Consider the following 54,028-nt stretch of genomic DNA (forward strand, 5'->3'; position numbering starts at 1 on the left):
TCCAGAAGATGACTCTTCTAACGGTGCTCTCATGACTCCGCACAAACAATCCAAAGGGCCTCGGCGCCACGCTTACGATTGAACACCGTAGTTCTCCGGTGGAGAACGAAGTTTGCAATGTAAGTAGGCCGCCTCAGTTGGCGTCCTCTCCTGCTTCTGGAGGATTATAGTCATCGTGGAAGGGCAGCATGAAATCGCTGCCTCACTGCGGAAAGTTAAGCAGCACACATCGCCGTGGCGGCATTTGGCAATCGCATTGCTGATGGCGATGTTGCGCCATTCTTCTCGGCGCAATGTTCCTTTTCTATGAACATTCTGAAGACTTGAAATTCAACTTTTCAAAGCAGCAAACAGCGCCGGTCAAGAAGGCTTGACTAGGTTTTCTCCAGCCAACTATCAGCGTCCTAAAGTCCTAATTCCCCTCTGCGGGTGTCAAAAGTGGACCGACGCAGCCGTTAACTTTTGATTAAACCGCGCTATTGCGACTTATCGTTCATACTTGCGAGCAGCCCGGCTCCGCGCCGGGCTTTTCGTTAAGATTCCCCTCTGCGGGTGAGCGAAAGAAAGGCCCCAGCCGTTGTTCGGACGGCTGGAGCCTGTTGGGGCATCCGGTGTTGGGAGCGAATGCGAGTCCAAGAATGCGGAAGTTTCCCTGCAGGTTCCATCACCCGTAAATTTCCCAGGGGCGTCCTAACCACCTCTGCGGAGCCCAAATAAAAGGCCCCAGCTCCGGGCAACGAGGGGAGAGCTAGGGCCTGCTTGTTGGTGCGTTGGGGGAAACGCATCGGTGAAACCTCGCAATCGGACCAAGGTTCCTCGCATTAAAAGGGCCACTGCTTTGCACAGCGGCCCCTCCCCGGGTTTCAAATTATTCGAATGAAATCTTTTGTTTCCTGCCCGGCTTGCCGAGTTTTCCCGGTTGCCGAGGTTCCGACTAGAACATATGTGAATCGGCGTTCTCCTACTTTGGTTGGATGCGGATTCCGATCGATTTGGCCCAGGATTCCGAGATGATCTCGCCCACCACTTCCGATTTGAAGTCGCCCACCCGTTCCGAGATGATGTCCCCCACCATTCCGGGATGATGTCGCCCCGGTGACGAGACCTCTTCTGGCTCCCATAGGGTCAGCCTTTCGGCTTTGCGAAGGGGGACCCGCTTGCGATGCGCCGTGTGCGCGATGTGATCAGGATGAAGGCGGCTGGGCTGCCGAGCCGCGAGATTGCTCGGCGGATGGGCGCGGCGCCCTCGACAGTGCGGCTGACCATCCGGCGGTTCAAGGCCGCAGGCCCAAGCTGGCCGTTGCCCGACGAACTCACGGACGCGGTCCTGGAGGCCCGCCTGTTCGCCAAGATCGGCAACGGTAACCGGCAGGGTCATCGCCGCATCGCAAGCCCGACTGGGCGGCGGTGCACCGCGAGCTCAAGCGCAAGCACGTGACGCTGTCGATCCTTTGGGAGGAGTACATCGGCGCCGAGCCCGGCGGAATACCGGTACTCGCGCTTCTGCGAGCTTTACCGCGCCTGGGAGGGACGCCTGTCGGTGACGATGCGCCAGGCGCACGCGGTCGGCGACAAGCTGTTCGTCGACTACGCGGGCGACGGCGTGCCGGTGGTGGTCGACCGCCTCACCGGCGAGCGGAGGACGGCGCAGATCTTCGTCGCCGTGCTCGGCGCCTCGAGCTTCACCTACGCACAGGCAACGTGGACGCAGGGGCTCGGCGACTGGATCAGGGCCCATGTTGGCGCCTTCGCGGCGATCGGCGGCGTCCCGGCGCTCTTGGTGCCTGACAACACCAAAGTCGCAGTCATCAAGGCGAGCCTCTACGACCCGCAGATCAATCGCACCTATGCGGAGATGGCCGCGCATTACGGCACGGCCGTCTTGCCGGCGCGACCTCGCAAGCCGCGCGAAAAGGCCAAGGTCGAGCAGGCCGTCCTCATCATCGAGCCCTGGCTGCTCGGCCGCCTGCGCCACCGCGTCTTCTACAGCCTCGCCGAGGTCAACGCAGCGATCGGCGAGTTGCTCGCCAGGCTCAACGAGGAGCGGCCGATCCGGCGGCTCGGCGTGACGCGCCGCCGGCTGCTCGAGGAGATCGACCGGCCGGCGCTCAAGCCGTTGCCGGCGAGCCCCTACGTGCTCGCCCAGTGGCGGATCCGCCGCGTCAGCCTCGACTACCACGTCGAGGTGGAGAAGCATTATTACAGCGTTCCGCATCGCTTCGCGCGTGCCGAGGTCGAGGTGCGGTTCACCGCCCGCACCGTCGAGATCTTCCACAAGGGCGAGCGGATTGCCGCGCATCAGCGCATAAGTGGCAATCACAAGCACACCACCGTGCCGGAGCACATGGCCTCCAGCCATCGGCGCTACGCCGGCTGGACTATCGGGCGTATCCGTCAGGACGCCGCCGCGATCGGCCGGCAACCAACGCGTTGTGCGACCTCATTCTCGACGAGCGCTCTCACCCGAACAAGGCTTCCGCGCCTGCCTCGGCATCCTCAGGCTGGCCGCCTCCTATGGGCGCGAACGGTTGGACGCGGCGGCTGCGCGGGCGATCGACATCGGCGCGCGCACTTATGGCTCGGTCAAGTCGACCCTCGCCAACAATCTCGATCGGCGTCCCGCTTACCAGCGCTCCGCGGACGATGGGCCGATCCTGCATGCCAACATCCGCGGACCGCGCTACTGCAATTAGGAGACCGTCCCTTGCTCACCCATCCGACCCTCGACCGCCTCAACCCCCTCGGCCTCCACGGCATGGCCAAGGCCTTCGCCGACATCGAAGCCGCCGGTGAGGCTGGCAGCCTCGGTCACGCCGAATGGCTTGCTCCGCTGCTCGAACGTGAAGCCTCGCTGCGGCACGACAAACGGCTCGCCACTCGCCTGCGCTACGCCAAGCTGCGCCAGCAGGCATGCGTCGAGGACATCGACTACCGCACCCCGCGCGGCACCGCCCGCTGTTCGCCAAGCTTGTCGAGGGCCGTTGGATCGACGACCACGTCAATCTCCTGATCTGCGGCCCGGCAGGCGTCGGCAAGAGATGGCTCGCCTCAGCGCTGGGGCCACAAGGGACAGCACCATAAATCAGGCGTTGGCCTGTTTTATCCTCTCTGGCCTAAGTTTAAGTTCGCAGTGGCCTGATTTGTTCTGCCTGACCCATTTGGACATGTGTTCACTGGATGAACACCGTAGTTCTCCCACCGAGAACAGGTTATGACAAATCGCCCCCGGTTTGTTCTTATCATTGGAGGCCATCTGAGGCGGGAAATCGAGCATTGCCCGCGTAAAAAAATTCGCTCGAGGCGAGCTTTAGAACCTCTCCACACGTAACATATGTTAATCTCCCGCCGGATGGAGAAGAATCGACCGCGGACGGGAACGGACTGGACGCCAGAGGAGCTTGAACGTCTTGCGACTCTGGCGAAAAAACGCGCGAGTGCTTCTCAGGCCGCCAAGCTGCTGGGGCGGCGCGTCGGCTCGGTCCGGCGCCAGGCTCGGCAACTCAAGCTTCTTTTCTACAAGAAGCAAGGCGAGCCCAACTAGTGGCCTCTTTTGAACCTGTGCGATCCGGGCGCACTCGCTGACGGGCCCGGCATGTGCTCATCCGCCTAGGCGGGCACAAACGAAACGGCCCCGAGCGTGATCCGGGGCTGGCCGGAGCGCTGGGGCCGCTTCGCCGCAGCCGAATCAAGGGCGCGCTGTGTCACAGCATTCCTCGCTTTCAGGTGGAGCGCATTTACACATGATAGCCAGCGAAAGGCGTTTCTAACTCCCGGGAATGACCATCCTCGTCGGGACAGCAGCGATTATTGGGCTTTCGGCCGCTGCAATCCCGCCCAAGCAGCAACGTTCTTCAACCAGTCGAGGCCGGGCGCTTCGCATCCCCGAGGATCAGCAGCGCCAGAGGTGCCAGGGGGCCGACCGCAGCCGCGATCCAAAACCACGCCCTGGAGGACCTGCTGCGCTCGTGCGCCATCACGCCTGCGAGCGGGATCGATCCAATCGAGATGACGACGAAAAGCCAGAAGCCCATGGCCATCTCCGATATGACGCGGCACGATAGCACGCCAAACGACCAACGGCCCTCCCCTCCGCAAAATGTGACGTGGCGTCGGCCTTCCAAGACGATGCGCATCAACGACGGGAGCGCCGCGCTGCCGTCATGTTTGCGCAATGCTTCGGCACAGAACTTTTCCGCGGCCACCGGCTTTCCCTTGGGATAGCCCGCCGCAACGGGGGGATCGGATCATGACGGAAAACACGCACCAGGATGCCGGCAGGCGCAAACCGCTGCGCGAGGGGGCGCTCGAGGAGTTGGCGAAGTTCGAGCGCAAGGAAAATGAGTTCCGCAGGAAGGATCGCGCCGAACGCGCCGCCGATCTCCGTCTGCCGCTGGACGAGATCCAAGTGCACTGACAAGATGCTAGCCGAAACAGGCTGTTGCCCCCTGTGCATGGGGTTGTTTTGACGCGCTTTGACGGCGCCTGCCCCCCGGCTGCCGCTACATCAGCGCCAGCAGCACGATGCCGATCACCAGCACCACGAAACCAGCCGCCGTTGCGGCGGCGAATGACCGCTCTACCTTGTCCATGATGCCACCCCGCTCTCGGCGCGCCACGTATCCCCCATGGCTTCGCCGTGCGCGCAAAGTGTCGCTAACGGATGTGTCTGAAATTCTGCAGCTGGATGTCTGAATTGGGACGCAAGCACAGCTCTCGAGGGGCCCACAAGCCACGCACAAGCTTGCCTGTCAGGCTCCCGTAAGCTGAACGCGCTACCGTTGTCCGGCTATGGTGTTGCAGCCCAGCACCTCAGCCTCCAATAGCCTTCTGTCCCGCCCGGCTCTCCCCGGGCGGGCTTTTTTCTCTCCAGGGCGCGCGAACCTCGCTCCCCGAGCTGTGAGCTCCGTGGTTCTCCGGCCAAGAACAGAGTTCCTGACCTATTTTGCCGGTCGGCAGTTCCTGGGCGTTCCATCAGCCAAAAAGCGTACCGCAGTTCCATCTTTCGGAATCGGATTTCGCTTGTTTCGAACCGCGCGCGATTGCCGAATTCCGAAGAACTATCCTCGACTTAACCCCACTTTTTGCTTGTCGAGGGAATATTTCCACGCACAACATGTTACTCGGCATGGCAAGTGAATCGTGGAGGTGACCATGAACCACAGGGGCGTTGAGTTCACGGTTGCAAAGACGACGATCCCGGGCATCTGGCAATGGCAGTTCCGGATCGGCGACCAGACCAAGATAGGCAAAACCGAAACGAAGATCGACCTTTTGGCGGTCCGTCGCGTACAGCTGCGAATCGATCGGGAGCTGAGGGCCATCGGTCGCAAGACCGCCTGAAGCGTCAGGGCCGGACCGGGGCTAGTCGGCGCTCGGCAGCCGCCGCATGGTGAATTCGATGTCGCCGCCGGGCAGTTCGCGCCAGGTCTCGACTTCGCTCATATAGCCGGCCTTGGGATAGCGCGCGAAGAAGGCCTGGGCTCTTGCCCGGGCCGCCGCGCGCGGCAGGGTGAAGCTCTCGCGCAAATAACCGTCAGCGGGCGTATCGGCCGCCCCGGCCGCTTGCTTGCGCCGACGCGCCATCCGCTCGGCGAGGTCTCGGGGGCGATCCGCCATTGTCCTCACTCCTCGACGCAACATACTGCGAGGAGATGTAGGATCAGGTCCGGGCGACGGGGAGTCCCATCGGAGGCATCGGCCGCCTTCCGGGACCACCGTCAGTTCGCGGCTGTGCCAGCCTTGGGCTTCCTGGGCGCGCTGCTGGCGGCCGCCTTCGGCGCGGGCTGCTTCGGCGGGTCGGCGCGCATGCCTCCCCAAGGATCGTTGGAGGTTTTGGCGTCCGGAATCTTTTTAAGCGTTTCCTTATAGGCCTTGTCACGTGCGGCATCGGCGGCCTTCTCGTCGTCGGTCTTGGACGGGCCGTCGGCCAGCAGGTTGATATGGGGCGCCTCCTGCGCGAAGGCCGGTCCGGCCAGCACCGCCAGCACCGCCGCCATACGGAAAAGCTTCATCACTCACTCCTCGATCATCGATAAAATGGGGCGGATCCCGCCCCTGTCCTTCTCCACGGCTCCGAGCGCCGCTTCAATCGGCTAGAGCCGATCCGATCTGCATGATTTCGGCCCATGGAGCCAGTCATCCCAGATCGGCCCGCACTTGGTGCAGCCGTTCAACGCCAGGCCGAGCACGGCCAGACAAACTACCAGGACACATCGACGCAACATCGTCCACCCGCTCCCAAGCGTGGCATCATATCGGGCCAAGTCAGGCATTTTCAAGCCGCCGCCCCGGTGACTTTGCCGCGCCCACGCAGGCAGAATGAACGAAACATCCGGCAACACAGGAGGGAAAGAGAGCAATGCCATCGCAGCCAGACACCGAGTTCGGCATCGCTGAGGCCAGACGCGTCCTCGGCGAGGTCTTTGCGCCCTGGATCCAGGATCTCAACCTCTCCATCGAGCGTATCGACTACACCCCGCCTCCGGAGACTCAGGACTGGCAGCCGGGCGCGCTGCTCCGAATGCCGTTCTCGGAACGGCTGTGCCGCAACGGCGGCGTAGTCTGTGGTCAGGCGTTGATGGCCCTGGCCGACACCGCGATGGTGATCGCGAACCTCGCCGCTAACGGCGGCTATCGCCCGATGACGACGGTGGACCAGACCACGCATTTCATGCGCGCGGTCTCCTCGTGCGACGTGCTGGCGGATGCACGCGTGGTACGGCTCGGGCGAACGATGAGCTTTGGCCGCGTCACGCTGCTCTCCGCCGCCGACAACAAGCAGGTGGCGATGGTCTCGAGTGCGTTCGCAATGCTGCCGGGTTGATCGGCGTCCGAAACGAACAGAGCCGCCTGAGCGCAAAGCGCTCCGCGGCTCTCCACGACTTCGAAGCACGACCGTCGAAGCAACACCGGGGCACCATCACGCTCACGCCGTCATCGATACTCTTCAAGAACTATTTGCCGAGGATTTCGTCGGCGGCGGTGACGATACTGACCGTCGGATTCTTCCCGCAGTAGGCGCCGAACTTCTTGGCGTTCTCGACGAATACTTCGGTGTCGATGATCGCGTTGTCCTCGTCGCCCTTGTACCAGCCGTCCATCCAGGTCAGCACGACCCCTATATTGTCTTCGCCGCTGTCGAGCAACTGCTTGCACGTCATGGTGGAAAGGCCCCACTTGAGGGCGTTGGCAGGCATCCACGACAGCGAGAACGCTGCGGCGAGTAGAACGAAAGCGTGATCTTCATCGCAATCTCCATCGGCGCGTAACGCCATAAAGAAGGACTTGTGGGCAAACTCAGCGGAGGTGACTCGCCGCCTCAACGTCGTAAACGAAGTCTGAAGCGCCGTGTAAGTAGCGCCAGTATTGAGTTAAGTTCAACGTAATTTCTATGCACTAATTTTCGATCGTCATTATGGATTGACGTCGATGATCGAGAAACGTGCAACGCAACGACACCGGGTCTTCAAGGGCGGCACGATCTCCTTTGAAAATAGGGGGATTGCGTGCACGGTGCGAAACATATCGGAAGGCGGCGCGGCGATCGATATCGATGCTCCCCTCACACTACCGCTATCATTTACCTTGTCGATCGCGTGCGACAGTTTCGTGCGGAATTGCCGCGCCGTGTGGCGCAGCGAGCGGCGCATTGGCCTCGCTTTCGTGCAATGACGCACGCAAAGTGAACGACTGTTCGCATCGCATCCACAACGCCGTTATCATTGCGTGATACGACGCGAGCGTAGCGCGACGATCATCAGCGGGACCGCCCGCCACGTTGCCGGAGATCGTCGATGTCGCAGGGACGAAAGGCGCGAACCGCGCGGCTCACCAACCGGCTCTCCATGACGAGGCAGGGATCGCACGACCGGCAGCCGGACGATCAAGTGCTTCAGCCGATCCGCCGTCACCTGCTTCGCTTTATTTCGGCTTCTTCGCGGGCGCCCTCGGACGCGCACCACCCCAAGGGTCGTACTTTTCCTTGGGCTCAGGAATGCGCTCGAGTGCGGCCTTGTAAGCTTTCTCATCGACCTTGGGCTTGTTGTCCGCCTTTTGGCCCCCCTCGTTGGGCTGCCGCCGGCCGCCCATCTGCGCCTTCGCTGAACCGACCGTCAGCGCCAGTGCCAGCGCCGCAGCCGCTATGGCCAAAATCCTCATGAACGCAATCCCCTTCACCTGGGGTACAAACTAACCTGCAATCCCGGAATAGCAATGAAGCGGATTCCACCGCTTCAGCAAATGTTGATCGGACAGGGCTTCGTCCCGCCGAATTCGCCCCTATCTGTTGGCCCGCAGGGGACCTTCACGAATGTTGCGAATTGTTGCTCGTGTGGCGATGCTCGCTGGCACGCTCACGCTCGGCGGATGCGGCTTCGCCGATAGCCGCGCACCTGTGCCCGACTTCATGCGCGTCAAGGAAGCCGAGCAGCCTCCGCCAGAACCTCCGCCCGACGTCAAGCGCGTGGTCCGCGAGCAGATCGACGTGGTCTTCCTCAACACCTCTTATCCGCGCGAGGTGCAAGTCGCCTTGCCTCACCACGAGGTCCGCGGACCGGGCTGGACCGCCTGCGTCCGCGCCCAACTCACCTCCGCCACCGGTTCGGCACTGGGCATCCAGACCTACATCGTGACGATATCAGGCGGAAAGGTCGTCGACCGGAGGCGCGCCGAAGCCGATGATATCTGCGGCTCAGAAGCCTACGAGCCGATCTAGGGGCGTACCGCATCATGCGGCAATCAGGTTCCGGGAAAAACCTGTAATTCTCCCGGAACGATCGTGGCCTCCCATTCTTGTTACCGCCGAGGGCAGTTTCCGAGGAGGACAGGATGAGGACGTTCACGATTGCAGTGCTGGCCGGTGTGGCGGCTCTCGCTGCGACGAGCGGCGCGAAGGCCGCCGATCTTTACACGACCAGCGAATACACCAGCCCCGATCTCATTCAGGAGGTCCGGCTCGTCTGTGATGACGCCGGCAATTGCTATCGCGCCCACGGCGGCGCACGCGTGATCGTGCGCGATTCCTATGCGAGGATGCCGCGCGAACGCTATTACGAGCGCCGTACCTATCGCGATTGGGACGATGGCCCGCGCGCCGGCGTCGGCATTCGCGCGCCGGGCGTGAGCGTGGGCGTCGGCGTCGGCGACGACCGCTGGTAAATCTCGCATCATGACGAACGGGCCGGACGAGAACACTCGTCCGGTCCCCTTTGCGTGGCTCGTCGGAAGATCAGACGGCAACCGCCTGCTGCTGGAACTGCTCATATGCCGCAATCGCATCCGCGGCATACATCAGCGACGGACCGCCGCCCATATAGACGGCCATGCCCAGCGCTTCCTCGACCTCTTCGCGCGTCGCAGCGAGCTTGACGAGCGCTTCGGTGTGAAATCCGATACAGCCGTCGCAATGCGCGGCGACGCCGAGCGCGAGCGCAATCAGCTCTTTGGTTTTCTTGTCGAGCGCGCCATCACGCGTGGCCGCCTGGGCGAGCACGGCAAATCCCTTCATCGTGTCGGGAATATCGTTGCGCAGCTTCCTCAAGTTTGCAGAAATATTCCTGGTGATGTCGACGTAGTTCTTGTCCATCGCACCCTCGTTAGCTGGATTTGATTGTGGTCGAAGTCGCCTCGGGCGGTGCGCGCAAGGCGATATAGATCGCGGGAATCACCAGCACGGTCAGCAGCGTCGACGAGGCAAGCCCGAACAGAAGCGAAATTGCCAAGCCCTGAAAAATTGGATCGAGCAGGATGGTCGCGGCGCCGATCATGGCCGCAAGCGCGGTGAGCAGGATCGGCTTGAAGCGAACCGCGCCAGCCTCCAACACCACCTCGCGAAGCGACTTACCGTCTCCAGCGCTGTGCCGGATGAAGTCCACCAGCAGGATCGAGTTACGTACGATGATTCCGGCGAGCGCAATGAAACCGATCATCGAGGTCGCGGTGAACGGCGCGCTCAACAGCCAGTGCCCGATCAGAATGCCGATCAGCGTGAGCGGGATCGGCGTCAGGATGACGAGCGGCAGGCGGAAGCTCCGGAATTGGGCGACCACCAGGACGTAGATGCCGAGGATTGCGGCACCGAAAGCTGCGCCCATGTCACGGAAGGTCACCCAAGTAATTTCCCATTCGCCGTCCCACAGCAGCGTGGGACGCGACTCGTCCGACGGTTGGCCGTGCAGGTTGATCGCAGGCTTCGGCAGCTTGCCCCAGTCATGGGCATCGACCCGATCGGCGACAGCGAGCATGCCGTAGAGCGGCGCCTCGAAACGCCCGGCGAGCTCGGCCATCACCATGTCGGCAAAGCGGCCGTCACGGCGGAAGATCGTCGGTGAGCCCTCCTCCATCGTCGCCTTCACGACCTGTCCGAGTTCGACCACCGTCTTGCTGCCGGGCAACGTATTGGCCGGCACGGGCGTAGAGGCCAGCGCCTCGTCCCAGACCAGATCGCGCTTTCCGAGATGCACCGCGATCTCGATCGGATTGCGATCCTCGCCGCGATGCGAATAGCCGATCGAGGTGCCGCCGAACAATGCCTGGATCGTATCGTAGACATCGCGCTGCTCGACGCCGAAGAATTCAAGCCGCTCCTGGTCGATCGAGAGCCGCAGCCGGGGCCGCTTCTCGCCGATGGAATCATCGATGTCGACAATGAAGGGCACCTCCGCGAAGATCTTCTTCAGTTCCGCAGTGACGGCGCGGCGGGTGGCCGCATCGGGACCGTAGACCTCGGCAAGCAGGGTCGAGAGCACCGGGGGCCCGGGCGGCACTTCGACCACCTTGATGCTGGTGCCCTTGGGTGGATCGAGCGCCTTCATCTTCTCGCGTAGCTCGAGGGCGATCTCATGGCTGGCCCGCTTGCGCTCGCCGCGGGGAGCCAGATTGACCTGCACCTCACCGAGTTCGGGGCGCTCGCGCAAATAATAGTGCCGCACCAGGCCGTTGAAATTGAAGGGCGCCGGTGTGCCGGCGTAGGATTGCAGCGAGGTGACCTCCGGCACTTGTCGCGCAAGCTCGGCCGCGCCGAACAGCACGCGCTCGGTCGCTTCCAGGCTCGCCCCTTCCGGCAGATCGACGATCACCGCGATCTCGGACTTGTTGTCGAACGGCAAAAGCTTCACCGTCACCGATTTGGTCGCAAACAGCGTCATCGACAGCAGCGTCGCAACACCGACGCCGAGCAGGAATATCCAGGCCGAACGCTTGCTCCGCACGATCGGCGTGGCGAAGCGCCGGTAGATTCGGCCGAGCCGTCCCTCATCGTGCGCCGCATGGGCCGCGGCGTTATCGCCTCTCGGCGCGAGCTTGAGCATCAGCCACGGAGCTACCACCATCGCGACGAAGAACGAGAACAGCATGGCTGCCGACGCATTGGCTGGAATCGGTGCCATATAGGGGCCCATCAGGCCCGACACGAACAGCATCGGCAACAGCGCGGCGACCACCGTCAAGGTCGCGACGATGGTGGGGTTGCCGACTTCCGCCACGGCCTCGATGGTCGCCTGCACGCGCGGCCGCCCGTCGCGCATGCCCCAGTGCCGCGCGATGTTCTCGACCACGACGATGGCGTCGTCGACGAGAATGCCGATCGAAAAGATCAGCGCGAATAAACTGACCCGGTTGATGGTGTAGCCCATCAGGTTGGCGGCGAACATCGTCAGCAGGATCGTCGTGGGGATCACGACGAAAGTCACGAGTGCCTCGCGCCAGCCGATGGCGATCGCAATCAGAACCACAATCGAGATCGTCGCGAGCCCGAGGTGAAACAACAGCTCGTTGGCCTTCTCGTTGGCCGTCTCGCCGTAGTCGCGCGTCACCGTCACCTGGACGTCGTCGGGGATGAGGCGAGACTTCAGGCCATCGAGGCGTTTGGCAATGTTTTCCGATACCACAACCGCATTGGCACCGGCGCGTTTGGCCAGGGCCAGGCTGACTGCGGGCGTGCGTGCCCACTGTCCCCCCGCGTCGTGCGAATCCGTCCAGACCCGATGCTCGATGGTGCTCGGCCCGACGACAACGGAGGCGACGTCCTTGACGTAGACCGGGCGGCCGTCCCGACTCGTGATGAGCAGCAATCCGATATCCGGGATACCCGATAGCGTCTGGCCGGCCGCGACGTTCCGTACAACGCCGGCGTCGCGCACCTGTCCCGCCAGGAATGACCGGTTGGCATCCTTCACCTTGGCCACGAGCTGCTGCAGCGTGACGCCGAACAGCGACAGCTTCTCAGGATCTGGCTCGACCCGGATCTGCTGCGGCGCGCCGCCCGAAACGTAAGTCAGGCCGATATCGTCCACCTTCATCAGCTCGGCGCGCAGTTTGTCGGCGAGCTCGTACAGATCCTTGTCGGTCCAGCGGCTGGCCGCTTCGGGCTTGGGCGAAAGCGTCAGCACCGTCACCGCGACATCATTGATGCCCCGGCCGACAATCAGTGGCTCGGGGATGCCGACGGGAATGCGATCGAGATTGGCGCGGATCTTCTCGTGCACCCGAAGGATCGCGTCCTCGAACTTGGTGCCGACGAGGAAGCGCGCTGTCACCATCACGCGGTCGTCCTCGGTCTGGCTGTAGACGTGCTCGACGCCGTCGATGCCCTTGACGATCGATTCCAGCGGCTTGCTCACCAGCTCCACGGCGTCCGGCCCGCGCAGGCCGTCGGCATTGACCCGGATGTCCACCATGGGAACGCTGATCTGCGGTTCCTCCTCGCGCGGGATCGCCACCACGGCGATGAGCCCGACGACCAGTGCCGCAAGCAGGAACAGCGGCGTCAGCGGAGATGCGATGGTCGACCTTGTCAACCGACCCGACAGCCCGAGATTCACGGCCGCACCAATTGGTCGCCGGCTGAAAGGCCGGACAGGATCTCGAGACCGTCGGGAAGCGTCGGCGTCGGCAACTCGCGGCCGCGCTGCACCGGCACATCGATTGTTCCGGTGTCCTTCTGAAGCCGAACGTAATCGATGCCGAACCGGCTCGTCACGTAACCGGACGGGATAATGAAGGCCGAGCGCGTTCCGCCGGAGATCCAGACCCGCAAGCGGTCACCGACGTAGTACTCACCGAGGCCTTCGACGGTCGCATCCGCAATGACGCGCCCCTCTTCGATCTGGGGATAGACGAGGTCGATAACGCCCGACTTGGCGGCTTCGCCGACGAACTCCGCGCCGTCGATGCGAATCTTGTCTCCCGCCTTGAGGAAGCGCGCATGCCGCTCCGGGACGCGAAGCCGCAGTTTGAAATTCTGCTGGGCGACAGTGACGATGGGATCGCCTGCGAGCACCACCGAGCCAACGGTGATGAGCCTCTTCAGCACGCGACCATCCGCCGGCGCCAGCACCTGCCCTTGATTGAGCTGTTCGTTAATGACAGCGCGTTCTGCCGTTTTGGCGCGCAAGCCGTTTTCGGCGACGTTGAGTGCCGTCCGCTGCTCGTCGAGCTTGATCCGCGGCAGGATACCGCGCTCGACCAGCCCTTCGGTCCGGGTGAAGTCGAGCTGCGCCTGGTTCGCCTGTGCCTGCAGCGCCTCGATCTGCGCGTCGAGCGATTTCATCTGCAGCACGAGTTTTTCGTCGCCGATGGTCGCGATCGCCTGGCCCGCGGCAACGCGGTCCCCTTCCCTCACCTTGAGCTGGGCCACCGTGCCGCCGATGCGCCCGCGCGCCGGCACCACGCTGATGCTTTCGACGGTGGCGAATACAGCTTTTTCGTCGGCGATCGATTGCCGCGTCACGACGAGTGTTTCGGCCGCCGCGGGTTTTCCAGACAAGCCGGCCGCCGCGAAGGCGGCAAGCAGGCCCAAACATCTCGCGATACATCGCATGGAACTTTTCCGTGTCATGATCAAAGCATCACCACGCCGCTGCGCGGCTCATTTCACCTGCATCGGAGTGGGGCGCGTTGATCCTTCTCAAGGCGCCCGTCCCCGAGCTCTCCTAGGTTTCACTTGGTCTTGGCAGACTTCGGCGCGCAAAACGCCTGGTAAAGCGTCTTCAGGACCTCGCGCGCCGGTTCGCTCGCGATCGAATAGAAGATCGTCTGCGCCTCGCGCCGGGCGGACACCAAGCCATCCTTGCGAAGGAGCGCAAGATGTTGCGAGACGGTGGAGTCGCGCAGATCGAGGAACTCGGCGAGTTCGCCGACGGATCGTTCGCCGTCGATCAACTGACAGATGATCAGCAGCCGGTGCCGGTTCGCGAGAGCCTTCAGCAGCTCGCTCGCCTGATCCGCCGCCCGCTCCATGACCTCAACGTTCATCTTCATACTTGCGTATATACGCAAATACGAATATATAGTCAAGCACTGCACGACAGCCGGAACTGAACCGGCGGAGCAGATTGGTCCAACGGAGGTACCCATGGCGGAAGTCGTTGTAATCGGAGCCGGCCTGAGCGGAACGCTGATGGCCTATGAATTGCTGCCCCAATTGAGAAAGGACGATCGTCTCAGCGTCATCTCGCAAGGCGCCGTCTATCATTTCGTGCCCTCGAACCCCTGGGTCGCGGTCGGCTGGCGCAAGCGCGAAGAGATCGAGATCGATCTCGCCGATGTCATGAAGCGCAAGGGCGTGCGGCTGCTGACACAGGGCGCAAAGCGTGTCCACCCGACCGAGAACCGTGTCGAACTCGGCGACGGCACGTCGATCGACTATGATTATTTGGTCGTCGCCACCGGCCCCGAGCTGGCGTTCGACGAAATTCCGGGTCTCGGGCCGCAGGGCCACACCCAGTCGATCTGCCACGTCGACCATGCCGCGCATGCCCGTGAAGCCTTCGAGAAGCTCGCGGCCAATCCCGGTCCGGTCGTAATCGGAGCCGTTCAAGGCGCCTCCTGCTTCGGCCCGGCCTACGAATTTCTCTTCATTCTGGAAACCGAGCTGCGCCGGCGGAAGCTGCGCGACCGGGTCCCCATGACGTTCGTCACCTCGGAGCCCTATATCGGCCATCTCGGGCTCGACGGCGTCGGTGACACCAAGGGCCTTCTGGAAAGCGAGATGCGCGAGAAGCACATCAAGTGGATCACCAACGCCCGCGTCGACAAGGTCGCCCCCGGCATGATGTCGGTGGAGGAGTTCGCCGACAACGGCACGTCTCACAAGGCCCACGAGCTGCCCTTCGCCTATTCGATGATGTTGCCCGCGTTTCGCGGCGTCGAGGCGGTACGGGGCATCGAGAAACTGACCAATCCGCGCGGCTTCGTCGTCGTCGACAAGCATCAGCAGAACCCCACCTTCCCCAACATCTTTGCGGTCGGTGTCTGCGTCGCGATCGCGCCGGTCGGCGCGACACCGGTGCCCGTCGGCGTCCCCAAGACCGGCTTCATGATCGAATCCATGGTGACGGCGACTGCGATCAACATCGGCGCCCTGCTCCGCGGCAAGGCGCCGACGGCACAACCGACCTGGAATGCGATCTGCCTCGCCGATTTCGGCGATTCCGGCGTCGCCTTCCTCGCGCAGCCGCAGATCCCGCCGCGCAACGTGAACTGGTCGTCCAAGGGCGAGTGGGTGCACTTCGCCAAGGTCGCCTTCGAGAAATACTTCCTGCGCAAGATGCGGCGGGGCGAGAGCGAGCCGTTCTACGAGCGCTTCGTTCTCGACAAGCTGAATATCGCCAAGATCAAGGAGGTTCGAACCGGCACATGAGCACGCCACGCCAGATCGTCTGTGGCAGTTGCGGGCGCATCAATCGCCTGCCAGTCGAACGCGCGCCTGAGGGCGCGCGCTGCGGCGCCTGTCACCAGCCGATGTTCACCGGTCATCCGATCGAGGTGAACGAAGAAGCGTTCAGCCGCCATGTCGCCAACAACGATATTCCCGTGCTGGTGGATGTCTGGGCGCCCTGGTGCGGCCCGTGCCGCGCCATGGCGCCGATGTTCGAGCGCGCCGCACAACAGCTGGAGCCGAAGGTCCGGCTGCTGAAACTCAATTCGGACAACGCGCCTGCAATCTCGTCACGCTTCAACATCAGCGGCATCCCGACGCTGCTGCTGATGCGCGGCGGGCGCGATGGACGCACGCAGCATCGTGGCCTGGACCGAGGCCAGTCTGACCCGTTCACGTGATCACACCTAAGAGGAGCATACCATGAATGTCGATAAAGCCGTTCTCGCCTTCGCAGGATTCGTCGTCCTGCTCGGACTTGCGCTGGGCACATACGTCAATGAGTACTGGTACCTGCTGACGGCCTTTGCCGGGCTGAACATGTTGCAGGCCTCGTTTACGGGCTTCTGCCCCGCGGCGATCGTGTTCAAGAAGCTGGGCCTGAACAGCGGCTGCGCGTTCTCGTGAACGCGCCGGCGTAGATTGTGATGCGGGGGAATTTGCCATGACCGACGACACCTTCATCGAAGGGCCTCTCTACGAGAAGCGCAAGAAGGTCTATCCACAGTCGGTGCACGGCACGTTCCGCCGCATCAAATGGGCGATCCTCTGCGTCACGCTCGGGATTTACTACCTGTTGCCGTTCGTGCGCTGGAATCGCGGGCCCGGCCTGCCCGACCAGGCGGTGCTGATCGACCTGCCGCATCGCCGCTTCTATTTCTTCTTCATCGAGCTGTGGCCGCAGGAGGTCTATTACTTCACCGGCCTGCTGATCATCGCTGCGATGACGCTGTTCCTGATGAACGCGGTGGCAGGGCGGCTGTGGTGCGGCTATTTGTGCCCACAGACGGTGTGGACCGACCTGTTCTACGCGGTCGAGCGCTGGGTCGAAGGCGACCGGCGCGAGCGCATGCAGGGCGACAAGCGTTACTGGAGCTTCGATCACATCCGGAAAGTCGCAACCAAGCACTTCCTCTGGATCATGATCGCGTGGTGGACCGGTGGCGCCTGGGTGCTCTATTTCGATGACGCACCGACCCTGGTGAAAGAACTGGCGACTTTCCAGGCCCCCTTCATCGCCTATCTCTGGATCGGCATCCTTACCGCCACGACTTACCTTTTCGCCGGGCACGCCCGCGAGCAGACCTGCATCTACATGTGCCCCTGGCCGCGCATCCAGGCGGCACTGACCGACGAGTGGGCGCTCAACGTCACCTATCGCCGGGACCGCGGCGAGCCGCGCATGTCGGTGAAGAAGGCGGAGGCCGCCCGTGCCCATGGCGATGTCGCCGGTGACTGCGTCGACTGCCATCAGTGCATCAATGTCTGCCCGACCGGCGTCGACATCCGCCATGGCATCCAGCTCGGCTGCATCCAATGCGGCCTTTGCATCGATGCCTGCAACAACGTGATGGGCGAGATCGGCCGGCCAGGCGGCCTGATCGGCTACGACACCGACATCAACATGCAGCGCCGCCGCGAGGGCAAGGCGCCGATCTATCGCGTGATCCGCCCGCGCACGCTGATCTATGCTGCCGCCATCGCCCTCGTCGGGACCATCATGCTTTATGCCCTTGCGACACGCAGTACGATGAGCATCAATGTCCTGCACGAGCGCAATCCGCTGTTCGTGCAGCTCGCCGACGGCGGGGTGCGCAACGACTATACCGTTCGCCTCCTCAACAAGGGCATGGCGCGATCGTTCGCAATCGAGGTCTCGGGTCTGCCGGGAGCGACTGCGCGCATCGCCGGCATCGAGCGCCAGCCGGACGGCAGGCTGATCGTCGAGGTCGGTCAGGACCAGACCCGCGAGATCAGGATGTCGGTGCAGGTTCCTCCAGCGCAGTTGCCGAAGTCGACCGTGAATGTCGAGATCGGGTCGACCGATGTTGCGAGCGGACAGACGGCGACCGCCCGCGACCATTTTGTGCCGGCCGACCGATGATGAACTCGGCGAAAGGGCGATGCACCAGATAGGAGCTCATAAGGTCTGGAAATCCATGGCGGCCGGCCTGTGCGGCAACGCCGCCCACAGCACTGTCATGTTCGTGAAGCGCTGGATGGGCTGGCTTCCGACTTTTCACCCCTACCGGGATCTTCAGCATGGCCTGAGCGACTGGCTCGGCGGCGCCGTGCATCCGACCGTGCCCTGGGCCATGTCCTTCGTGAACGGCACTTTGGTGCTCGGCATCCTCTTCCGGTCCACCTACCATCTGCTGCCCGGCCACAACGCGGTCGTGAAGGGATTCGTCTTCGGCATCATGGGCTGGATCGCGATGGGACTGTTCTACTTTCCGATCCTCGGGAGAGGCCCGTTCGCGTCGCATTTGGAGCTCGGCGCGCTTCCCGCAGCCTTCTCCCTCGCGATGGTGCTCGCCTACAGCGTATTCATGGGCATCGCCTTCTCCATGCTGCACTCCGAACCGGGCCGCCTGTGGTCAACGAGCGGTTAACGCTACCGCTCGAATTGAACGCGCATCCCAACGGTATTTTCCAACGTTTGCGCTAAGCATGATCCCGTAACGCCGGCGCTCCTGACGTGAACGGGGACAATTGGACGTGGTCGATATCGCGCACCAGGCTGCGATTGGTCCGGCATCGAAGGATGCAACGCCCGCGCTCGTCCCGCTCACGGCGATCGAGCCCGGCCCGTGGCGCGCACTGGCGCAGCGGGCGGTCGAGCCGAACGGCTATTATTTGCCTGCCTGGGAGCTCGCCGTCAGCGCAAGCGCACGCGGCCGTACGGGCGCCTCGGCCCTGTCGGTCTGCGGCGGCTCATCGACGCGGCTGATCGGATTGATGCCGGTCGTCTCGCTCTGGCAAGCCTGGAAGATTCCCCTCCCCGCTTTGGTGAGCGCGCATCCCTATGGCACGCTGTGCAGCCCGCTGATCGACCGCGACGTCTCGGTCGAGGCCGCGACGCGCCTGTTGCAGCGGGCGCGCAAGGCCGGCGCCCATGCGCTGATCCTGCGCGACGTGGCGCTCGATGGCGCCGCAATGGCTTCGCTCAAGGAAGCGCTCGGCCGTGACCGTCTGACGTCACGCGTCCTCAGCTCCTATGTCCGTGCCAGCCTCGACGCGACACAGGACGGCGACAGGCTGCTGCAGGAGGCCCTCGGCGCCAAGAAGCTCAAGGAGCTGCGCCGGCAGCGGCACCGCCTGGAGGAGCATGGCGCGATCAGCTTCGACGTCGCGCGCAAGGTGGACGAGATCAAGCCCGCGCTCGAAACCTTCCTGCAGCTCGAAGCCAGCGGCTGGAAGGGCAAGCGCGGCACCGCGCTGCTTCAGGACGCGGGCGATGCGGCCTTCATCCGTCGCGCCGTGCCCGCGCTCGCCGAGACCGCGCAGTGCGAGATCGTGACGCTCCACGCCGGTGCGACGCCGGTCGCCGCCGGCATCGTGCTGCGGCACCAGGACCGCGCCTTCTTCTTCAAGCTCGGCATTGACGAGCGCTTCGCCAGATATTCGCCGGGTGTGCAGCTCACGCTCGATCTGACACGCCATCTCTGCGCCGATCCGGTCATTGCGAGCGCGGATTCCACCGCAAGCGCCGACCACCCCATGATCAACCCGATCTGGCGCGGCCGCTTTGCCATCGGCGACGTGCTAATCCCGCTGCGGCGGCACGATCCGATCGTTGCACTGATCCACGCGGCGCTGATTATGCGCGGCCTGGCGCGCGAGACGGCGCGCCGCGCGATCCACCTGCTCCGCAAATAGTTCGCGCTACTCCGCCGCCTGCGCGTTGATCTCGGCCGAGACCTGGCGGATGGCGCGGGCGAGCAGGTTCGGATCCTGCGCGCCGGAAACGGCGTATTTTTGCGCAAACACGTAGGTCGGCACGCCCGAGATTCCTTTCTCGGCGGCCTCCTGCGCGTCGGCCGAGACGCGCGCGACGTCCTCATCGGTGGCGAGGCGCTTGCGGACATCGTCGGCATCGAGGCCGACATCGGCCGCCGCCTGCACCAGCACGTTGACATCGGTCAGATCGCCGCCGTCGCGGAAATACAGCTCCATCAGGCGCTGCTTCATTTCGGGCGCCTTGCCGATCGCCTCGGCCCACAGGATCAGGCGGTGGCAGTCGGTCGTGTTGGGCTGGCGCGCGACCAGTTCGGGTTTGTAGACGAGCCCCTCGTCACTGGCCGCCGCAACCACGCGTCCCGCAATGCCCTTATAGGCCTCCACCGAACCGAACTTGGTGGTGAGATAATCCTCGCGGCTGATGCCCTCGCGCGGCACCCAGGGATTGAGGAAGAACGGACGGAAATTCAGCTTCACCGGCACGTCCGGCACGAGCGCCAGCGCGCTCTCGATCCGGTGCTTGCCGATATAGCACCAGGGGCACACCACGTCGGAGACGACGTCGATCTGGAGCGGTTTCAGGGTGCTCATGAGCGCCTCCTTGGGGCGGTGCGGGTTGGCCCCAAGATAAGCCGAACCCACCCCGAGGCAAGGGGACTGGACGAGACCGCTAGGACATGGCTGCGGCCATCTTCCTGAGCCGCTCGGCTGTGCGCTCGTCGGCCGGAAAGAACGTCTCCAGCGCCAGCTCCGACAGGGTGATGTCGACGGGCGTGCCGAACACCATGGTGGTGGAGAAGAAGCTGAGTATCTCGCCGTCCTGCCGCAGCTTGAAGGGAATCGCGACATTGTCGCCCGCCAGCGGCCCCGATCGCGCCGGAATGGGATAGCTCTTGAGGTCGTTGTAGAGCTTGATCAACTCAGGATCGGCCGTCGCCTCGCATTGCCGGTGCAGGCGCTCGAGCAGATGCGCGCACCACTCCGCCAGATTGACCGTGCGCGGCGCCAATCCTTCGGGATGAAAGGCGAGCCGCAGCACGTTGAAGGGCTGGCCCAGCAGCCGCTCCGGGACGCCGGCGAGCAGCGGCGCCACCATGCGGTTGGCGGACACCAGGTTCCAGTGCCGGTCATAGGCCAGCGCCGGATTTGGCTCATGCGCTTTGAGGACGAGATCGATGGCCTGCCGGGCTGATTTCAAGGCGGGATCCTCCAGCGGACGCTGCGGAAAGGCCGGCGCGTAGCCGGCGGCAACGAGCAGCACGTTGCGTTCGCGCAAGGGAACGTCGAGGCGCTCGGCGAGCCGCAACACCATCTCGCGCGAGGGCGCGGCCCGGCCGGTCTCGACGAAACTCAAATGCCGCGCGGAAATCTCCGCCTCGCCCGCGAGATCGAGCTGGCTCATGCGGCGGCGCTGCCGCCATTCGCGCAAATGGTCGCCGATATGGACCGGCTGGCTGGGTTCGGCGCGTGCCGTGGATGCATGTGCGTTCATGGCCGGAAACCTACCACGCACATTTCGCCCCATCCATTACCACCGAGGTAATCGAATTGGGTCCTGATTGCGCGCATCTTCGGTCACGATAGGAGATGACCATGATCGCGCTGCTGCTCTACCGGACCCTCGCCGACCACATCCTCCCCTGGGGCGTGACCTTCGCGACCCGGATGCTGGCGCGCGGACTCAACATGCCCGAGCCGTTGTTGCACTCGACCGGCGACTACGTCGTCGCGCAGGTCACCGCCTTCGAGCACAGCGTCGGCAGGAGCCTGTGCCCGGTCCGCCTTACCCGCCTGTTCCGCGCCTGGTGGCGCGGACGCCAATAGTTTCACCCCGCGTCCAACCAACCACGGAGACCTCTCATGATCGATGCATCCAGCTTCCTGCGCCGCGCCCTGCTCGCCGATGCCGTCTTCAGCGGGATCGCCGCAATCGGCTTCACCTTCGGTGCCGGCGCGTTCGCGACGCTGTTCAATTTGCCTGAGACGTTGTTGCGCGAAACCGGCCTGTTCCTGCTTGCCTACACCGCGCTGGTCGGCTGGCTGGCTTCGCGCATCATGGTGCCGAAGCCGCTCGTGCTGCTGGTCGTGACCGGCAACGCCGCCTGGACGGTCGGCAGCATCGCGCTGCTGTTCTCAGGCGCGGTGTCACCGAATGTCGCGGGCGAGCTGATGATCGTGGCGCAGGCGATCGCGACGGGCGTGTTCGCCGAGTTGCAATATGTGGGCCTGGGGAAGAGCGGGCGTGTAGCGACTGCGTGAAGATCTCGTGTCCCGGACGCGCTGCAACGCTCTCGCGTTGCGGCGCTGAGCCGCAACCCACGCCGTACGGAGAATTACCCCTTCGCGCGGCCGACCCTGCCGGCAAAATGCTTGCCGTTCAGCTTCTTCTTTTTCATCGCGGTGGTTTTCGCGCCCGCCTTCTGCGCCTTGCGCTCGGCGCGCGCCTTCACCTTGGCGCGTTCGGCACGCGCTTCAGCGCGCTGTTTCTTGCGCTTGTTTTCGCAGGAAGCGCACTTGCAGCCGATCGGCTTCAGATAGGCTTTGAAATAATCGGTGCCATAATCGTAGTTGATCTCCTCGCCCGGCTCGATGTCCTTGATGGCACGGATGAACACCTTGCGCTCGCGCGGACGGACGTCGGATTCGGCATTGGGCCGGCAGGAATGGTTGATGTAGCGGGCGAGATTCTTGCGCACCGAGCCGTCGATCGTCCAGCGGCCGTTGAGCTCGAACAGATATTTGTTCTCGATCTCGTCCTGCTCAGGAATGCGGCAGTCCAGGATCGGCCCGAAATAACGGATGATCCGGGTGCCCTTCTTGATCGGCATGGTGGCGAAGAGGCCGAGTCCGGTCTTGGAACGACCGACGCGATAGGCTTTGCGGGGAGCGATGGCTGGCATGATCGAAAGAAATGAGGACGCAAACTGGGCCGGATGCCCAAGCGAAGCCGCTCTTCTAGAACGATTCCGCGCCGCTGTCAGGTCTTTCGGACTGCGTCCGAGCCTTGCCCACAGTGAACTTGCCTAGCGAAGATGCCGATGGATGGAGTTCCGCAAGATGCTGGCGTCGTCATGGTGCCCGCCACATCGGCCTGCCCGGCACTACCTCGGGAGTTTCCCCGCCACCGTCGACCTCAGGATCGCTTCCAGAAGCTGTTCGGCCGTCGTGCCCGCGGGCAGCCGCTGCAAGATATCCTCGAGCCGTCCATCGAGCAGCAGCATGGTGAAACCGTGCACCATGGACCAGGCCCGCGCGATCGCAGCGCCCTGCTCGATGGTCAATTTGTCGCCGCTGATCGGCTCCTGCCGTATCGCGCCGATGGCATTGGCAAGTCCGGCGAAAGAGGATTCCGCGGCCTCGTGCAGCGATGGCCTGGAATAGTCGAGCCGCTCGGTACGGAACATCAGACCGTACATGCCTGGATGCGCCTGCGCATAGGCGACGTAGGCCTTCGGGCGCGCCAGCGCCCGTTCCAGCGGCGAGGTAATCGCCTCGCAGGCGGCGGTCATCGCCGCATTGAACTGGCGGAAGCCGATCGCCGCAAGCTCGCTGACGAGCCCGGTGAGATCGCCGAAATGATGGGTCGGCGCGGCATGCGAGACGCCGGCCTCGCGCGCCACCGCGCGCAGTGTCAGGCCGGCGAGCCCGTCGCGCTCCAGCACCCGTTCGGCCGCGTCGAGCAGCGCCTCGCGCAAGGCGCCATGATGATAAGGCGTTTCGGTCTTTGCGTTCGCCGGACCCGACGCAGGCGGCGTCTTTTTCGCCTGGCGCGGACGCCGCGCCGTTTCGCTCTTGGTGTCTCTCTTGGCCATTTACAAGCTATATGACGCAATATTGACAGTGTAAAGATTTCACTTGACGAATGTGGCTTCCGGTTCTATGCAATCTTTACGATGTAAAGATAAGGAGGATACGCATGCTTCAGGATGCAACGGCCGAGCGCCGCAACAACATCGCGCCCATCCCGTTCGAGGCGGAAGCGCCCTTCCTCAACATCGTCGGCGAACTGCCGCGCGAGCTGAACGGCACGCTCTACCGCAACGGTCCCAACCCGCAATTCTCTTCCCCCGGCGCCCACTGGTTTGTCGGCGACGGCATGCTGCACGCCTTTCATCTCGCGGAGGGGCGCGCCAGCTATCGCAACCGCTGGGTCCGCACACCCAAATGGCTCGCCGAGCACGATGCCGGCCGCGCGCTGTTCGGCGGCTTCGGCCGCAAGCTGCCGGATGCGCCGCCGGATCTCACCGACGGCGGCGTCGCCAACACCAATATCGTCTTCCATGCCGGCAAGCTGCTCGCGCTTGAAGAAGGACATCTGCCGACCGCGATCGAGCCGGGCACGCTGGCAACGCGCGGTTATTGCAATTACCAGGGCCGCATCGCCGCCCCCTTCACCGCACATCCAAAGATCGATCCCGTGACGGGCGAGCTGGTGTTCTTCGGCTACAATGCGGCGGGGCCGCTGACGTCAGCCCTCTCCTACGGATCGATCGATGCGAGCGGCAAGCTCACGCGCTTCGAACGTTTCGAGACGCCCTATGCCAGCATGGTGCACGACTTCATCGTCACCGAGAATCACGTGCTGTTTCCGATCCTGCCCCTCACCGGCAGCAGGGAACGTGCGATGAGCGGCAAGCCGCCCTATGCGTGGGAACCGGAGAAAGGCGCCTATGTCGGCGTGATGAAGCGCAAAGGCAAGGCAAAGGACATCGTCTGGTTCCGCGGTGAAGCCTGCTACGTCTTCCACATCATGAATGCGTGGGAGGACGGAAATCGCATCGTCGCCGACGTCATGCAGTTCGAAGAGGCCCCGCTGTTTCCGCATCCCGACGGCCGGCCGACGGATCCGGAGAAATCGCGCGCCCGTCACTGCCGCTGGACGTTCGATCTCTCGGGCAATACCGACCGGTTCCAGCAAACCTATCTCGACGATCTCACCGGCGAATTCCCGCGCATCGACGACCGACGTGCCGGCCTGAAGAGCCGACACGGCTGGTACGCCTGTGCCAATCCGAAGGCGCCGATGTTCGGCGCGCTGTCAGGCATCGTCCATGTCGACGGCGCGGGCAAGCGGCTCGGCCACTATCTGTTGCCATCAGGCGATACCATCTCCGAGCCCGTGTTCGTCGAGCGATCGAAGGATGCGGCGGAAGGTGACGGCTGGCTGCTGGCGGTGGTCTGGCGCGGGCGAGAGAACCGCAGCGACCTCGCCGTCTTCAATGCCACCGACATCGAGGCCGGCCCCGCCGCGCTGGTACAGCTCGGCCATCGCGTGCCCGACGGCTTTCACGGCAATTGGGTGGGCGCGGTATAGTTTTGTCATTCCGGGGCGCGCCCTTCGCGCGAACCCGGAATCCATTTCACCGCGCGTTCCATTGCCAAATGGATTCTCAGGTGCGCAATTGCGCACCGTAGTTCGACGCTTCGCGTGCCCCGGAATGACAGCGCATGGAGGTCCGCATGCACGTCCCCACGATCACGGCGAACTATCTGGCCATCCTCGCACTGATCTACGCTGCGCTCGCGCTGCAAGTCGTCCGGCTGCGACGGATCAGCGGCGCGCCGTTCAACGATGGGGGCAATGAAGGCCTGCGCAGCGCGATCCGCGCCCATGGCAATTTCATGGAATATGTCCCCATCATCGTCCTGATGGTCGCCCTGCTCGAAATATCCGGCGCTTCGCCGCTACGCATTCACCTGCTGATGAGTGCGCTCCTGCTGTCGCGGCTGTTGCATCCGCTCGGCATGTACGCAGCGCCTAGCTCGCTCAAATTCACCATCTGCCGCGCCGGCAGCATCTTCCTGACCATCGGCCTGTTGATCTCCTGCGCGCTGACCATTCTGTCGCGCCTGCCCTGGGTCGCGATCGCCGACGAAATTTCGGATCAAGTCCTTGCAACAATTGATTTATTGAAGACGATCGCAATAATTTTGACAGTGTAAAGATTTAGCTTGACCCGGCATCGCCCCTGCATTATCAATCTTGACATCGTAAAGATCACTGCGATCGAGGCGACCATGACGATCTTCCTGATCCTAGCCCCCTATGGCGTCTACACCTTCCTGATGTTCATGACGTCGGCCACGGCCACCGTGTTCGCGGGCTCCGCCATCTGCCTCGTCACGATTGCGATCGATGTTGCACGCGGCCGCTCGGTGAAGATCCTGGCCGCCGGCTCCGCGATCCTGTTCGCAGGGCTCGGCCTCTACCTCGCGCTGCGCGACCCCACGCTCAGCCCGCTCGGCGTCAAGCTCTCGATCGACATCGGCATCTTCGTCATCTCGCTCGGCTCGATGCTCGCGCGTCGGCCCTTCACGCTGCAATACGCGATCGAATCCGTTCCGGCCGAGACCGCGGCAATGCCGGGCTTTCTTACCGCCAACTACATCATCACCGGCGCATGGACGATCGCCGCTCTGCTGATGATGGCCGCCAACATCGTGCTGCTCTACTTCCCGGGCCTGCCGGTCTGGTCGGGCATTGCGGTCGCCTTCGCCGCCCGCAACAGCGCAATCTACTTCACCAAATGGTATCCTGAATATCGTCAGATCAAGTATGGTGCGCCTGATGGCGCGCTGCCTGAAGCCCAGTGAGACAGGACCGACAATGAAGGACGTATTCGCCCGCCTCGCCTCCGACTTCCTCTCGGCCATCGTCTTCCTGGTGATCTATCTGGTCACCGACAACGTCATCCTGGCGACGTCGGTGGCGATTGCAGGGGCGATCGCCCAGGTGATCTATGCCCGCATCAAGGGGCGCGAGCTCGGCTACATGACCTATGCGAGCGTCGCGCTGGTCGTCGTGCTGGGTACGGTGACGCTGCTGACCAACGATCCGCGCTTCGTGATGGCAAAGCCTGCGATCGCCCATTTCGCGATCGGCGTGATCATGCTCAAGCGCGGCTGGATGCTGCGCTACATGCCGCCGATGGTGGTCGAGACCGCGCCGGAATATGTCACCGCCGCGGGCTATGCTTGGGCCGCGCTGATGTTCGTGCTCGGCGCCGGCACCATCGCGGTCGCCGCCACCGGCGACCTGAAGCTGTGGGCGTTCTACATCTCCGCGGTCGCGGGCGGCGCCAAGGCCCTCGCCTTTGCCGTGCAGTATGTGGTGTTCAGGCTCGTCGTCACCAGCCGCCGGCGCGCGGCGGCCCGCGCCTGATAGTCGCTCAAGGAGGCATTAGGCGGCGGCTTCAAGTTGCGCTATAGCCTCGCCCCTGGACTGGCTGCGGATCATCGCAGCCCGCCGAAATCATCGTTCGGGAGACGCGAATGGCCGTGGACGGCAACTGGAATCTGACTTTGTCGACGCCGATGGGCGAGCGCCAGACGACGCTGAGCGTGAAGAGCTCCGGAGGCACGTTGACGGGCACGCAGGGCGCGGAAGGTGAATCCACCGAGATCTTCGAGGGCACCGTGAACGGCGACGACGTCGCCTGGAAGGTCTCAATCGTCAATCCGATGCCACTGACGCTGGCTTTCTCCGGCAAGGTTTCCGGCGACAGCATCTCGGGCGAGGCGAGCATCGGCCCGATGGGCAGCTTCCCGTTCACTGGCACGCGCGCTTGACCTTCTGCCTCGCCCCGCTCACGCGGGGCGAGGTGAAGAGTTAGCCCAGATTGAGCTCCTTGAAGAAGTCGTTGCCCTTGTCGTCGATGATGATGAACGCCGGGAAGTCGACGACTTCGATGCGCCAGATCGCTTCCATGCCGAGCTCGGGATATTCGAGCACCTCGACCTTCTTGATGCAGTGCTCGGCGAGGTTGGCCGCGGCGCCCCCGATCGAGCCGAGATAGAAGCCGCCGTATTTCTTACAGGCCTCGCGCACCGCCGGCGCGCGGTTGCCCTTGGCCAGCATCACCATCGAGCCGCCGGCGGCCTGGAACTGGTCGACGAAGGAATCCATGCGGCCTGCCGTGGTCGGCCCGAACGCGCCGGAGGCGTAGCCTTCGGGCGTCTTGGCCGGACCGGCGTAATAGACCGGGTGGTTCTTGAAATAATCAGGCAGCGGCTCGCCCTTCTCCAGCCGCTCGCGCAGCTTGGCATGCGCGCTGTCGCGCGCGACGATCATGGTGCCGGTCATCGAGACGCGGGTCTTGATCGGGTACTTCGAGAACGTCGCCAGGATGTCCTTCATCGGCTGGTTGAGGTCGATCTTGACGACCTCGCCGCCGAGCGATTCTTCCACCTGCGGCAGATATTGCGCCGGGTTGTGCTCGAGCTCCTCGAGATAGACCCCGTCTTTGGTGATCTTGCCGAGCACCTGGCGGTCTGCCGAGCAGGACACCCCGAGCCCGATCGGCAGCGAAGCGCCATGGCGCGGCATGCGGATCACGCGGACGTCGTGGCAGAAATACTTGCCGCCGAACTGCGCGCCAACGCCCAGGCTTTGCGTCATCTTGTGGATTTCCTTCTCCATCTCGACGTCGCGGAAGGCGTTGCCGTCGGGCGAGCCGTGCGTCGGCAGCGCATCGAGATAGCGCGCGGAGGCGAGCTTCACCGTCTTCATGCAGAGTTCGGCCGAGGTGCCGCCGATCACGATGGCAAGGTGATAGGGCGGGCACGCCGCGGTGCCGAGCGTGAGGATCTTCTCCTTGAGGAAGGCGAGCAGCCGGTCCCTGGTCAGCACCGAGGGCGTTGCCTGGAACAGGAAGCTCTTGTTGGCGGAGCCGCCGCCCTTCGCCATGAACATGAACTTGTAGGCATCGTCGCCCTCGGCGTAGATCTCGCACTGCGCCGGCATGTTGTTGGCGGTGTTCTTCTCCTCGTACATCGAGAGCGGCGCGACCTGCGAGTAGCGCAGATTGCGGCGCAGGTAGGCATCGCGCGCGCCTTCCGACAACGCCGCCTCGTCGTCACCGTCGGTGATGACGTTGCAGCCCTTCTTGCCCATGATGATCGCGGTGCCGGTGTCCTGGCACATCGGCAGCACGCCGCCGGCCGCGATGTTGGCGTTCTTCAAAAAGTCCAGCGCGACGAACTTGTCGTTCGGGCTCGCCTCGCCGTCCTCCAGGATCGCGCGGAGCTGCTTCAGATGGCCCGGGCGCAGATAATGGTTGATGTCGCCAAAAGCCGCCTCCGACAGCGCCCGCAGCGCCTCGCGCGACACCACCAGCATGTCCTTCCCCAAGACCTTCTCGACCCGCACGCCCTCGGTCGAGATCTTCTTGTAGGGCGTCTCGTCCTTGCCGAGCGGGAACAGCGGGGTGTGCTTGTAGGGCGGAACGGGCTTGGACTGGTCGGGAAAGGCGGTCGGAGCGTTCATGGGGCGGATCTCGGGTTCTGGAGCCCTTTAGGGGCCTCTAAGCATGGAAGCGTTCTAAGCTTTTTTCCCGCAAAGGGAAGGCGTTCCGGCGCGGTCGGGACATCCCGAATCGTGCCCGTGGCGGGCATTTTCCAGGACTGGATTGCCCCCTTGCGCTTCGCGCGCGGCGACGGTTGAATGCGCGCCCTAAGGGGCTTTTCATCATGATTTTCAAAGTGGACTTTCGCGGCGCGATGCTGGTCGCCGCCGCAATCATCGGCCTTGTGACCCTCGCTGCGCCTGCGCGCGCCGACCAGTGCGACGACATCGCCAAGCAGCTCGCCGGCGGCATCGACGGGCTCAAGGTCAACTTCAAGGCCGCCAACATCATCTATCTCACCCACCCGGCGGCGAAGGAGCTGTCGCTCGGCTGCCGCGCGCAAGGAGCCGCCTATTCCAACGAGCTCTATGCCAAGGGCGACCGCAAGCCGACGCCGCAATTCTATGATCTGGTGGCCTCCGCGGCGGCGATCATCTTCACGGTGACCAAGGACGACACCACGACCGGCGCGACGCGCTGCCTGAAACGCATGGGGCTACTCCGCGGCGACAAGGTCACGATGCGCTACAAGCGCCTCAACATGGAATGCACCCGCACCAAGACCGAAGCCGCGATCGCGATCACCCGGCCGAAGGACGAATAGCGGATCCCTCGCATTTTAATGATTGTCTTGAAGGAAACTTCGTCTCCCACGGCGCAGGATCAATTGTTTCCATCTGTGAGGATCCGTGGATGAGCGTTTCCAACGTTTCGACCGTTGCTCCGCCGCCAATCGCGATCGTGGTCCCGAGCTACGACACGACCAAGCAGGACGACCGGACCAAGACCCGGGATACCGACCCGACCGATCAGCCGACGCCGCCCGCGCCGCTGCCGCCGGGCCAGGGCACGCGGATCGATCAGCTCGCCTGATTGATCCTGCACTTCGAGGATCGCCCGGTCGGGTTGACCGGGCCTTTCGCGCGTCCGGCCCCATCTTTGCCCGATAGCGCGGCCAAGCTCCTGCGAGATTGCCCGGGGACCCGCGCATGATCGCCCGCCTCTTGTTGCAGAACACGATCTTCGTCATCGCGATGGGCGTATTGTTGTTCGCTTCCGCGGGCACGCTGCGTTGGCCGTCGGCTTGGGTGTTCCTCGTCACGTCCGCCGTAATCGGCCCCCTCTGCGGCTGGTGGCTCTACCGGATCGATCCGGGGCTGCTGGCAGAGCGGCTTCGTCCGGTGATCCAGCGAGACCAGCCGGGCGCCGACAAGGTTTTCATGATCGCCTTCATGGCGGCCATCCTGGTCTGGCTCATTGCCATTGGTCTCGACCGGCGTGCCGGTGCCTCGCATGTACCGCTCGCATTGCAGGCCCTGGGCTTCGTGCTGTACCTCGCCTGCACGCTCTTCACGATGTGGGTGTTTGGCGAGAACTCGTTCGCCGCGCCCGTGGTCAAGCTGCAGGCTGAGCGCGCCCAGCACGTGATCTCATCAGGGCCTTATGCTCACGTCCGTCATCCCATGTACAGCGGCATGCTCATGTTTTTTACGGGCGTGCCGCTGTGCCTCGGCTCGTGGTGGGGACTTGCGATCGCGCCGATCCTCGTGCTGTTGATCGCGGTGCGCATCCGGATCGAGGAGCGCACGCTGATCGCGGGACTATCAGGCTATGCCGATTACGCGGTGCGGGTGCGCTATCGCATGATCCCCGGCGTGTGGTGACTCACGCATCCAGTTCCTTGTAGTGCCGGAAGATGCCCTGCTCGTTGTAGGCAATGCGGCGCTCGCTTGCCAGGTACGCCTTGATGTTCGGCCGGGCCGCGACCCGGTCGTGCAGGCCGGCGAGGCCGGGGATATTCTTCTCGAACGCCGTCATGCGCTTCGGAAAGGCATAGCGCAGCCCGTCGACGATCTGGAACAGCGAGAGATCGACGTAAGTGAGACGACGGCCGGCGACATAGGCGCCGCCCGCGTCCTCGAGGAGCTGTTCGAAATAGCCGAGATATTTCGGCACGCGCTCGTCCCAGAAATCCGCGGTGCGCTTCTTTGCCGGCGCCTTCTGATCTTCGTAATACAGGGACGGTCCGAGCGGATGATGGGTGTCATGGATTTCGACCACGAAATCGGTGATCGTCAATTGAAGCTGGTGCACCCAGAGCTTTCCGGCTTCGGTTTTCGACGCAAGTCCGTGTCGCGCGCCGAGATAGAGCAGGATGTTCGCGGTCTGGCCGATGACGAGCTTGCCGGCTTTCAGGAACGGCGGCGCAAAGGGCGGCGTGCCTTTGTGGGCGTCCATCATCTTCATCATCGCAGCCGTGCCGCGCGGGCCGCGCGCAACGTCGACGTAATCCGCCCCCGCCTCCTCCAGCGCCAGCCGCACATATTCACCGCGGCCCTGGATCTCGGGCCAGTAGTAGAGCTCATATTTCATGGAAGCGTTCCGTGAGCGTTGGCGAGCAAGGGCCAATGTAGCACGCATCCGAAGGTTCCGGCAGGGAGGGAGCGCGACGCTCACGCCCCATACTCCGTCATTGCGAACGCAGCGAAGACGTGGAGAGAGTACGCAGCCCAAACAAAAAGAGCGTCGTGCCTGAGGCACGACGCCCTCGCTTGTCGCTCTTGGAGCGATCAGTTGGTCTGCTGGATCGCCGACAATTCCCAAGGACTGCCCGGGCGGCGGGCGAAGGTCCAGACTTCGGTGACTTCGCCCGGCTGCTCGCTGCCGGCGACGATCGCGCCGGTGTTGCGGTCGACGGTCTTGTCGGTGAGCGCAAAGCGCATCGCCACCGTCGCGTAGTCGGTCTCGCCTTCGCGCCAGGCTTCCGCGAGGTCGCCCTGCAACAGTTTGACGTTGGTCACCTTGTTGACGGCGTTGCGGGCGCGGTTCTGGGCGAGGTCCTGCTCGAAATAGGAGACCATTTCCGGCGTCGCCAGCGTATGCAGCTTGGCCACGTCCTCGTTCGACCAGGCCGACTGGATGTCGCCGAGCAGGCGTTCGAACGCCTCGTAATCGTCAGGCTTGATCTCGAGCGGCGCGTTGTTGTTGGCGCCGAAGCCGAAGCCGCCACCAAGGCCGCTGCGATAGTTCGCCTGCGGTCCCGGAGCTGCGCCGGCATAGGCTGCCTGCGGCGAATTGCGCCGCTGCCACCAGGACATCGCCAGCCGCACCACGAACACGATCAGCACGATCTGGATGATCAGGCCCAGAATGGACGACAGCCCGCCGAGGCCGCCGAACAGACCGCCGCCGAACAGCATGCCCAGAAGGCCTGCGCCGAGGAAGCCGGCCGCAAGACCGCCCAGGAAGCCGCCGCCACGGCCGAACAGGCCGCCGCGCGAGGGCGCAGCATTGTTGAAGCCGCCGCCCGGCTGGCTGTAGGTGCGGTTGAATTGCGAGGTCGAACCCGGCGCAGTCGTGGTCGACGGCGGGGCCGAGAAGGTCCGCGAACCGCGCGAACCCGACGAGAAGCCGCCGCCGACGCGGGCGTCAGCGGAGGAGATCGCAAGCGCCGTCGGCAGCGCCAGCGCCAGAACGACGGCAATCGTCTTCACGAGAGTGCGGGACCATTGCGAGAAATTCATGTGCGTTTCCCAAATCCCCGGCATGGGGACGTGCAAGTAAGATGGGCAGCCTTCGTGAAAAGGGAAGCCGGTTCCGCGACTTATAGCTGCGGCCCTCGGTCGCGGGGATCCGGCAAAAGCCCTGATTTGTCGGGGATTTGGCCGGGCGCGGGGAGCTATGGTCGCCCGTTACCGGCAGTGAAACGAGGGGGACCGCTCCCTCCCCGTCATTGCGAACGTAGCGAAGCAATCCAGGCTGCCACCGCGGAGATAGTCTGGATTGCTTCGTCGCTTCGCTCCTCGCAATGACGGCGTAGAGGGAGCTAACCCTGCTTTGTCATCGTCTCCTTCACCGCCGCCACGAGCTGGCTGAGCGTGAACGGTTTCGGCAGGAAGTCGAATTGCTGGCCCTCGGGCAGGCTCTTCTCGAAGGCGTCCTCGGCGTAGCCGGAGACGAAGATGAACTTGATGTCGGGGTTCTTCTCCCGCATCGCCTTGAGCAAGGTCGGCCCGTCCATTTCAGGCATCACCACGTCGGAGACGACGAGATCAATCGCGCCGCTCTGCTCCTCCAGCACCTCCATGGCTTCGACGCCATTCTCGGCCTCGACCACGGTGTAGCCGCGCGAGCGCAGGCCGCGCGCGTTGAGCGCGCGCAGGCCCTCTTCGTCCTCGACCAGCAGGATGGTGCCCTGCCCGGTGAGATCGGTGCGGGGCTTGGCCTCGACGGCTGCGGGCGCGGCTTCCTTCTCCCCATGGGTCGCGGTCGCCACCGCGGGCTGTTCGACCTGCACCTCCGGCTCGGCGTGATGACGCGGCAGGAAGATGTGGAACGAGGTGCCCTGCCCCGGTTCGGAATCGACGTAGATGAAGCCGCCGGTCTGCTTGACGATGCCGTACACGGTCGAAAGACCGAGGCCGGTGCCCTTGCCGACCTCCTTGGTCGAGAAGAACGGCTCGAAGATCTTGTCCCTGATATCGGCGGGAATGCCGGTGCCGGTATCGGCGACCTCGATCCGCACATAGTCCGCCGCCGGCATGCCCTTGTAGGCGAGCTTGCCGGCCTCCTCGCTCGCGACATTGGCAGTGCGGATGATCAGCTTGCCGCCGTCGGGCATGGCGTCGCGCGCGTTCACCGCGAGGTTGACGATGACCTGCTCGAACTGGGAGACGTCGACCTTCACCGGCCAGAGGTCGCGGCCGTGGATCAGGTCGAGCTTGACCTTTTCGCCGATCAGCCGGCGCAACAGCATGGTGAGATCGGACAGCGCATCGCCGAGATCGAGCACCTGCGGCCGCAGCGTCTGCCGGCGCGAGAACGCCAGTAGCTGCCGCACCAGGGTCGCAGCGCGCGTCGCGTTCTGCTTGATCTGCATGATGTCCTGGAACGACGGGTCGGTCGGCTTGTGCGCGTTCAGCAGGAAGTCGTTCGCCATCATGATGGCGGACAGCACGTTGTTGAAGTCGTGGGCGATGCCGCCGGCGAGCTGACCGACCGTCTCCATCTTCTGCGACTGGTTGATCTGGTTCTCCAGCGCGCGCCGCTCGGTGGTTTCGAGCATGTGGACGATCGCAGCTTCCGCGTCGTTCTCGGCCGCGTCGACCGGCGTGACGAAGAACTGGCCCCAGCGCTCCTTCGGTCCCTCCAGCGCCACCTCGACCGGCGCGATGTCGGCCTGGCCTTCGGCAGCCTGGTTGATCGCCGCGATCACCAGATGGCGGTCCCGGGCATTGACGGCGCGGAAGATCGACTTGCTGGCGCTGTCGAGCCCTAGGGCCTGTGCGAGCTTGGCGTAGCGCGCGTTTGCTCGCACGACGTTGCCGGCGCGATCGACGGTGGCGATCGCCATCGGCGTATGGTCGAAGAAGCGCATGAAGCGCACTTCGGCGGCGCGATCGGGATCGCTGCGCTCGTCGCGGGCCCGGCTGATGACGAGCGTGCGCGACGGCCCCGGCGCGCCGTCGGCACCGAAGGCGAGCTTGTGATAGAGCCGGACCGGCATGGTCTTGCCGGTGCGCATGCGCAGATCGATGTCGAAGACTTCCGTCTTCACCTCGCCCGGCACCGCCACGATCGCGCTCAGCAGCGCAGCGCCGTCGCCGGAGACGATGTCGGCGAGCTTCAGGCCGCCGGAGCCGATCTCGGCGAGGTCGTAATCGAGCCAGTTCGCCAGCGTCGCGTTGACATAGGCGAGCTCGCCGGCGGGATTGACCGAGAAGAAGCCGCACGGCGCGTGATCCAGATATTCGATGGCGTGCTGCAGCTCCTGGAACACGTCCTCCTGGCGCTCGCGGTCGCGGGTGATGTCGGCGATCGACCACACCGCATATCTCGCCTCGCGCTTGCCGTTGCCGAGCGGGCGCACCCGCATGCGCAGCCAGCGGCCCTGATTGCCGTCATGGCCGGAGATCCGCACTTCCTCCTGCTGCCGTTTTCCTTCGCGCGCGGCCTTGAGCAGCCGGAACACGGCTTCCGAGACGTCGGGGTTGCCGATGAAGACGCGCTCGACCGGGCGGACGTCCTGCGGGCCACTGGCGCCGGTCAGGGTCAGATAGGCGGCATTGGAATAGATCACGTGGCCGCGCGCATCGGTCACCGCGAGCCCGTCGAAGGCATGATCGGAGATGCGGGCGATGATGGGATCGTCGAGATTGCGGTCGGCGAAGCGGACGATGCCGGCGGCGAAGGCAAACAGGTTGAACAGGCCGATCATCGCCAGCACGGCGAGGATGCCGAGGATGTAGGGCTGCGCCTGCGCGCGTCCGAGCGTCATCAGCCCGATCGCGACCGCGACGAGGCCGGTGGCCACCAGCAGCACCAACGCAATGCTGCCCGAGCGCGGCGACGGCTCAGGCGCCGCAACGGGCTCGCGTGACAGGTCGTGGTCGGTCTCGGCGGTCATTTCACGCTGGTTTGGCCTGTCGGCAGAGAATCAACGCGCCGTGGGGCTCGTCGGGTCCTCCCTGCCTGAATCGGACCCGCAGACGCAAGGGCAGCAGGGCCAAAAGGTACGCTGATTCCCAGTTTACGGCCATTTCCGGTACTTTTCGGGGGTTTTATTGCCGTGCGGCACTAAAACCGCGCTTCATCCGTATGACGTAGCCGATGACTTCGGCGACCGCATGGTAGTGCTCCATGGGGATCTCCTGGTCGATCTCGACGGTGGCATAGAGCGCGCGGGCCAGCGGCACGTTCTCGACGATCGGAATGTCGTGCTCGCGCGCGATCTCCCGGATCTTGAAAGCGAGGTTGTCGACGCCTTTGGCGACGCAGATCGGCGCCGACATGCCGCGCTCGTAGGAGAGCGCCACGGAATAGTGGGTGGGGTTGGTGATGATCACCGAGGCCTTGGGAACCGCGGCCATCATGCGCTTCTTGGAGCGCTGCTGCCGCAATTGCCTGAGCTTGCCCTTGATGTGCGGGTCGCCTTCGGACTGCTTGAACTCTTCCTTGATCTCCTGGAGCGACATCTTCTGCCGCTGGAACCAGCTGCGATATTGGAAGAAATAGTCGCCGATGGCGATGATCGCGAGGGCCGCGACCACCGCGCCGAGCAGATGGACGGTCAGGCTGGTGGCGGCGCCCATCATGGCCATCGGATCGAACTTGACCATCGCCTCCATGCGGTGCCGCTCCGGCCACAGGATCGTGGTCATGACCGCGCCGAGCACGACGAGCTTGCCGATGCCCTTCAGGAAATTGACCCCCGCCTGCTTGCCGAAGATGCGCTTGAAGCCGGCTGCCGGCGAGAGCTTGCTGAATTTGGGCTTGAGGGATTCGCCCGACCATACCAGCCGGTGCTGAAGCATGTTGCCGGCGATGGCCGCGATCACCAGCATCAGAAGCGGCACGCCGACGGCAGCCAGCACGGCGACTTCGATCTGCTGCATCAGCGCGAGCAAATTCCCGGGATCGGTTTTGATCATCCAGGAATTGGCGAGCAGATTGCGCATCGGCGTCAACAGCCCGCCGCCGACCGAGCCCGAGAAGGTCGAGACCACGAGCGTGCCGCCCGCGATCATGAACCAGGTGTTGATCTCCTGGCTCTTGGCGACATCGCCGCGTTCAAGCGCCTCTTCGAGACGCTTTTGCGTCGGGTCTTCTGTTTGGCTCTCTGGGTCCTTGTCTTCCGCCACGTAGCGCCCGCTTTCCGAAGTTCGTCACTTTTGCGGCCCCTGTGCACGAACTTCGGAAAGCACAGGGGCGCTACAAGACTCTAAGGTTGCTAGTGCCGCTGATCGATTTGAAGTTCCTGGTCGGATTTGCTGCTGGCACTGCAGGAACTTCAAATCGGCAGCACTAGCCTCGCCCTTATTTTAACGGCATCATCTGGTGCATGACACCGATGAAGTAGTCGAGATAGGTGCCCATCATCGCGGTGAGCACCACGGCCAGCACCATGAAGCCCGCGAAGATCGACAGCGGCACGCCGACGAAATAGACCTGCATCTGCGGCATCAAGCGCGCCAGCACCCCAAGCCCGATGTTGAAGACGAGGCCGAACACCAGGAACGGACCCGACAGCTGCAAGCCGAGCAGGAACGCGGCCGAGAAGGCCCGCGTGGCCAGCGCAGCAACGTCGCCGCTCGACACGGTCTCGCCCGGCGCGAAGATCGAATAGCTGTCGTTCAGGGCCGCGATCACCAGATGATGGCTGTCGGTGGCGAACAGCAGTGTCACGCCCAGCATGGTGAGGAAGTTGCCGACCAGCACGCCATGCTGGCCCTGCGTCGGATCGACCGAGGTGACGAAGCCGAGCCCCATCTGCTGCGCGATCACGGCGCCCGCGACCTGGAGCGCCGCGAGCGTCACGCGCGCGGTGGCGCCAAGCACGATGCCGATCACGATCTCATGCAGCATCAGCACCAGCATCGGCGCGAGCGAGCCCATATCGACATGATAGGCGTTCCGATGCAGCGGCAGGATGATCAGCGTCAGAACCAGCGCGATCGACAACTTGACCCGCGTCGGAATGTTGGTTTCCCCGAGCCCCGGCAGCAGCATCACCATCGCGCCAACCCGGGCGAAGGCGAGCATGAAGGCTGCGGCAAGCGCCGGCAGCAGCGAGACGTCGATGCGCATGGTGAGCGCATTGTGCCTCAGCCGCCGATGATTCGCGACGAGATCCGCAGCATGTGAGAATGGAGCGCGTCCGCCATGAAGGGTAGCGCCAGTAGCATTGTGGCAAAGATGGCTAGAATCTTCGGCACATAGACCAGCGTCTGTTCCTGGATCTGCGTCAGCGCCTGGAACAGCGACACGATCACGCCGACCACGAGCCCGACCACCATGAGCGGCGAGGACACGATCACGAGGGTCCAGATCGCATCGCGTGCGACGTCGAGGGTCTCGGGTCCGGTCATTGCAGAATTCCTCTTTCCAACTCACATCCTCACCGCTCAGGCGAGGACCACAGGGCCATCCCCGTCATTGCGAGCGAAGCGAAGCAATCCAGACTGCCACCCACGGAAAGACTCTGGATTGCTTCGCTGCGCTCGCAATGACGATTGCGGCGGCGCCAGCGCTAAAAATCAGATCGGCATCTTCATGATGTCTTCATACGCCGCGATCACGCGGTCACGGACCGAAACCAGCGTCGACACCGCGACGTCCGTGTCGGCGACCGCCGTCACCACGTCCATCACGTTGGCCTTGCCGTTGGCCATCGCCACGGTCTGCGCGTCGGACTTGCGACCGGATTCCACGACGCTGCCGATCGCGTCCTTGAGCAGCGAGGAAAAGGACTGCCCGTTCGGCTCGCTGCCCTTGCCGGCGCCGCCGTTTTCCAGCACGCGCGCAAGGTTGGCATAGGCATTGGCCGCGATTGTCGGTGTTGCCATGGCTTAAGAATTCCCTGTCAGGTCTTGAGGATGTCGAGCGTGCGCTGGATCATGCGGCGCGTTGCACTGATGATGTTGACATTGGCCTCGTAGGACCGCTGCGCATCGCGCATGTCGGTCATCTCGACCACCGAATTCACGTTGGGATATTTGACGTTGCCGCTCGCATCGGCCGCCGGATTATTCGGCTCGTATTTGACGCGGAAGGCGGACTGGTCGGGCTTGATCCTGCCAAGCGTGACGACCTGCGCATCGAGCGTGCGGTCGAGCGCCGAGGAGAACGTCGGCACCTTGCGCCGATAGGGATCGCCGCCCGCGCTCTGTGAGGTCGAGTCCGCGTTCGCGATGTTTTCCGAGATCACCCGCATCCGCCCGGCCTGCGCCCGCAACCCGGAGGTTGCGATCGCCATGGAACGGGCAAAGTCGCTGCTGTCATTGGCCATGTCGAGGCTCCCCTAGCTCTAACCCTTGCCGATCGCGGTCTTCAGAAGATGCAGGCTCTTGGCATAGAGCGAGGTCACCGCCGCGTAATCCATCTGGTTGTTGGCGGATTTCATCATCTCCTCTTCGAGATTGACGGCGTTGCCCGCAGGACGGGTCTCGAACCCCGCATTTCTGTTCTGGTCAAAGGTCGAGGCCGCGCCAGAGGGCGTCATGTGCGAGGCACTGGTGACGGTCATCGCCAGCGGGCCCATCGAGCTCGCACGCGCGCCGGCCTTGTCGAATTTCGGCTCGACCAGCTCGCGCGGCCGGAAATTGGGTGTGTCGGAATTGGAGACGTTCTCGGACAGGACGCGCTGGCGTTCCTGGTGCCACTGCATCTTAGTACGAAGCGCCGACAGGACCGGGAGATCGTTGATGGACATCGTTGCGGCTCCTTCCGCCTCGCAAGAGGTCCCACGTGCAAACCTTGGCCCCCAAGCTAGGCAGAATTTGCCGCGTGTATGGTTAACAGGTGGTTAAGGCACGGCGGATACATGTTTCTGATTGAGACATGAAACGGCTCGCCGTGATTCGCCCCCCTTCAAAAGCCGCATTAACCCAACCGCTTGGCGGCCAGCGCAGAGGCCAAGAAGTCGTTTTGGATCGGGCGATTCATGGGTTATTAAGAGTTGGGGACGGCAAAACTTGCCGTGGAACGTTAAGAAATCGCAGTTTTGGGGCATCGCAGGCCGGTGGTCGGCACGTCCGACCATAGGCACGAGAGAAGCGCCATTTACCGGGGACAGGTATGAACGGTAGCCCTATCACCTTCATCGTCGCGTTCATCGTCGTGCTGGCGTTGATCGGCGTCGCCGCGTGGCTGGTCCGCCGATTCGCGAGCACCCGGCTTGGCGCCAATACCCAGCGCGGCAGGATGCCCCGGCTCGCCGTGATCGACGCCGCCGCGGTCGATGGCCGCCGGCGCCTTGTGCTGGTCCGCCGGGACAACGTCGAACATCTCCTGATGATCGGCGGTCCGACCGACATCGTCGTCGAGCCCAATATCGTTCGAGCCGCGGCTGGCCGTGACCAGATTCCGCAACGCCCCAGCGCGGCCGAGGCGCCGCGCCTAGCGCCGATGCCCGATGCCGGCAGCTGGACCGACGAAGCCCCGCGGCCCGAAGTGCTCGACCATCCCGAACCGCACATGCCGGAGCCGCCGCCGCGGCCCGCACGCCCCTCTTTCGCCGATGAGGTCCGTCGGCCGGCACCGACCCTGGCCGAGCGCCGCGGCGAACCGCAGCTCGGCGGCTTCTCGCCTGAACCGACGCCACCGCGCTTCGAGCGTGAGCCCCGTCCCGAGCCGATGCCGCCGCGCGTCGCGCGCAGCGAGCCGCCGCCGATGCCGCGCCCGCCGCGCCAGAGCGAGCCGGTGAAGGTGCCTCCGGTGCGCGCCGAGCGCGCAGCCGCGCCGCCGCCCGCACCGCCCGTAACGCAGGCCCCGTCGGGATTACAGGCATCACCCGTTCCGCCGCCGGCTCCTGCGGCTGCCGCACCATCGAGCGCCGAGCAAAATCTCGCCGAGATGGCGCAGCGCCTCGAGGCGGCCCTGCGCCGTCCGGCCGGTGAGACCATTGCTCCCCCCGTTGCACCGGATGCGCCTCTACTACGCGCCGCACGCGCCGAGCCGCCGGCACCTCCGGCCGCGCCGGCCAAGCCGGCCGCGGAGAAGACCAGCTTTGAAAATCTCGAAGACGAGATGGCCTCGCTGCTCGGCCGTCCGAAGCCGTCTTCGTGAGGCTGCCGTCCTTCCCGCGTAGAGTTCTTGTCCCTTCTGTCCTGATCGCCGCGGCCCTGCTCGCCACGGCTTTCCTTGTCACGCCTGCGCACGCGCAGGACATCAGCATCAATCTCGGCGGCCAGGGCGGTGGCGGCGTCACCGAGCGCGCGATCCAGCTGATCGCGCTGCTCACGGTGCTGTCGATCGCGCCGTCGATCCTGATCATGATGACGTCGTTCACGCGCATCGTGGTCGTGCTCTCGCTGCTGCGCACCGCCATGGGGACCGCGACCGCGCCGCCGAATTCGGTGATCCTGGCGCTGGCGATGTTCCTCACCTTCTTCGTGATGGGACCGGTCCTGCAGAAATCCTACGACGACGGCATCCGCCCGCTCGTCGCCAACCAGATCGGCGTCGAGGATGCTCTTCAGCGTGCGTCCGTCCCCTTGCGCGGCTTCATGCAGAAGAACGTGCGCGAGAAGGACCTGAAGCTGTTTCTGGACCTGTCGGGTGAACCGCCGCCGGCCACACCCGACGAGCTGGCCCTGCGCATCCTCGTCCCCGCCTTCATGATCTCCGAACTGAAGCGCGCCTTCGAGATCGGCTTCCTGCTGTTCCTCCCCTTCCTGATCATCGACCTCGTCGTCGCCTCGGTGCTGATGTCGATGGGCATGATGATGCTGCCGCCGGCGACGATCTCGCTGCCGTTCAAGCTGATTTTCTTCGTGCTGGTCGACGGCTGGTCGCTGGTGGCGGGGAGCCTGGTGCAGAGTTACGGGGGGTAGCACCGTACAAGGAGCCATCGCGCGCCGAGCGTGACCACGGGGTATCCTGGCGACGGCGGGGCGATGCGCATGATGGCATCATGCCGGCGTTAAATCTATTTCGAAAAATCCGCATTCACGCGCAGCATCGGCCAATTCATTGATGGGATTGCTGCCGTCTACTGTGCAATGGGGTCGTTTTCGCTACCGCATCATCTTGATCTGCCGCACCACCGGAATCGATGGCAGCGAGCCGGTGTGCTCGGCCTCGTCCTTGGCCTGCGGCGAGCCCGGCGCACGCGCGCTGGCATCGGGGAAGCGCTGCTTCATCTCGCGGAGGAAGCCGTCCAGCGTATCGACACTTGCGGCGAGCTTGGCGATCTCGGCAAATTCGGCGCTGGAGGCAGCTGCCGGCTTGCTGGCGATGTCGAAGGCGAGCCGGTCGGCGCTCTCGCTCATCAGCGGCGTGTATTTCTCGCGGAAGCGCGACAGCCCGATCGAATCGTCGGCGAGCGCGTAGCCGACCGCGGCACGGATGATGTCGCTCTTCTCCACGGCGTTGAGCGGCTTGAAGTCGCGGAAGCGGTCGCCGTAATATAGCTCGATCTGCTCGGCGGACTCGCGCCAGCGCCGCGCCGCCCAGAAGATGTCGGACCGCAGCCGCAGCACCTCGCGCCCCGATACGTTCGAGACGATGTCCAGCGCGAGGTCATGGCGGCCGACGTCGCTCTGCGCGCGTGCCTCCAGCAGCAGGCGCTGCTGCCTGAGCTCACCGGAGAGGTCGCTGATGCGGCTCGCCCGCAGCGCCGTGATCGCCATGTCGGGCTTGCGATTGGCGAGATAGATCATGGCAAGGCGCGCGGCGACCTGGGCACGCGCCGCGCCTTCGAGGCGGTGGTCTACCTGGTATTGCAAGAGCTCGGAGGCCTGGTCGAGCAGATCGACCGAGGCGAGACGATCGGCGAGGCGCCGGATAAGCTCGTCGCCGCGGCGGCCGATCGGCGTCAGTTCGCGGAACTCGTAGAACATCCCGAGCGCCTCGACCGGCGGCAGCTCGTCACCCTTCGGCCCCAGGAAGATCTGCGTGAACAGGTCCGACGCCAGATCCTGCGCCTGGCGCGAGGCGTCCGCGTTCGGCTGCAGCCTGGTCGCGGTCCGCGCGGCGGTGAGCGCGTCGCGGTAGCGTCCGTTCTCGGAATAGAGCTGCGACAGCATCTGCAGCGTCCGGACCTCGATCGCATCGCCGCGCCAGGTCATTGACAGCGTCTCGAGCTCGCGCAGCGCCTCGTCCTTGCCGATCTCGTCGCGCTTCTGCCGCAGCGCGACCTCGAGCTGCTTGGCTTCGGCGGCGGCCTGCCGGTCCTTCGAGTCGACGGCGAACCTGTAGTCGTCGAGCGCGTCCTTGTCGTGGCCGAGCGCTTCGGCGAGCCGTCCGCGCAGCACGGCAAACCCGGGCGCAGCCTCCGGCGGAACACCGATCACCTCGATCTCGCTGCGGCGCTTGGAGGCGCCGGCATAGTCCTTGACCTCGAGCGAGGCCCGCATCGCATCCATCGTGACGATGCGCTGGATGTCGAGCGGCAGTGAGGCGATGGCGAATTCGACGTTCTTGAATTTTTCGCGGGCATCCGCCCATTTGCCCTGGCGCGCATAGGCGAGCGCCTTCCAGAGCTGGGAATCATGGCTGTTGCCGATCACGGGATTGGCCAGATCCTTCAGGCCCTGGGCCGGCCGCCCGATCAGGATGCTCGCGATCGCGTGGATGATCAGCGCACTGCTCTCCTCCTTGTTGAGGGGATCAGCCAGCATCAGTTCGGTCACGGCCTTGGCCTCGTAATACATCGCGCGCGACATGTAGAACTGGGCGAGATCGAGCCGCGGCAGCGAACGCTGCGCCGGCTCGACGGCCGAGATCGCGGTGATCAGATCGCTCTGCCGCGTCCAGAAATCTTCCGACTGACCCTTGCGCCAGGCCTCCGGACTGAACACCGGCCGCACCGCGGTCGGCGCGCGCTCGGCCGAGACGTCGACCGGCGACAGCGTCAGGCCGCCCTTCTTGCCGAGAATGACCTTGTCGGCACCGACTTCGACGCCGACCTCGTCGGAGTTCGGCCGGATCGCGATGCCGTGGGCGGATTCCAGCAGCGAGAGATCGACGAGATCCTGCCGCTTGATGAAGCCTCGAACCGGCCGCTGCGCGGTGACGACGTAGAGCATGTCGCCGGCATCGGGATCGGTGAGCTTGTGCAGCAGGCCCGGATTGGCAAAGGGGATGGCGATGTTTGCGAGCGCGGGATCGGTGATGTTGCGCGACATCATCAGCGGCAGCGGCGTCGCCTGGATCTTGTCGGCAAGCGTGAGCAGCCAGTTGGTCTCCTTGCCCACCTCCTCGCTGTTCAGCGAATAGACCAGCGGACGGGTAAGACGGATGCGCACCGCCTGCCCTTTTTCGAGCGACATGCGACTGACCTCGCCGATCATCGCGCCGCCCCGGGTGCGGATCGGTTCGACGTCGATCGGTTTCGGCGAGTCGAATACCAGCCACACCGTGTCGCCGCGGCGGAACGCTGCGGCCGGCGTCGCCACGGCAAATGGGAACGTCACGCGCAGGCCATCGCTGTCGCGCCGCGCATCGACGCTGGCAACGGAAGCCGATGGCGCAGCTTGCGCCTCTGCAGGCGCCGGCTTGACAGCAGGCTTCGCGGTCTCGTTAGGCGCTTCCTTGACCTGCTCCTTGGCCGCTTCCGCCACGACCTCCTTAGGCGCTTCGGCAACCGCAGGCGGCGCCGGCTTGACGGGCACGACCGGCACGTCCGCCTCCTTCGCGGGTGCTACAGCCTCCTTGGGCGCATCGGCAGCGTGCGGGGCTTTCGTCACGGGGACCGCGACCGCAGGCGCCGGCTTCGGCGCCTCAGCGATCGGCGCCGTGGCGTCGGACTTCGCATCGGGCTTGACGTCGATCTTGGCTTCGCGCGCGATCGTCTCCGACGTCGGCGGGGTGATCTCGCGATGAGCGTCGTTCGGCTTCGCAGCTGCCGGCTTTTCCGCCGCCGGTGCGTGACCGCCGGCCCCGGCTTGCGCAATCGCGGCTTCAGGCGTTGCGGCCGCCTTGCCCCGGTCGGGCTGGAACGCAACGTCGACGACATAGTTCTTGTCGTCGCGAAAGGAGTGCACATCGGAATCGCCGATCAGCGCGATTTCGACGCTGGTCTGGTCGATGTCGGTTTTCTGCTTGATCGAGGCGACATTCGGAGGCGCTGCGACCACGGCATCCGCAAGGTCGAAATTGAGGTTGGCGTTGAAGGCGAGCGTCAGCTTCTGCTCGTTGAGAACTGAGGAAACCCCGACGCCATCGGGCATCTCGAACACGAAGCGCACGAAAGTCGGCTGCACCGAAGCACGCACGCGGATCGCGGGACGCTTCTTGGCCTCCGCCGCGGCGCGTTGGGCGCGCAACGCGCGCTCGGCCGCACGGGCGCGCTCGGCCAGTTCCTTCACCACATCCATCGGTAGCGGCGGCGGCGGGCCCTTCCACCCCTCCGGCAAGAGGTCGATGAAGGTCCGCTCGCCGGCATTCATGGTGTTGACGGTGACGCGCCGGGCCAGCGACAGCCGGATCGCGTTGCCGTCGGGGTCGCGCCGGGCGGAATTCACATAATCGGGCGCACCTTCCGGCACGCGATCGACGGGAACGTCGACGGGACGCTCGAAGCGAATGATCAGGATGGAGCCGGCGGTCGTCACCTCGGAGGGAACGTCCTCGCCGAGCTTGATCACGAGACGGGCAAAGCCGCCACCGGCCGAAAAGCTCGCCTCGCCCCTGATGGGATCGGCCGCGCGCGCAACGGTGCCAAGGCCGATCAGCGCGCAGGCCGACAACAAGACCGCCTTGCGGACATGGCGCGACAGTCCCAGCGCCACGGCGCGGGCTCGCGACACAAATCCAGCGGCAGCCTCTCGCGCCATTGGCGGCATTTCTTCCGGCTCGACGGGTCCACGCCGGCACTGATGCCGGCCCATGCCCTCGAATGTAGGTTTTGCCAATTAAGGACTTCTTAAGTATGAGCCCTCAATTCGGCTTTTGCGTCGGCTTACCGTCGATCTTCGGCAGGTCCCCTGCGGAAGCAGCCTGATCCCCGCCCCCGTTGGCGCGGCGCGCCATCTCGACCGTCAGCCGCTCGGCAGCCTCAGGCGACATCAGTCCCAGGATGTCCGACATCTTGCGAGGGGCGATCGCGGAGGCGATCTCGATCAGCACGCCCATCTCGAGGCGGTCGAACACCCGCGCGGCATCCTTGGGCTTCATGCCCTCATACATGGTGACGAGGCCCTTCATACGCGCGGCCTCGGCCGCCTTCTGCTCGGCCTGGGTTGCGGTGATGCGGGATTCCACCGCCTTCATTTCCTCGACCTTGCTCTCGATGCGCTTCTCGGCCGACTTCAACAGGCTCTCGCGTATATCGATCTCGCGCTGGCGGGACTCGATCTCCTGGCGGCGCGCCTGCAGACGTTCCAGGATCGCACGCTCAGAGGCCGAGACTTGCGGCTGGGCCTCGTCCATCTTGACCGGGGTGCCCTCGGGCTTGCTTTCGGGCGCGGCAGGCTTGGGCGCTTCCTTCGGCTCGCCATGTGTCGAGCCGGTGATGTCAGGGTCCTCGCGCCCGGTCGGGAAGTTCAGATTCTCCTGGGCCCAGGACTTCTTCACACTGTTCGGCTGATAGTCGAAGACATAGCCGCCATTGATCACGAGCCCTGCCACTTTCAGCATGGCAAGGCCCGCGACCGCAACGAGGACGACCGGAATGACGCGGATGTTACGAAACGACTTCATACCTGACTTTATGCGGCGAGACCGTTGGACCGTCGGCGTTCGGAGAAGGCTTCGGCGGCGGCGGCCACCGCCTTCGCAGGCGAGGCCTTGGCCGCAGGCGCGGCGGCGGCTTCGGGATTGGTGACCGGGCGCGCCGCGATCGCGATCTTGGAAAGACGGCGCACCACGTTGTCGGCTTCGCCGAGCTGCTTGTAGAGCTGGTCGGACATCTGCGTCGCAGCCGCGAGCTGGCTGCCGAGATTCTCGTTGACGTCGCGTACCGCGAGCTTCAGCCCGCCGATCGCGCGTTCGGCGATCTCTGTCGCGGTGATCAACTCGCCGATCACGGCCTTCAGCGAATGCTCGTCCGCCTTCAGCCGCGTCAGCCGCTTGTTCAGCAGGATGCAGTAGCCGATCGTGAGCATCAGCAGGATAGCCACCAGCGTCTCGATCGCCATTCCCAGGGAGTGGTTCATGGGGCCTCCATTAGCTTGTTCTGTTCGTCCACCTTCTCGAACATCGCAAGTGTCGTACTTGGCTTGCGCAAGGGTTTCGTCACGCGGATCGCGACGCGGTCGCCAACCCGGCCCATGCGCCCTTCCGTGAGGATGACGTCGCCGCAGCGTACGGAGACGGTCGCGTCGGCGCGCATTTCCAGCGGCAGCGTGTCGCCGACCTTCAGCCGCATCAGCTGCTTGAGCGGAATATCGGCCTCATAGAGGACGGCATCGACGGCGATCTCGGCCCGGTTGATCTCGGTGGCGAAATGGCCTTCCCAAATCGGGTCGCGACCGAACTTTTCGCCCATGAACATTTGGAGCAGAACGGCCCGGATCGGTTCGATGGTCGCATAGGGAAGCAACAGCTCGATATTGCCGCCACGGTCTTCCATGTCGATGCGCAGGCGCACCAGGATCGCGGCATTGGCGGGACGGCTGATCGCGGCGAAGCGCGGATTGGTCTCGAGCCGGTCGATCGTGAAGGTCACCGGCGACAGCGGCCGGAACGCCTGCTCGGCGTCGGCCAGCACCACCTCGACGAGGCGCTTGACCAGCTCGGTCTCGATCGTGGTGTAGGGACGCCCCTCGATGCGAAGCTGGCTGTTGCCGCGGCGACCGCCGAGCAGCACATCGATCATCGAGTAGATCAGGCTGGAATCGACCGTCGCCATGCCGAAGTTTTCCCACTCTTCGGCCTTGAAGACCGAGAGCACGGCCGGCAGCGGGATCGAGTTCATGTAGTCGCCGAACCGCACCGAGGTGATGCGGTCGAGCGAAACTTCGACGTTGTCGGAGGTGAAATTACGCAATGAGGTCGTCAGGAGCCGCACCAGGCGGTCGAAGACGATTTCGAGCATCGGCAGACGCTCGTAGGAGACCATCGCCGAATCGATGATCGCGCGGATGCCGGAATGGTCGTCGAGCGTGACGTCACCGACGGTGAAGCCGAGGAGATTGTCGATCTCCTCCTGCGACAGCACCCGTTCGCCGGAATTCTTGCCGTTGCCGAGATCGCGGCTGCCGTCCTCGACCATGGCGGCCCATTGCAGGGCCATGGTTTCCGACAGTTCGTTTTCAGCAGCAGCCTTCGCGGCCTCCGCGGGATCCTCGGAATCGAGCGATGCCTCCCATTGGGCGGCAATCGCATCCTGGTCCATCTGCTCGTTGCCAGCCATGACGCTAGCCCGTCCCCTTCCGCAGCATCCTCACTGGAGCACGACTTCCTTGAACAGCACCGCGCTGACCTGAATCGGCGCGACTGCGGCGTTGACGCGCTTGGTCAGCTCCTCCCTGAGGCGGAAGATGCCGGCCGAACCGTTTAGGTCCGAGGAGCGGAGCTCGCGCACATAGGTCTGGAAGATGTCGGTGACCCGCGGCATCGACGGTTTGATCGCCTCGATCTGCTTCTCTTCCTTCAGCTCGAGCACGATCTTGAGCTTCAGATACTGCACGCGCTCGCCGGGCGCGCCGGCGAGGTTGACCATCATGTCGGGCACGTCGACGAAGGCCGGTGGCTTCGGCGGAGGCGCCGCCTCGGCATGATGCTCCTCATCGCCATGACGGAAGAAGAAGAACCAGGTCGCGGCGCCGCCGCCGAGAACAGCAAGCAGCCCGACGGCCATGATGATGAGCTTGAGCTTGTTCTTCGGCGGGGCAGCTTCGGGGCCCTCAGTGGCTGCGCCGCCTTCCGCTTCATTCTCTGCCATGGTCGTCCGGGCTCGCTCATCTCAAACGGAATCGAAAGAGCGAAGCCTCCTGACAGACAGTGACGCGATACAAATGTCCCGGCGCGATGCGCTCCTCTTAGGCGCAAACGCTACGGTAATAATGGTTAACGGAACCTTTCGATTGGCCCTCCGCTAGGAAAAATCTGCCGGGCAAACATGGCTAACAGAACCTTTCTGCCTCCCGCCGGGAACGCGGGAAAATAGCCAACCAATTGTAATTACGTGTTTTTCAGAGTTGGCACGGCTTTCGCTGAGAGAGGGCCGAGACCGAACGGTTTGGGAGAACCCGACGGCCTCGTTCACGGGATCGGCTACGGCGCTTGGGAGAGCGAAATGGCCGAGCTCACGCAGGGGAGATTGACCGATGCAGAATGCGCTTCTGATCGGCTTGTCACGGCAGATGACGTTGGAACGGCAGATGGATGTCATCGCCAACAACGTCGCCAACGTCAACACCAACGGCTTCAAGGCCGACCATTCGCTGTTCGAGGAATATCTCAACTCGAACGCGCATGAGGACAATTTCGTCGGCTCCGACCGCCGGGTCTCCTATGTGCAGGACCGCGGCACCTACCGCGACGTCGGCCAGGGGCCGATGGAGGCGACCAACAACCCGCTCGACATGGCGATCAGCGGCAACGCCTTTTTCGCCGTGCAGGTCAACGGCGCCGAGCGCTACACCCGCGACGGCAAGTTCGCCCTCAGCAGCACCGGCCAGCTCATGACCTCGGACGGCAACCTCGTGCTCGGCACGGGCGGTCCGATCGTGTTCCAGCCGACCGACCACGACATCAACGTCTCGCCCGACGGCACCGTGACGGTGGTGGAAGGCACGGCCAAGACCGACTCGATCCGCGGCAAGATCCGCATGGTGACGTTCGACGATCCGGCCAAGCTGATCAAGCTCGGGGCCAATCTCTATGACACGGGCTCCGCCACCCAGCAGCCCGACACCAAATCCACCCTGCAGCAGGGCTATGTCGAGAAGTCGAACGTCAACTCGGTCGGCGAGATGAGCCGCATGGTCGAGGTGATGCGCAGCTACACCGCGATCGCCAACCTGCTCCAGCAGCAGAGCGACCTCCACAAATCGGCGATCGAGAAGCTCGCCGACGTTCCGGCCTGATTGAAGGAGAACTGACATGCAGGCGCTTCACACTGCAGCGACCGGGATGGCGGCACAGGAACTGAACGTTCAGGTGATCTCCAACAACATCGCCAACTTGCGCACCACCGGCTTCAAGAAGCAGACCGCGGCGTTCCAGGATCTGATCTACGAACACGTTCGCCGCGTCGGCGCCCAGGCCTCGGACCAGGGCACCATCCTGCCTGTCGGTGTCGACATCGGCGGCGGCGTCAAGACTGTCGGCACGCCGCGCAGCATGACCCAGGGCACGCTGTCGCAGACCGGCAACGATCTCGACCTCGCGATCTCGGGCGAAGGATTTTTCAAGATCCTGATGCCCGACGGCACCTACCAATATACCCGCGACGGCACCTTCCAAATGGACAATCAGGGTCGCGTCGTCACCGCGGCCGGCAATCCGGTGCAGCCGACCATCACGATCCCGAACAATGCCTCGGGCATCACCGTCAACGAGCAGGGCCAGGTGACGGTGACCCTGCCGGGCTCCTCGACCAACACCGTTCTCGGCCAGATCGGCTTGACCCGCTTCATCAACAAGGCGGGCCTGCAGCCGGTCGGCAGCAACCAGTTCATTGAGACGACGTCGTCGGGCACGCCGCAGGACGGCACTGCGAACTCCGAAGGCTACGGCAAGATCACGCAAGGCAGCCTCGAGCAGGCCAACGTCGATGTCGTCTCGGAAATGAGCGATCTCATTGCTGCACAGCGCGCCTACGAGATGAACGCCAAGGTCATCAGCGCCGCCGACCAGATGATGCAATCGACCACGGCGCTGTTCCGCTGAGGTGCTGACCATGATTCGTACCACGCTCGTCACCCTCTCCGTGCTGCTTGCGCTAGCGCTCCCGGCGCAGGCCGCCGACGATGGCATCGCTGCGCCGACGCTGCGCGCCAATGTCACCGTCACCTCCGACGTGGTGCGGGTCGGCGACCTCATCGACAATGCCGGTTCGTCCGCTCTGATCCCGATCTATCGCTCGCCCGATCTCGGCACCACCGGCGCGCTGCCGGTTGCCCAGGTCCTGAGCGTGCTCCGCGCCAAGCAGGTGATCGGCGTGATGACCGGCGATATCAAGGAGGTGCAGGTCACCCGCCTTGCCCGCACGATCGCAAGCAAGGATCTCGAAAACGCGGTCGCCTCCGCGCTCGAGCATCGCTTCGGCCTCGGCGACGCCGCCAACATCACCATCACCTTCGACCGTGGCATCTCCGACATGCGGCTCGACGCCTCCAACACCGGTTCGCTGCAGGCGGTCGCGACCCGCTACGACGCTCGCGGCGGCCGCTTCGACATCGCCTTCGAGATCAGCAACGACAGCAATCCGGTCCCGACCAAGCTGCGCATGACCGGCACCGCGATCGAGACGGTCGAGGTCGCCGTCCTGACGCGCGACATCGATCGCAGCGAGATGCTGAAATCCTCAGACGTCGCCCAGGAGCGTCGGCCGAAAGCGGATGTGACGGGCGAGCCCGCCTCGCGCGAGCGCGCGGTCGGCATGCAGCTGCGCCGGGCGATGCGCGCCGGCACGCCGATTCGCGTCGCCGACATCGCCAAGCCGGAATTCGTGTCGCGCGACCAGAGCGTCACCGTCATCTACGAGGTCCCCGGAATCTATCTCACCACCCGCGGCAAGGCGCTCGAGGGCGGCGCCGAGGGCGACACCGTGAGCGTGCTCAATCTGCAGACCAAGCGCACGTTGACCGGCGTCGTCACCGGCCGCGGCCAGGTGACGGTGCAGGGCGCCAGCCAGTCCGCGCCAATGGCCGCTGCCGTCGAGCAGACCTCCTCACTCAAGCGCGACGAAGCGCCCGCCCCCGTCGACACCGCAGCCCTCCTCCGCAGCCTGGTCCAGGCCCCGGCCTCGCCGGCCCAGGTTGCGGAAGCCCAGATACCCCAAGCTCGCGTCTCGCAAGCTCAAGCCAAGTAAGAGTTCGTCATGTCCGCTTTCAGTTCGGCTTCCCGTTTACGTCGGCTCGCGATCTCTGCCCTGCTGCTGGCCAGCTGCGCGCTCGGTGGCTGCTCATCGATTGATCGTCTGTCGCAGATCGGCGAGCAACCCAAGCTGTCGGCGATCGACAACCCGACGACGCAGCCGGGCTACAAGCCGGTGCAGATGCCGATGCCGAAGCCGGAAGTCGCCTCCTACAATCCCAACTCGCTGTGGCGCAACGGCAGCCGCGCCTTCTTCAAGGACCAGCGCGCCACGCATGTCGGCGACCTCCTGACCGTGACGGTGAACATCACCGACAAGGCCAACCTCTCCAACGAGACCCAGCGCAGCCGCACCAACAAGGAAGATTCGGGCATCACCGATTTCATCGGCGCGAAGACCATTACTCAAGCCAATAAAATCCTGCCCGGCCGCATTCTCACCGCCGACGCCACCGCCTCCAGCGACGGCAAAGGTTCGGTCAACCGGACTGAAGCGTTGCAGACCAACGTCGCCGCCGTCGTGACCCAGGTGCTGCCGAACGGCAACCTCGTGGTCGAAGGCAAGCAGGAGATCCGCGTCAACTACGAGATCCGCGAGCTCGTGGTCGCCGGCATCGTCCGTCCCGAAGACATCCAGAGCGACAACACCATCGATTCCAGCAAGATCGCGCAGGCCCGCATCGCCTATGGCGGCCGCGGCCAGATCACGGACGTGCAGCAGCCGCGCTACGGCCAGCAAGTCATGGACGTGCTGCTGCCCTTCTAAATTCTTCCCAGCTCCCACATCGTGCTCGCGAACCTAGGCGCGAACGACGATGTACTACGCGGCCCTCGCTAGCTCCCCTGGCGAGGGCCGCATGTATTTTTGGGCTGTGGTGTCGTTATGGCAGCGGTTCAAGTCCGCGCAATTGCAGCGGCGCGCAACCTCACACTCAGTCATTGCGGAGAGAGCATTACGTAAACTCCGCCTCCACCACGCCCATCCCGTCCAGTTCCATCCGCACCTTGTCGCCGGCCTTCAGCCACAGCGTCTTCACCAGGCTTCCCGTTAGCACGAGCTGTCCTGCATGCAGGCCCTTGCCTTCGACGGCGAGGTGGTTGGCGAGCCAGGCGAGGGCGTTGTGGGGATGGCCGAGCACGTCGGCGCCGGTGCCGTGGCTGACCTCCTCGCCGTTGACGAGGGCGCGGCCCTTGACCGCCCTCAGGTCCGGCACGGACGAGCGCGGGACCGCTTCGCCAAGCACGCAGCCCGCGGCGAAGAAATCGTCGGCGATCAAGGTCGGCGCACCCATCGCCTCCCACTTCACATAGCGGTCGTCGACGATCTCGATGGCTGGATGGTAGCTATCAACGGCCTCGCCGACCCATTCGGCCGTGAACGGCGCCTCGCCGGCAGCGAGGTTGCGCTTCAGCCGCACCGCGATCTCGCACTCGACGCCGACGCGGACATAGTCGGACGCCGCAAGCTTCACCCCGCTCTCATGCACACCCTTCTGGAACACACCGCCGCCGCAAGGATGAGGGATGCCGATGTACTCCTGCATCACCTGGCTGGTGCAGCCGATCTTGTAGCCGACCAGCGGGCCGACATGCGGCAGCAGGAGATCATGCAGCGCGCGCTGGACCTGATAGCCCTCGGCCTCGTCATCAGGGGGATGGTCCAGCGCCGCGAGCGGCGCATGGTTGCGGCGCGCCAGCGCGATCGCCTTTGCGGCTTCGAGAATTTTGTCCATCGGCGCCGCCTCCCACGCTACGCGATCGCATTCGAGGTCGGCACTTCAGCATCCCCGCCCGGGCCTGACAAGCGCGGGCGGCCGGCGGCCTCACGCCTTGACCAGGCCAAGTCGGATCAGGCTCTCGGCGGTGGCGAGGATCGCTTCATCGTTGGAGCGCGGCTGCCAGCCGAGCACCGACCTCGCCTTGGCGCTGGTCGAATGCCTGACACGTCCGAGCATCGGCACCACGGCTTGCAGCAAGGGAATCCGGCGCGCGGCCAGCCGCACCAGCCAGTCCGGAGCCTGGATCCGTGGAACCCGCCGCGCTTTGGCTCCCAATTCCCGCCGCAGCACCCTTCCAATATCCAGGATCGACAGCGTCTCGCCTGATACCGCGATCAAGCGCTCGCCTTTCGCTTCCGGCGCGGTCATCGCCAGCAAATGCAAATCGGCGACGTCGCGGACGTCGACCACGCCGAAATAGACCCGCGGCACCGCCGGCATGGCGCCGTCGAGCAGCGATTTGACGATCTCGATCGAGCCGGAGAAATCCGGCCCCAGCACCGGACCGAAGATCCCGGCGGGGTTGATCACCGAGATCTCGAGCCCGGCCCCCTCGCGCGCCACAAAATCCCAGGCCGCCCGCTCCGCCAGCGTCTTGGATTTGATGTAGGGCTGCACATCGGCGCCTTCGAGATTGGTCCAGTCGGTCTCGTCGAACGGCCGCTCCCGCGGCGGGTGGCCGTAACCGATCGCGCCCAGCGACGAGGTGATGACGACGCGCCGGACGCCGGCGTCACGCGCCGCGCGCAGCACCCGCAGCGTGCCGTCGCGGGCCGGGATGATCATGTCATCCTCGTCCTTGGGAACACTGGTCGACAGCGGCGAGGCGACATGGAGCACGTAGTCGCACCCCGTCACCGCCG

57 protein-coding genes and 3 pseudogenes (1 of these 60 cut by a window edge) are annotated in these 54,028 nt (G+C 64.3%); 30 read left to right on the plus strand and 30 right to left on the minus strand.

Annotated elements, in window-relative coordinates; translation table 11 throughout:
* Positions 1 to 1,162: 1,162 nt before the first annotated feature.
* Together istA and IF809_RS06465 are read left to right on the plus strand one after the other, a co-directional pair.
* Positions 1,163 to 2,693: pseudogene (istA, locus tag IF809_RS06460) on the plus strand (IS21 family transposase).
* Positions 2,694 to 2,704: 11 nt separating this feature from the next.
* Positions 2,705 to 3,060, plus strand: a pseudogene (locus IF809_RS06465) (ATP-binding protein); the annotation flags it as partial.
* Positions 3,061 to 3,851: 791 nt separating this feature from the next.
* On the opposite strand, the gene IF809_RS06470 reads toward IF809_RS06465, so the two are convergent.
* Positions 3,852 to 4,031, minus strand: coding sequence for a hypothetical protein (locus IF809_RS06470; RefSeq protein WP_453983100.1), 180 nt, complete (start codon positions 4,029 to 4,031; stop codon positions 3,852 to 3,854).
* Positions 4,032 to 4,246: 215 nt separating this feature from the next.
* Between IF809_RS06470 and IF809_RS06475 the strand changes: the two genes are divergently transcribed.
* Positions 4,247 to 4,414 carry a hypothetical protein gene (locus IF809_RS06475; protein WP_453983099.1) on the plus strand — a complete coding sequence of 56 codons (168 nt, stop codon included), beginning with the start codon at positions 4,247 to 4,249 and terminating at the stop codon, positions 4,412 to 4,414.
* Between the two features lie 737 nt (positions 4,415 to 5,151).
* Positions 5,152 to 5,340, plus strand: coding sequence for a hypothetical protein (locus IF809_RS06480; RefSeq protein WP_453983098.1), 189 nt, complete (start codon positions 5,152 to 5,154; stop codon positions 5,338 to 5,340).
* Between the two features lie 21 nt (positions 5,341 to 5,361).
* Here the strand turns inward: IF809_RS06480 and IF809_RS06485 are convergent, their stop codons facing one another.
* Together IF809_RS06485 and IF809_RS06490 are read right to left on the minus strand one after the other, a co-directional pair.
* A complete protein-coding gene (locus tag IF809_RS06485; RefSeq protein ID WP_453983097.1) occupies positions 5,362 to 5,616 on the minus strand; it encodes a hypothetical protein in 255 nt (84 codons plus the stop codon).
* Positions 5,617 to 5,717: 101 nt separating this feature from the next.
* The gene (locus IF809_RS06490) at positions 5,718 to 6,011 is read right to left on the minus strand and encodes a hypothetical protein (RefSeq protein ID WP_453983623.1); all 294 of its coding nucleotides are present in this window, start codon (positions 6,009 to 6,011) and stop codon (positions 5,718 to 5,720) included.
* Between the two features lie 347 nt (positions 6,012 to 6,358).
* Between IF809_RS06490 and IF809_RS06495 the strand changes: the two genes are divergently transcribed.
* Positions 6,359 to 6,823 carry a PaaI family thioesterase gene (locus IF809_RS06495; RefSeq protein ID WP_453983096.1) on the plus strand — a complete coding sequence of 155 codons (465 nt, stop codon included), beginning with the start codon at positions 6,359 to 6,361 and terminating at the stop codon, positions 6,821 to 6,823.
* Positions 6,824 to 6,953: 130 nt separating this feature from the next.
* Here the strand turns inward: IF809_RS06495 and IF809_RS06500 are convergent, their stop codons facing one another.
* Positions 6,954 to 7,274, minus strand: a complete 321-nt coding sequence (locus IF809_RS06500) for an HdeA family protein (RefSeq protein WP_453983095.1) — start codon at positions 7,272 to 7,274, stop codon at positions 6,954 to 6,956.
* Positions 7,275 to 7,428: 154 nt separating this feature from the next.
* Between IF809_RS06500 and IF809_RS06505 the strand changes: the two genes are divergently transcribed.
* Positions 7,429 to 7,671: a PilZ domain-containing protein gene (locus IF809_RS06505; RefSeq protein WP_453983094.1), complete on the plus strand. Its 243-nt coding sequence runs from the start codon at positions 7,429 to 7,431 to the stop codon at positions 7,669 to 7,671.
* 249 nt (positions 7,672 to 7,920) lie between these two features.
* Here the strand turns inward: IF809_RS06505 and IF809_RS06510 are convergent, their stop codons facing one another.
* A complete protein-coding gene (locus IF809_RS06510) occupies positions 7,921 to 8,157 on the minus strand; it encodes a hypothetical protein (RefSeq protein WP_453983093.1) in 237 nt (78 codons plus the stop codon).
* A gap of 151 nt (positions 8,158 to 8,308) precedes the next feature.
* On the opposite strand from IF809_RS06510, the gene IF809_RS06515 reads away from it, so the two are divergent.
* Together IF809_RS06515 and IF809_RS06520 are read left to right on the plus strand one after the other, a co-directional pair.
* Complete coding sequence (locus tag IF809_RS06515) at positions 8,309 to 8,713, plus strand: hypothetical protein (RefSeq protein WP_453983092.1); 405 nt, start codon at positions 8,309 to 8,311, stop codon at positions 8,711 to 8,713.
* Positions 8,714 to 8,826: 113 nt separating this feature from the next.
* A complete protein-coding gene (locus IF809_RS06520) occupies positions 8,827 to 9,156 on the plus strand; it encodes a hypothetical protein (RefSeq protein WP_462837138.1) in 330 nt (109 codons plus the stop codon).
* A 70-nt stretch (positions 9,157 to 9,226) separates the two neighbouring features.
* Here the strand turns inward: IF809_RS06520 and IF809_RS06525 are convergent, their stop codons facing one another.
* The 4 genes from IF809_RS06525 to IF809_RS06540 form a co-directional block, all read right to left on the minus strand.
* The gene (locus tag IF809_RS06525) at positions 9,227 to 9,583 is read right to left on the minus strand and encodes a carboxymuconolactone decarboxylase family protein (RefSeq protein WP_128965462.1); all 357 of its coding nucleotides are present in this window, start codon (positions 9,581 to 9,583) and stop codon (positions 9,227 to 9,229) included.
* A 10-nt stretch (positions 9,584 to 9,593) separates the two neighbouring features.
* Positions 9,594 to 12,818: an efflux RND transporter permease subunit gene (locus tag IF809_RS06530; protein WP_453996961.1), complete on the minus strand. Its 3,225-nt coding sequence runs from the start codon at positions 12,816 to 12,818 to the stop codon at positions 9,594 to 9,596.
* The gene (locus IF809_RS06535) at positions 12,815 to 13,816 is read right to left on the minus strand and encodes an efflux RND transporter periplasmic adaptor subunit (protein ID WP_453996959.1); all 1,002 of its coding nucleotides are present in this window, start codon (positions 13,814 to 13,816) and stop codon (positions 12,815 to 12,817) included. Before IF809_RS06535 ends, IF809_RS06530 begins: the two co-directional genes overlap by 4 nt.
* A 119-nt stretch (positions 13,817 to 13,935) precedes the next feature.
* Positions 13,936 to 14,235: an ArsR/SmtB family transcription factor gene (locus tag IF809_RS06540; protein ID WP_453983622.1), complete on the minus strand. Its 300-nt coding sequence runs from the start codon at positions 14,233 to 14,235 to the stop codon at positions 13,936 to 13,938.
* A gap of 115 nt (positions 14,236 to 14,350) precedes the next feature.
* Here IF809_RS06540 and IF809_RS06545 point away from each other — a divergent pair, with 115 nt between their 5' ends.
* The 6 genes and pseudogenes from IF809_RS06545 to IF809_RS06570 all read left to right on the plus strand — a co-directional run bounded on the left by IF809_RS06545 (position 14,351) and on the right by IF809_RS06570 (position 19,534).
* A complete protein-coding gene (locus IF809_RS06545) occupies positions 14,351 to 15,637 on the plus strand; it encodes an NAD(P)/FAD-dependent oxidoreductase (protein WP_453996957.1) in 1,287 nt (428 codons plus the stop codon).
* Positions 15,634 to 16,066 (plus strand): annotated as a pseudogene (gene trxC / locus IF809_RS06550) (thioredoxin TrxC). The gene IF809_RS06545 and the pseudogene trxC overlap by 4 nt, the downstream one beginning before the upstream one ends.
* A 12-nt stretch (positions 16,067 to 16,078) precedes the next feature.
* Complete coding sequence (locus IF809_RS06555) at positions 16,079 to 16,282, plus strand: YgaP family membrane protein (RefSeq protein ID WP_128965456.1); 204 nt, start codon at positions 16,079 to 16,081, stop codon at positions 16,280 to 16,282.
* A 37-nt stretch (positions 16,283 to 16,319) separates the two neighbouring features.
* Complete coding sequence (gene ccoG / locus IF809_RS06560; RefSeq protein ID WP_453983087.1) at positions 16,320 to 17,759, plus strand: cytochrome c oxidase accessory protein CcoG; 1,440 nt, start codon at positions 16,320 to 16,322, stop codon at positions 17,757 to 17,759.
* A gap of 19 nt (positions 17,760 to 17,778) precedes the next feature.
* Complete coding sequence (locus tag IF809_RS06565; protein ID WP_128965454.1) at positions 17,779 to 18,267, plus strand: DUF6789 family protein; 489 nt, start codon at positions 17,779 to 17,781, stop codon at positions 18,265 to 18,267.
* Positions 18,268 to 18,373: 106 nt separating this feature from the next.
* Positions 18,374 to 19,534: a GNAT family N-acetyltransferase gene (locus IF809_RS06570; RefSeq protein ID WP_453996955.1), complete on the plus strand. Its 1,161-nt coding sequence runs from the start codon at positions 18,374 to 18,376 to the stop codon at positions 19,532 to 19,534.
* A gap of 6 nt (positions 19,535 to 19,540) precedes the next feature.
* On the opposite strand, the gene IF809_RS06575 is transcribed toward IF809_RS06570, so the two are convergent.
* Both IF809_RS06575 and IF809_RS06580 read right to left on the minus strand, forming a co-directional pair.
* On the minus strand, positions 19,541 to 20,206 hold the full coding sequence (locus IF809_RS06575; protein ID WP_453983085.1) for a DsbA family oxidoreductase: 666 nt from the start codon (positions 20,204 to 20,206) through the stop codon (positions 19,541 to 19,543).
* Between the two features lie 79 nt (positions 20,207 to 20,285).
* Positions 20,286 to 21,107: a helix-turn-helix domain-containing protein gene (locus IF809_RS06580; RefSeq protein WP_453983084.1), complete on the minus strand. Its 822-nt coding sequence runs from the start codon at positions 21,105 to 21,107 to the stop codon at positions 20,286 to 20,288.
* 101 nt (positions 21,108 to 21,208) lie between these two features.
* Here IF809_RS06580 and IF809_RS06585 point away from each other — a divergent pair, with 101 nt between their 5' ends.
* Positions 21,209 to 21,439, plus strand: a complete 231-nt coding sequence (locus tag IF809_RS06585; RefSeq protein WP_453983083.1) for a hypothetical protein — start codon at positions 21,209 to 21,211, stop codon at positions 21,437 to 21,439.
* A 36-nt stretch (positions 21,440 to 21,475) separates the two neighbouring features.
* The gene (locus IF809_RS06590; RefSeq protein ID WP_462837139.1) at positions 21,476 to 21,874 is read left to right on the plus strand and encodes a hypothetical protein; all 399 of its coding nucleotides are present in this window, start codon (positions 21,476 to 21,478) and stop codon (positions 21,872 to 21,874) included.
* 74 nt (positions 21,875 to 21,948) lie between these two features.
* Here the strand turns inward: IF809_RS06590 and IF809_RS06595 are convergent, their stop codons facing one another.
* Both IF809_RS06595 and IF809_RS06600 read right to left on the minus strand, forming a co-directional pair.
* Positions 21,949 to 22,515 carry an SET domain-containing protein gene (locus tag IF809_RS06595; RefSeq protein WP_453983081.1) on the minus strand — a complete coding sequence of 189 codons (567 nt, stop codon included), beginning with the start codon at positions 22,513 to 22,515 and terminating at the stop codon, positions 21,949 to 21,951.
* A 201-nt stretch (positions 22,516 to 22,716) separates the two neighbouring features.
* Positions 22,717 to 23,427, minus strand: coding sequence for a TetR/AcrR family transcriptional regulator (locus IF809_RS06600; RefSeq protein WP_462837140.1), 711 nt, complete (start codon positions 23,425 to 23,427; stop codon positions 22,717 to 22,719).
* Between the two features lie 104 nt (positions 23,428 to 23,531).
* On the opposite strand from IF809_RS06600, the gene IF809_RS06605 reads away from it, so the two are divergent.
* The 5 genes from IF809_RS06605 to IF809_RS06625 all read left to right on the plus strand — a co-directional run bounded on the left by IF809_RS06605 (position 23,532) and on the right by IF809_RS06625 (position 27,184).
* Positions 23,532 to 24,929: a carotenoid oxygenase family protein gene (locus IF809_RS06605; RefSeq protein WP_462837141.1), complete on the plus strand. Its 1,398-nt coding sequence runs from the start codon at positions 23,532 to 23,534 to the stop codon at positions 24,927 to 24,929.
* A 146-nt stretch (positions 24,930 to 25,075) separates the two neighbouring features.
* Positions 25,076 to 25,558, plus strand: a complete 483-nt coding sequence (locus IF809_RS06610) for an MAPEG family protein (protein WP_462837142.1) — start codon at positions 25,076 to 25,078, stop codon at positions 25,556 to 25,558.
* A 75-nt stretch (positions 25,559 to 25,633) separates the two neighbouring features.
* Positions 25,634 to 26,209 carry a hypothetical protein gene (locus IF809_RS06615; RefSeq protein WP_462837225.1) on the plus strand — a complete coding sequence of 192 codons (576 nt, stop codon included), beginning with the start codon at positions 25,634 to 25,636 and terminating at the stop codon, positions 26,207 to 26,209.
* Positions 26,210 to 26,222: 13 nt separating this feature from the next.
* Complete coding sequence (locus tag IF809_RS06620) at positions 26,223 to 26,777, plus strand: inner membrane-spanning protein YciB (RefSeq protein WP_128965444.1); 555 nt, start codon at positions 26,223 to 26,225, stop codon at positions 26,775 to 26,777.
* Between the two features lie 110 nt (positions 26,778 to 26,887).
* On the plus strand, positions 26,888 to 27,184 hold the full coding sequence (locus IF809_RS06625) for a hypothetical protein (RefSeq protein WP_453983076.1): 297 nt from the start codon (positions 26,888 to 26,890) through the stop codon (positions 27,182 to 27,184).
* Between the two features lie 40 nt (positions 27,185 to 27,224).
* Here IF809_RS06625 and IF809_RS06630 read toward each other — a convergent pair whose 3' ends face one another.
* The gene (locus IF809_RS06630; protein ID WP_462837143.1) at positions 27,225 to 28,880 is read right to left on the minus strand and encodes a fumarate hydratase; all 1,656 of its coding nucleotides are present in this window, start codon (positions 28,878 to 28,880) and stop codon (positions 27,225 to 27,227) included.
* 203 nt (positions 28,881 to 29,083) lie between these two features.
* Between IF809_RS06630 and IF809_RS06635 the strand changes: the two genes are divergently transcribed.
* The 3 genes from IF809_RS06635 to IF809_RS06645 all read left to right on the plus strand — a co-directional run bounded on the left by IF809_RS06635 (position 29,084) and on the right by IF809_RS06645 (position 30,623).
* On the plus strand, positions 29,084 to 29,563 hold the full coding sequence (locus IF809_RS06635; protein WP_453983074.1) for a hypothetical protein: 480 nt from the start codon (positions 29,084 to 29,086) through the stop codon (positions 29,561 to 29,563).
* A gap of 89 nt (positions 29,564 to 29,652) precedes the next feature.
* A complete protein-coding gene (locus IF809_RS06640) occupies positions 29,653 to 29,832 on the plus strand; it encodes a hypothetical protein (protein ID WP_462837144.1) in 180 nt (59 codons plus the stop codon).
* Positions 29,833 to 29,948: 116 nt separating this feature from the next.
* Entirely contained in the window at positions 29,949 to 30,623 is a 675-nt protein-coding gene (locus IF809_RS06645; RefSeq protein WP_462837145.1) for a methyltransferase family protein, read from the plus strand.
* A 1-nt stretch (position 30,624) separates the two neighbouring features.
* Here the strand turns inward: IF809_RS06645 and IF809_RS06650 are convergent, their stop codons facing one another.
* The 9 genes from IF809_RS06650 to flgB all read right to left on the minus strand — a co-directional run bounded on the left by IF809_RS06650 (position 30,625) and on the right by flgB (position 39,169).
* Positions 30,625 to 31,332: a glutathione S-transferase gene (locus IF809_RS06650; RefSeq protein WP_462837146.1), complete on the minus strand. Its 708-nt coding sequence runs from the start codon at positions 31,330 to 31,332 to the stop codon at positions 30,625 to 30,627.
* A 197-nt stretch (positions 31,333 to 31,529) separates the two neighbouring features.
* Positions 31,530 to 32,507, minus strand: coding sequence for a Tim44 domain-containing protein (locus tag IF809_RS06655; RefSeq protein ID WP_128965437.1), 978 nt, complete (start codon positions 32,505 to 32,507; stop codon positions 31,530 to 31,532).
* A 278-nt stretch (positions 32,508 to 32,785) separates the two neighbouring features.
* The gene (gene cckA, locus IF809_RS06660; RefSeq protein ID WP_462837147.1) at positions 32,786 to 35,365 is read right to left on the minus strand and encodes a cell cycle histidine kinase CckA; all 2,580 of its coding nucleotides are present in this window, start codon (positions 35,363 to 35,365) and stop codon (positions 32,786 to 32,788) included.
* A 154-nt stretch (positions 35,366 to 35,519) separates the two neighbouring features.
* Positions 35,520 to 36,599, minus strand: a complete 1,080-nt coding sequence (flhB, locus tag IF809_RS06665; RefSeq protein WP_453983069.1) for a flagellar biosynthesis protein FlhB — start codon at positions 36,597 to 36,599, stop codon at positions 35,520 to 35,522.
* Positions 36,600 to 36,774: 175 nt separating this feature from the next.
* Positions 36,775 to 37,545 carry a flagellar biosynthetic protein FliR gene (fliR, locus tag IF809_RS06670; protein ID WP_462837148.1) on the minus strand — a complete coding sequence of 257 codons (771 nt, stop codon included), beginning with the start codon at positions 37,543 to 37,545 and terminating at the stop codon, positions 36,775 to 36,777.
* Positions 37,546 to 37,562: 17 nt separating this feature from the next.
* Positions 37,563 to 37,826, minus strand: coding sequence for a flagellar biosynthesis protein FliQ (gene fliQ, locus IF809_RS06675; protein ID WP_462837149.1), 264 nt, complete (start codon positions 37,824 to 37,826; stop codon positions 37,563 to 37,565).
* A 168-nt stretch (positions 37,827 to 37,994) separates the two neighbouring features.
* Positions 37,995 to 38,303 carry a flagellar hook-basal body complex protein FliE gene (gene fliE / locus IF809_RS06680; RefSeq protein WP_128965433.1) on the minus strand — a complete coding sequence of 103 codons (309 nt, stop codon included), beginning with the start codon at positions 38,301 to 38,303 and terminating at the stop codon, positions 37,995 to 37,997.
* Between the two features lie 17 nt (positions 38,304 to 38,320).
* A complete protein-coding gene (gene flgC, locus IF809_RS06685; RefSeq protein WP_128965432.1) occupies positions 38,321 to 38,746 on the minus strand; it encodes a flagellar basal body rod protein FlgC in 426 nt (141 codons plus the stop codon).
* 18 nt (positions 38,747 to 38,764) lie between these two features.
* Positions 38,765 to 39,169 carry a flagellar basal body rod protein FlgB gene (gene flgB / locus IF809_RS06690; RefSeq protein WP_462837150.1) on the minus strand — a complete coding sequence of 135 codons (405 nt, stop codon included), beginning with the start codon at positions 39,167 to 39,169 and terminating at the stop codon, positions 38,765 to 38,767.
* 365 nt (positions 39,170 to 39,534) lie between these two features.
* Here flgB and IF809_RS06695 point away from each other — a divergent pair, with 365 nt between their 5' ends.
* Positions 39,535 to 40,524 (plus strand): flagellar biosynthetic protein FliO, encoded by a 990-nt coding sequence (locus IF809_RS06695; protein ID WP_453983066.1) that lies wholly within the window; start codon positions 39,535 to 39,537, stop codon positions 40,522 to 40,524.
* Complete coding sequence (fliP, locus tag IF809_RS06700; protein WP_453983065.1) at positions 40,521 to 41,291, plus strand: flagellar type III secretion system pore protein FliP; 771 nt, start codon at positions 40,521 to 40,523, stop codon at positions 41,289 to 41,291. The genes IF809_RS06695 and fliP overlap by 4 nt, the downstream gene beginning before the upstream one ends.
* A 183-nt stretch (positions 41,292 to 41,474) precedes the next feature.
* Here fliP and IF809_RS06705 read toward each other — a convergent pair whose 3' ends face one another.
* The 5 genes from IF809_RS06705 to fliL form a co-directional block, all read right to left on the minus strand.
* The gene (locus IF809_RS06705) at positions 41,475 to 45,236 is read right to left on the minus strand and encodes a tetratricopeptide repeat protein (RefSeq protein ID WP_462837226.1); all 3,762 of its coding nucleotides are present in this window, start codon (positions 45,234 to 45,236) and stop codon (positions 41,475 to 41,477) included.
* Between the two features lie 103 nt (positions 45,237 to 45,339).
* Entirely contained in the window at positions 45,340 to 46,101 is a 762-nt protein-coding gene (locus tag IF809_RS06710) for a MotE family protein (RefSeq protein WP_128965428.1), read from the minus strand.
* Positions 46,102 to 46,109: 8 nt separating this feature from the next.
* Positions 46,110 to 46,556, minus strand: coding sequence for a DUF6468 domain-containing protein (locus IF809_RS06715; protein WP_128965427.1), 447 nt, complete (start codon positions 46,554 to 46,556; stop codon positions 46,110 to 46,112).
* Positions 46,553 to 47,755 carry a flagellar motor switch protein FliM gene (gene fliM / locus IF809_RS06720; RefSeq protein ID WP_128965426.1) on the minus strand — a complete coding sequence of 401 codons (1,203 nt, stop codon included), beginning with the start codon at positions 47,753 to 47,755 and terminating at the stop codon, positions 46,553 to 46,555. Before fliM ends, IF809_RS06715 begins: the two co-directional genes overlap by 4 nt.
* A 30-nt stretch (positions 47,756 to 47,785) precedes the next feature.
* Entirely contained in the window at positions 47,786 to 48,286 is a 501-nt protein-coding gene (gene fliL, locus IF809_RS06725; RefSeq protein WP_453983064.1) for a flagellar basal body-associated protein FliL, read from the minus strand.
* A 385-nt stretch (positions 48,287 to 48,671) separates the two neighbouring features.
* On the opposite strand from fliL, the gene flgF reads away from it, so the two are divergent.
* Genes flgF through flgH form a run of 4 tightly spaced genes read left to right on the plus strand, consistent with a single transcriptional unit; the run spans position 48,672 to position 52,153 of the window.
* Positions 48,672 to 49,433: a flagellar basal-body rod protein FlgF gene (gene flgF, locus IF809_RS06730; RefSeq protein WP_128965424.1), complete on the plus strand. Its 762-nt coding sequence runs from the start codon at positions 48,672 to 48,674 to the stop codon at positions 49,431 to 49,433.
* Between the two features lie 16 nt (positions 49,434 to 49,449).
* A complete protein-coding gene (flgG, locus tag IF809_RS06735) occupies positions 49,450 to 50,238 on the plus strand; it encodes a flagellar basal-body rod protein FlgG (RefSeq protein WP_128965423.1) in 789 nt (262 codons plus the stop codon).
* Between the two features lie 10 nt (positions 50,239 to 50,248).
* Positions 50,249 to 51,382 carry a flagellar basal body P-ring formation chaperone FlgA gene (gene flgA / locus IF809_RS06740; RefSeq protein WP_462837151.1) on the plus strand — a complete coding sequence of 378 codons (1,134 nt, stop codon included), beginning with the start codon at positions 50,249 to 50,251 and terminating at the stop codon, positions 51,380 to 51,382.
* A 9-nt stretch (positions 51,383 to 51,391) separates the two neighbouring features.
* Positions 51,392 to 52,153, plus strand: a complete 762-nt coding sequence (flgH, locus tag IF809_RS06745; protein WP_128965422.1) for a flagellar basal body L-ring protein FlgH — start codon at positions 51,392 to 51,394, stop codon at positions 52,151 to 52,153.
* Positions 52,154 to 52,340: 187 nt separating this feature from the next.
* On the opposite strand, the gene IF809_RS06750 is transcribed toward flgH, so the two are convergent.
* Together IF809_RS06750 and IF809_RS06755 are read right to left on the minus strand one after the other, a co-directional pair.
* Complete coding sequence (locus tag IF809_RS06750) at positions 52,341 to 53,120, minus strand: 2-keto-4-pentenoate hydratase (protein ID WP_462837152.1); 780 nt, start codon at positions 53,118 to 53,120, stop codon at positions 52,341 to 52,343.
* 90 nt (positions 53,121 to 53,210) lie between these two features.
* Positions 53,211 to 54,028: the 3' portion of an SDR family oxidoreductase gene (locus IF809_RS06755; RefSeq protein WP_462837153.1), read on the minus strand. The gene runs 211 nt beyond the window's last position; the window shows 818 of its 1,029 coding nt (coding positions 212-1,029); its start codon lies beyond the right edge, outside the window; it ends in the stop codon at positions 53,211 to 53,213.

It is taken from the genome of Bradyrhizobium sp. UFLA06-24 (assembly GCF_054967145.1).

Excerpts from the sequence above, each read along its gene's own strand:
- IF809_RS06480 (WP_453983098.1), top strand. The coding sequence starts at position 5,152 with ATGAACCACAGGGGCGTTGAGTTCACGGTTGCAAAGACGACGATCCCG.
- IF809_RS06590 (WP_462837139.1), top strand. The coding sequence starts at position 21,476 with ATGATCGATGCATCCAGCTTCCTGCGCCGCGCCCTGCTCGCCGATGCC.
- flgG (WP_128965423.1), top strand. The coding sequence starts at position 49,450 with ATGCAGGCGCTTCACACTGCAGCGACCGGGATGGCGGCACAGGAACTG.
- IF809_RS06575 (WP_453983085.1), bottom strand. The coding sequence starts at position 20,206 with ATGAGCACCCTGAAACCGCTCCAGATCGACGTCGTCTCCGACGTGGTG.
- IF809_RS06470 (WP_453983100.1), bottom strand. The coding sequence starts at position 4,031 with ATGGGCTTCTGGCTTTTCGTCGTCATCTCGATTGGATCGATCCCGCTC.
- IF809_RS06630 (WP_462837143.1), bottom strand. The coding sequence starts at position 28,880 with ATGAACGCTCCGACCGCCTTTCCCGACCAGTCCAAGCCCGTTCCGCCC.
- IF809_RS06605 (WP_462837141.1), top strand. The coding sequence starts at position 23,532 with ATGCTTCAGGATGCAACGGCCGAGCGCCGCAACAACATCGCGCCCATC.
- IF809_RS06625 (WP_453983076.1), top strand. The coding sequence starts at position 26,888 with ATGGCCGTGGACGGCAACTGGAATCTGACTTTGTCGACGCCGATGGGC.
- ccoG (WP_453983087.1), top strand. The coding sequence starts at position 16,320 with ATGACCGACGACACCTTCATCGAAGGGCCTCTCTACGAGAAGCGCAAG.
- IF809_RS06610 (WP_462837142.1), top strand. The coding sequence starts at position 25,076 with ATGCACGTCCCCACGATCACGGCGAACTATCTGGCCATCCTCGCACTG.
- IF809_RS06485 (WP_453983097.1), bottom strand. The coding sequence starts at position 5,616 with ATGGCGGATCGCCCCCGAGACCTCGCCGAGCGGATGGCGCGTCGGCGC.
- flgF (WP_128965424.1), top strand. The coding sequence starts at position 48,672 with ATGCAGAATGCGCTTCTGATCGGCTTGTCACGGCAGATGACGTTGGAA.
- cckA (WP_462837147.1), bottom strand. The coding sequence starts at position 35,365 with ATGACCGCCGAGACCGACCACGACCTGTCACGCGAGCCCGTTGCGGCG.
- IF809_RS06545 (WP_453996957.1), top strand. The coding sequence starts at position 14,351 with ATGGCGGAAGTCGTTGTAATCGGAGCCGGCCTGAGCGGAACGCTGATG.
- IF809_RS06645 (WP_462837145.1), top strand. The coding sequence starts at position 29,949 with ATGATCGCCCGCCTCTTGTTGCAGAACACGATCTTCGTCATCGCGATG.
- IF809_RS06490 (WP_453983623.1), bottom strand. The coding sequence starts at position 6,011 with ATGAAGCTTTTCCGTATGGCGGCGGTGCTGGCGGTGCTGGCCGGACCG.
- IF809_RS06615 (WP_462837225.1), top strand. The coding sequence starts at position 25,634 with ATGACGATCTTCCTGATCCTAGCCCCCTATGGCGTCTACACCTTCCTG.
- IF809_RS06565 (WP_128965454.1), top strand. The coding sequence starts at position 17,779 with ATGCACCAGATAGGAGCTCATAAGGTCTGGAAATCCATGGCGGCCGGC.
- IF809_RS06540 (WP_453983622.1), bottom strand. The coding sequence starts at position 14,235 with ATGGAGCGGGCGGCGGATCAGGCGAGCGAGCTGCTGAAGGCTCTCGCG.
- IF809_RS06505 (WP_453983094.1), top strand. The coding sequence starts at position 7,429 with ATGATCGAGAAACGTGCAACGCAACGACACCGGGTCTTCAAGGGCGGC.
- IF809_RS06495 (WP_453983096.1), top strand. The coding sequence starts at position 6,359 with ATGCCATCGCAGCCAGACACCGAGTTCGGCATCGCTGAGGCCAGACGC.
- IF809_RS06535 (WP_453996959.1), bottom strand. The coding sequence starts at position 13,816 with ATGCGATGTATCGCGAGATGTTTGGGCCTGCTTGCCGCCTTCGCGGCG.
- IF809_RS06635 (WP_453983074.1), top strand. The coding sequence starts at position 29,084 with ATGATTTTCAAAGTGGACTTTCGCGGCGCGATGCTGGTCGCCGCCGCA.
- IF809_RS06500 (WP_453983095.1), bottom strand. The coding sequence starts at position 7,274 with ATGGCGTTACGCGCCGATGGAGATTGCGATGAAGATCACGCTTTCGTT.
- IF809_RS06750 (WP_462837152.1), bottom strand. The coding sequence starts at position 53,120 with ATGGACAAAATTCTCGAAGCCGCAAAGGCGATCGCGCTGGCGCGCCGC.
- IF809_RS06705 (WP_462837226.1), bottom strand. The coding sequence starts at position 45,236 with ATGGCGCGAGAGGCTGCCGCTGGATTTGTGTCGCGAGCCCGCGCCGTG.
- IF809_RS06555 (WP_128965456.1), top strand. The coding sequence starts at position 16,079 with ATGAATGTCGATAAAGCCGTTCTCGCCTTCGCAGGATTCGTCGTCCTG.
- IF809_RS06525 (WP_128965462.1), bottom strand. The coding sequence starts at position 9,583 with ATGGACAAGAACTACGTCGACATCACCAGGAATATTTCTGCAAACTTG.
- fliE (WP_128965433.1), bottom strand. The coding sequence starts at position 38,303 with ATGGCAACACCGACAATCGCGGCCAATGCCTATGCCAACCTTGCGCGC.
- IF809_RS06640 (WP_462837144.1), top strand. The coding sequence starts at position 29,653 with ATGAGCGTTTCCAACGTTTCGACCGTTGCTCCGCCGCCAATCGCGATC.
- IF809_RS06650 (WP_462837146.1), bottom strand. The coding sequence starts at position 31,332 with ATGAAATATGAGCTCTACTACTGGCCCGAGATCCAGGGCCGCGGTGAA.
- IF809_RS06710 (WP_128965428.1), bottom strand. The coding sequence starts at position 46,101 with ATGAAGTCGTTTCGTAACATCCGCGTCATTCCGGTCGTCCTCGTTGCG.
- IF809_RS06520 (WP_462837138.1), top strand. The coding sequence starts at position 8,827 with ATGAGGACGTTCACGATTGCAGTGCTGGCCGGTGTGGCGGCTCTCGCT.
- IF809_RS06715 (WP_128965427.1), bottom strand. The coding sequence starts at position 46,556 with ATGAACCACTCCCTGGGAATGGCGATCGAGACGCTGGTGGCTATCCTG.
- IF809_RS06585 (WP_453983083.1), top strand. The coding sequence starts at position 21,209 with ATGATCGCGCTGCTGCTCTACCGGACCCTCGCCGACCACATCCTCCCC.
- flgB (WP_462837150.1), bottom strand. The coding sequence starts at position 39,169 with ATGTCCATCAACGATCTCCCGGTCCTGTCGGCGCTTCGTACTAAGATG.
- IF809_RS06510 (WP_453983093.1), bottom strand. The coding sequence starts at position 8,157 with ATGAGGATTTTGGCCATAGCGGCTGCGGCGCTGGCACTGGCGCTGACG.
- flgC (WP_128965432.1), bottom strand. The coding sequence starts at position 38,746 with ATGGCCAATGACAGCAGCGACTTTGCCCGTTCCATGGCGATCGCAACC.
- IF809_RS06695 (WP_453983066.1), top strand. The coding sequence starts at position 39,535 with ATGAACGGTAGCCCTATCACCTTCATCGTCGCGTTCATCGTCGTGCTG.
- flgH (WP_128965422.1), top strand. The coding sequence starts at position 51,392 with ATGTCCGCTTTCAGTTCGGCTTCCCGTTTACGTCGGCTCGCGATCTCT.
- flgA (WP_462837151.1), top strand. The coding sequence starts at position 50,249 with ATGATTCGTACCACGCTCGTCACCCTCTCCGTGCTGCTTGCGCTAGCG.
- fliL (WP_453983064.1), bottom strand. The coding sequence starts at position 48,286 with ATGGCAGAGAATGAAGCGGAAGGCGGCGCAGCCACTGAGGGCCCCGAA.
- fliQ (WP_462837149.1), bottom strand. The coding sequence starts at position 37,826 with ATGACCGGACCCGAGACCCTCGACGTCGCACGCGATGCGATCTGGACC.
- fliR (WP_462837148.1), bottom strand. The coding sequence starts at position 37,545 with ATGCGCATCGACGTCTCGCTGCTGCCGGCGCTTGCCGCAGCCTTCATG.
- IF809_RS06515 (WP_453983092.1), top strand. The coding sequence starts at position 8,309 with ATGTTGCGAATTGTTGCTCGTGTGGCGATGCTCGCTGGCACGCTCACG.
- IF809_RS06620 (WP_128965444.1), top strand. The coding sequence starts at position 26,223 with ATGAAGGACGTATTCGCCCGCCTCGCCTCCGACTTCCTCTCGGCCATC.
- fliM (WP_128965426.1), bottom strand. The coding sequence starts at position 47,755 with ATGGCTGGCAACGAGCAGATGGACCAGGATGCGATTGCCGCCCAATGG.
- IF809_RS06655 (WP_128965437.1), bottom strand. The coding sequence starts at position 32,507 with ATGCCGGGGATTTGGGAAACGCACATGAATTTCTCGCAATGGTCCCGC.
- IF809_RS06580 (WP_453983084.1), bottom strand. The coding sequence starts at position 21,107 with ATGAACGCACATGCATCCACGGCACGCGCCGAACCCAGCCAGCCGGTC.
- IF809_RS06475 (WP_453983099.1), top strand. The coding sequence starts at position 4,247 with ATGACGGAAAACACGCACCAGGATGCCGGCAGGCGCAAACCGCTGCGC.
- IF809_RS06595 (WP_453983081.1), bottom strand. The coding sequence starts at position 22,515 with ATGCCAGCCATCGCTCCCCGCAAAGCCTATCGCGTCGGTCGTTCCAAG.
- IF809_RS06600 (WP_462837140.1), bottom strand. The coding sequence starts at position 23,427 with ATGGCCAAGAGAGACACCAAGAGCGAAACGGCGCGGCGTCCGCGCCAG.